The organism is Streptomyces sp. GESEQ-4, from assembly GCF_017948455.1.
GTDB lineage: Bacteria > Actinomycetota > Actinomycetes > Streptomycetales > Streptomycetaceae > Streptomyces.
In genome coordinates, this window is sequence record NZ_JAFFSU010000010.1 from 56,483 (window position 1) to 114,153 (window position 57,671).

Genomic DNA, 57,671 nt, shown 5'->3' on the forward strand with positions numbered 1-57,671 from the left:
CAACGGCAGCGTGTACGACCTGAGCAGCGGCGACCCGATCGTCGACGATCCGCACGGCGGGCGCCCGTGGGGACCGGAGCGGACGGTGCGGGCCCGGATCGTGTGCTGGCTGCTGCTGGACGGCCCGCCCGCCCTCGCGGGCCGCGTGTCGTCGCTGAAGCTCACCGGCGTGCAGATCAGCGGCACCCTGGACCTCGCGGGCGGCACGGTCACGCCCTACGTCGAGCTGCGCGGCTGCCGTTTCGAACGGGAGATCCTGCTGCCGGAGGCCCACTTCACCACCGTACGGCTGGTGGACTGCTCGGTGCCGCGGCTGGAGGCGGCCCGGGTGCACACGGAGGGCGATCTGCATCTGCCGCGCTGCCGCTTCCACAACGGGGTACGGCTGACCGACGCGCAGATCGGCACGGATCTGCTGATCAACCAGGCCATCGTCTACCGGGACCGCAGCGGGCGCTCCATCTCCGGGGACGGCATGACCATCGGCCAGGACCTCCAGGCCGAGCTGCTTGAGTCGCACGGCGAGCTGCGGCTGCGCGGGGCCAACGTCGGCGTGTCGCTGAGTCTGCGGGGCGCCCGGCTGGCCAACCCGTACACCCGGTTCGCACTGAACGCGCCGCAGCTGACCGTGGGGCGGACGCTGTATCTCACGCCCGCCGGTGTCGGCAGCGTGCTGCTGAGCGGGGGCACACCCGCGCGCGGGACGCGGGTCCAGCGGGTCGAGTGCGAGGGCGGGGTGCGGCTGGACGACGGGCGGTTCGGGGACTCCGTCGACTTCGAGCGGGCCCGGTTCACCTTCACCGACGAGCAGGAGCTGTCGCTGCGGCGGGTGCAGACGCCGGAGTTGCGCTTCCTCGGCGAGCGGCCGGCGCGCGGGCGTGTCGTGCTCTCGGGGGCGAAGATCGTCAACCTGATGGACCGGAGGGACAGCTGGCCGGGCCCCGGACGGCTGCACATGGGCGGATTCGCCTACGAGAACCTCGTGCCGCGCGGCCCGTTCCCGCTCGCCGAGCGGCTGGAGTGGGTGGCCGCCGCGACCGCCGAGTACAACCCGGAGCCGTACGAGCGACTGGCCACCGTGCTGCGGGCCGGGGGCGAGGACGAGGACGCCCGCGAGGTGTTACTGGCCAAGCAGCGCCGGCGGCGCGAGACCCTGCCGGCGGCGGCCAAGCTGTGGGGGTACGCGCAGGACTGGACGGTGGCCTACGGCTACCGGCCCGGCCGGGCGGCGGTCTGGATGGCGCTGCTGTGGGCGGCGAGCTCGGTGGCCTTCACGCACGCCGACCATCCGCCGATCAAGTCCGGTGAGCATCCGCCGTGGAACCCGGCCCTCTTCGCACTCGACCTGCTTCTGCCGGTCATCGACCTCGGTCAGGTGGGTTTCTGGCGGCTGGGCGGCGGCTGGCAGTGGCTGGCCGCGGCGATGATCGTGGTCGGCTGGATCCTTGCGACGACGGTGGCGGCGGGGGCGACGCGGCTGCTGCGACGGGGGTGAAGGGGGATGAAGGACGTGCGGCACCTGCCCACCAGGTGGTCGGTGCGCACGCGCGTTCTCCCGCGACCACTAGGCTTTTGCGCCGTGACCACCGTCCGGCTTCCGCTCTTCCCCCTGAACTCGGTGCTGTTCCCGGGACTCGTGCTCCCGTTGAACGTCTTCGAGGAGCGTTATCGCGCCATGATGCGCGAACTGCTCAAGTCCCCCGAGGACGAACCGCGCCGTTTCGGCGTCGTGGCGATCCGCGACGGCCACGAGGTGGCCGCCAGCGCGCCCGGCATGCCGGACCCGACTGCCCTGCCCGAGCGCGGGCCCGCCGCCGGCTTCGGCACCGACCCCGTCAAGGCCTTCCACGGCGTGGGCTGTGTGGCCGACGCGGCGACCATCCGGGAGCGGCCCGACGGCACGTTCGAGGTGCTGGCGACGGGGACGACCCGGGTGCGGCTGCTGTCGGTCGACGCGTCCGGTCCCTTCCTGACGGCCGAGCTGGAGGAGCTGACGGAGGATCGCGGCGACGAGGCGGGGGCGCTGGCCGAGGGGGTGCTGCGGGCGTTCAGGCAGTACCAGAAGCGGCTGGCGGGCGCCCGGGAGCGGTCGCTGACTACGAACGGGGAGCTGCCGGACGAGCCGGCCGTGGTCTCGTATCTCGTGGCCGCCGCGATGATGCTGGACACCCCGACGAAGCAGCGTCTGCTCCAGGCGCCGGACACCGCGTCCCGGCTGCGCGACGAACTGAAACTCCTTCGCTCCGAGACGGCCATCATCCGTAACCTGCCGTCGTTGCCGGCGTCGGACCTGACGCGCGGCGCGACGAACCTCAACTGAACCTGGAACAGGCCGGATGGCGAAGAAGTCGAAGAAGCAGCAACAGCCGGGCGGCACACCCGCGACGGTGACCCTGACAGCGGCGGGCGCGGAGTTCACGGTCCACGCCTACGACCACGACCCCGCGCACCCCTCCTACGGCGAGGAGGCGGCCGAGGCGATGGGTGTCTCCCCGGAGCGGGTCTTCAAGACGTTGGTGGCGGACGTCGACGGCGCGCTGGTGGTCGGCATCGTCCCGGTGTCCGGCTCGCTGGACCTGAAGGCCCTGGCGACGGCGGTGGGCGGCAAGAAGGCGACGATGGCGGACCCGGCCCTGGCGGAGCGCACGACGGGCTATGTCCGGGGCGGCATCTCCCCGTTGGGCCAGCGCAAGAAGCTCCGCACGGTCCTGGACGCCTCCGCGACCGCCTACGACACGATCTGCGTCTCGGCGGGCCGCCGCGGCCTGGAGGTCGAACTGTCCCCGAAGGACCTGACCGACCTCACGAACGCCACCCTCGCCCCGATCGCCCGCGCCTGACCTCTCGACGCCGGCCCCTTCCTCCGTTAAGCAGAGGGGACATGTCGAAGAAAACCAGGAAACGCAGATGGCGCGTGAAAAAGGGCCGAGCAAACCACGGCCGACGCCCATCCTGACCCAAGCCCGTCCGGCATGCAGGGGTAAGGCCACCTCGGCCACTTCTCGGCGCCGGTCCGCGCATTTCAGCCCGTCCGGCGTTTGAGGACGAGGCCGTTCAGGCCGAAGCGGGGGTCTGGGGGCGGCAGCCCCCAGGGATGGGACGGGTAGGGGCGGCGGGGGCGAAAACAACCCCCGCCGCAACCACAGCGGACCCGCCCCTACGCAGGCGGCACCCCAGCAGGCTGCTGATACGGCTCCGGATCCCGCGGCCCGAACAACGCCGTCAGCCCCAGATGCACCACCAGCCCCGCCAGCGGCCACGCCAGCAACGCACCCTTCGCCCCCAACTCCAGCGGCGCGGAGAACGCGACACCCTTGCCCACGTCCTTCGCGTGAGCGACCACGTCCTCGGCCGGCCCGAGCCAGATCCCCACCCGCCAGGCCAGCAGCGCCCCGAGCAGCCCTCCGACGGCCAGCCCCACCACCAGCGGCACCCCGCCACGCCGCCGCACGAGGAACACGACGAAGGCGCTCACGACCCCGAACGCGACGGCCAGCAGAGTGAACGTTCCGTCCACCCCCACCGCCTGCTCCCCCTCGGTGTCCTTGAGGTAGACGACCCAGTTCTTGTCGACAACGTCCCCCACCAGCGGCACGCGCGGCGCCAGCCAGGCCCACACCACGCCCAGCAGCAGTCCGCAGAGCGCCACCGCGACCGCGATCACCGCGGCTTCCCGCACTTCGGTCTTCATCCCGGGCCCGTCCTGTCCGTACCCGACATCATGCGACGCGGGGGCCCCGTACGCCTGCCCGGCAGGCGACGGCGGCCACCCACCGTGGGACGGCTGTTCATGCGGCGGCGGAGGAGGAGTCAGCGGTGCGGTCACCCTGCCATCGTGCCAGGCCCGCCTGTGCGGTGTGTCACCGGACGGCGGCCCGGCGATACGCCCAGGTCGCGACGGCCAGCGACACCACGCCCACGCCCCCGCAGACGGCGAGGTCACCGAGCACGAACGCCCAGTCCGGGCTCGGCCCGAACGTACGCGCGAAGGCCTCCACGCCGTAGGTCGACGGCAGCAGATCCCGCAGGAACCGCACCCCCTCCGGCATGCGTTCCGCGGGCAGCACGCCCAGCAGCAGCGCCGCGGACATGCCCAACTGGCCGAGCAGCGTGGCCAGTTCGGGCCGCGGCGCGAGCAGTCCGAGGGCCGCCCCGAGCCCGGCGAGCGCGGCACCGGCGAGCGGGATCACCGCGGCCAGCACCCACAGATGCGCCAGCGGCAGCCCGAACAGCGCGCACCCGAACACCGCCGTCACGACGGTCCCCGGCACGGTGAACGACGCGTACGCGCCCGCCGCCCCCAGCACCACAGCCGCCGGCGGCACCGGCAGCGTCGCGTAGTGGTCGAGCCCGCCGCTGGCCCGCAGCTGCCCGAAGTACTGGGCGAGCAGGTTCAGCGCGACGAAGGCCACGACGAGCACCGACGACCCGGCCACCACGGCCCGCGCCTCGCCCCCGCCGTCCACGACCCCGCGCATCAGGACCATGATCCCGATCGACTGGAAGGTCGCCACGAACAGCAGCGGTATCCGCGCGACCCGCGCCCGGGACAGCTGCGCCCGGTACACGGCGGCGAGGGACGGCCACAGCCGCGCCCGCGGCCCGAGGACGGCCGCACCGTCGGCGGCCTCCTCCACGCCCAGGGCCCCGCCCGGCAGGACATCGGCGGATACGACACTCACGTCGAAGTGCTCCCCTTCGTACGGCCCACGGAGGCAGTCCCCCTGTCCCCTACGGATACGGATACGGATACGACGATCCGCGCGCTCATGCCTTCACCAGCCCCTGCGCATCGCCGCCCAGCGCCAGGTACACATCCTCCAGGCTCGGCGTGGCGAGCGTGAAGTCGTCCAGGGCGGTGAACGCGGCCCCGCCGGTGACCGTGGCGACGGCCACCCGGGCCTCCTCGGGCGCGAGCCGCAGCGTCCAGCGCCGGCCCGACTCGACGGCCCGTTCCCGCAGCGCGGCGACCTCGGGCACCTCCAGCGGCGCCCGGTCCCGCCACACCAGCTCGACCCGGACCTCCCCGGCAACCTGCTCCTTGAGCCCGGCGGGACTGTCGCAGGCGATCACGCGTCCCTGGTCGAGGACGGCGACCCGGTCGAGGACGGTCTCGGCCTCGATGACGTTGTGGGTGACCAGCACCACGGTGGTGCCGCGTTCGGCCCGGCGCCGGTCGACCGCGGACCACACGGCCCGCCGCGCCACCGGGTCCATGCCGGTGGTCGGCTCGTCGAGGACCAGCAGCGACCGCTCCCCCACCAGCGCCGAAGCGAAACAGGCCAGCCGCCGCTGCCCGCCGGACAGCTTCCTGATCGGGCGGCCGGCGAGCGACGTGAGGCCCAGCTCGTCGAGTACGTCGTCCCGCTCGGCCCGCGCCCGCTTCACCTCGAGCCCGCGCAGCCGTCCGGTGGTCTCGGCGGCGAGCGACACGGTGAGGTCGTCGAGGGCGGTGGACTCCTGGCCGAGGTAGGCAAGGATCCGCGCGGCCCGCTCCGGATGCCGCACGATGTCGTGCCCGAGGATCTCCACGCTGCCGCGGTCCGGCCGCATCAGCCCGGTCAGCTGCCGTACGAGGGTGGTCTTCCCGGCGCCGTTCGGCCCGAGCAGCCCGAAGATCTCACCCCGCCGGATGTCCAGCCGTACATCGTCCGTGGCCCTGACCTCGGGCGTCGCCGGAACCCCGCGCCGACCCCGCACCGCGGGATAGGTCTTCGTGAGCCCGCGCACCGCGCACACGACATCCCGACCGTGCCGAAGTGCCTGTCCCGCGCGCATACTCACAAGGGACGAGAGTACGGGGTCGGGAGCCTCCGCTCCCCCTTGGGGGCGGCGTATGTGCCGTTTCACTCCCCCGCGGGAGCGTGTTCCGCGGCCGTCCGCACATCGATCTCGCGCCAGAACCCGGCCCGGATCGCATAGCGGTCGTGCTCGTCGATCTGGTCGTCCTTGTGGGCGAGGAGCCCGAACCGGGCGGCGTACCGCAGCAGTTCCCCGTCGATGCGGTGCGGAATCCGCGGATACATCCCCGACAGCTTCTGCAGATGGCCCTGGTCCCCGAGCCGCCCCATCCACCGCCGGGCGAACACCTGCCCCACCTCGTACGGATCCCCGCCGACCGTGGTGATGTCCTCCTCCCGGTCCGCCCACCGCTGCTCCGCCGAGGTCAGCTGCGCCAGCGTCGGCATGGAGGCGACCTCGGGCGGTTCGGCCGCGACACCGGGCCGGTCGACCCAGCCCTTGTCGGAGGACCACCGCAGCGTCGCGCTCGCGGGGTGCTTGTCGGTCTGGGTGCCGCCGGGGGCGCGCAGCGCGGCCAGGTCCTTGGGGGTGGGCACGCCGCCCTTGGGCGCGGGCACCCGCTCCTGCGTGCCGTTCTCGGAGGCGGTGGCCGCGGGCGGGTGCTCCCGCTCCTCGGCGGCCCGCTCGGCCGAGGAGAGCGCGGACTCCGGCAGCGGCGCGGAGAGGATCGCGGCGATCTCGGGCCGCGGCACCGGCTGCGGCGCGCAGATCCCGCCGAGATCCTTGGCCCGTACCGCCTTGGTGATCCACGTACGGTCGAGCACGCGCCGCTCGTCCGCCTCGGCGACCAGATCCTCGGACTGGTTGTAGTCGCCGTCCGCGGCCTGCACGGCCCACAGGTGTACGGCGACCCCGTGCTCCTTCGCGGCCATCATGCCCGGCAGCAGATCGCCGTCGCCGGTGACCAGGACGATGTCGGAGCAGGCGCGGTTGCGGGCCAGTTCGGTCAGCTCCGCGTGCATCGCCGCGTCGACGCCCTTCTGGGCCCAGCGTCCGTCGCTGCGGGTCAGGGCGCCGAGGCGGACGGTGACCCGGGGCATCACGCGCAGCCTGCGGTGCTCGGGCTGCGGGACGCGGTCGGGGGCGCCGTCGAACCAGTAGATACGCAGCAGCGGCCGCTCGGTGTCCGACTCGGCGCGTTCGCGCAGGCCATGGATGAGGGCGGTGTGATCGACGGTGATGCGGGAACGTGAGGGCTCTCCGGCGAGAAGAGAGGCGGCGGCCCCCAGCAGATACCCGGCGTCCACCAGGACGATGCAGCGGTCCACGCGATCCACCCTCTTTCCGGGAGGTTTGCTTCGGGCTTCCTTCGAGTCTGCCCGACCACGCGAGGGTTAACGGGCGGAACTCGATCTTCGGCGTGGCGTTTCGGGGCATCGTCTCCCCGACAAGCGCTGTCACAGACGGTAATTATCCGAAATGCGTTCCTTGCCAGCCTATGTGAGTCTGGTCGCGGCCCTGGCCCCTAGATCCCCCACAGGAGGCAGATCACCATGGCCAAGAACAAGAAACAGGACCGTAAGCAGCCGCAGTCCGAGCGCGGGGAGCAGCAGGCCCAGCAGTCCTCGATGGAGGCGCAGGCCGAGCAGCGCATCTCCCACGTGACTCCCGGCGACATCGCGCGCAAGGGCAAGCAGAAGCGCTTCGGTCACAACTGACATCTTCATAACGGGCTGTTGCGGCCCAGGCACAGAACGAGGGGCGCACCCGGCACGGTGCGCCCCTCTCGCGATACCGCAAGTCAGCCGGCCAGACAGGACGGCCCGAGCAGCACCTTCAGATCGCCGAAGAGCGCGGGATCCGGCTTCACCCGGTGCCGGTCCAGCCGCAGCACGGTCGTCTTCCGCGGCCCCTGGAGCTTGATCCGCACCTCGCTCTCGCCCTTGTGATGGCTGAGGATCTCCCCGAGGCGGCTGACCATGGGCGGGGTGACCCGGGTGGCCGGGATGGTGAGGATCACGGGCGCGTTGGTTCCCGCGTTCGACAGGTCGGGGACCTGGAGCTCCATCGCGACGAGTCGGGGCACGTCCTCACGCTTGTCGAGGCGGCCCTTGACGAACACCACGGCGTCCTCGACGAGTTGGGTCGACACCAGCTGGTAGGTGGCGGGGAAGAACATGCACTCCAGGGAGCCGGCCAGGTCCTCGACGGTGGCGATGGCCCAGGCGTTGCCCTGCTTGGTCATCTTGCGCTGCAGGCCGGAGATGATGCCGCCGATGGTGACGACCGCCCCGTCGCCGAAGTCGCCGCCGGTGAGCTGGGCGATGCCCGCGTCGGCCTTGTCGGACAGCACGTGTTCCAGGCCGAACAGCGGGTGGTCTGAGACGTACAGGCCGAGCATCTCCCGTTCCTGGGCGAGCAGGTAGGCCTTGTCCCACTCCTCGTCGGTGAAGGTGACGTCCATGCCGAAGCCGGGTTCGTCGGCGCTGTCGTCGCCCATGCCGCCGAAGAGGTCGAACTGGCCCTCGGCCTCCTTGCGTTTGACCTGCACCACGTTGTCGATCATCGGCTCGAACTGGGCCGTCAGGCCCTTGCGGGTGTGGCCCATGGTGTCGAAGGCGCCGGCCTTGATCAGTGATTCGGTGGTGCGCTTGTTGCAGACGACGGCCTCGACCTTGTCGAGGTAGTCGGGGAAGGAGGCGTACTTCCCCTTCTCCTTGCGCGAGCGGATGATCGACTCCACCACGTTCGTGCCGACGTTGCGGACGGCCGAGAGGCCGAAGAGGATCACATCGTCGCCCTGGGCGGCGAAGTTGGACATCGACTCGTTGACGTTCGGCGGGAGCACCTTGATGCCCATGCGCCGGCACTCGTTGAGGTAGACGGCCGACTTGTCCTTGTCGTCCTTGACGGAGGTGAGCAGCGCGGCCATGTACTCGGCCGGGTAGTTCGCCTTCAGGTACGCCGTCCAGTACGAGACGAGTCCGTACGCGGCGGAGTGGGCCTTGTTGAAGGCGTAGCCGGCGAAGGGGACCAGCACGTCCCACAGTGCCTGGATCGCCTCGTCGCTGTAGCCGTTCTTGCGGGCGCCCTCCTGGAAGAGGACGAAGTTCTTCGCCAGCTCGTCGGGCTTCTTCTTGCCCATCACCCGGCGCAGGATGTCAGCCTCGCCGAGCGAGTACCCGGCGATGATCTGGGCGGCCTTCTGCACCTGCTCCTGGTAGACGATCAGGCCGTAGGTGACCGCCAGGACCTCCTCGAGGGGCTCTTCGAGCTCCTTGTGGATCGGTGTGATCTCCTGGCGGCCGTTCTTGCGCTCCGCGTAGTTGATGTGCGAGTTCATGCCCATCGGGCCCGGCCGGTAGAGGGCCGAGACGGCGGAGATGTCCTCGAAGTTGTCGGGCTGCATCTGGCGGAGCAGCGAACGCATCGGGCCGCCGTCGAACTGGAAGACGCCGAGGGTGTCACCGCGGCAGAGCAGTTCGAAGGTCTTGGGGTCGTCCAGCGAAAGGGAGAGCATCTCGAGGTCGATGCCCTTGTTGGCCTTCACCATCTTGATGGCGTCGTCCATGATCGTCAGGTTGCGCAGACCCAGGAAGTCCATCTTCAGCAGGCCGAGCGACTCGCACTGCGGGTAGTCCCACTGCGTGATGGTCACGCCGTCGGTGTGCCGCACCCAGACCGGGGCGTGGTCGACGATGGGCTCGCTGGACATGATGACGCCGGCGGCGTGCACACCCATCTGCCGGACCAGGCCCTCGACGCCCTTGGCGGTGTCGATGACCTTCTTCACGTCCGGCTCGTTCTCGTACATCGCGCGGATCTCGCCGGCCTCGCTGTAGCGCGGGTGCGAGGGGTCCGTGATGCCGTTGAGGTCGATGCCCTTGCCGAGGACGTCGGCGGGCATCGCCTTGGTGAGCCGGTCGCCCATGGCGTACGGGTAGCCCAGTACGCGCGCGGAGTCCTTGATGGCGTTCTTGGCCTTGATCTTGCCGTACGTGCCGATCATGGCGACCTTGTCGGCGCCGTATTTCTCCGTCACGTACCTGATCACCTCGACGCGCCTGCGCTCGTCGAAGTCGATGTCGACGTCGGGCATGGAGACGCGCTCGGGGTTGAGGAACCGCTCGAAGATCAGGCCGTGCGGGATCGGGTCGAGGTCGGTGATGCCCATGGCGTACGCGACGATCGAGCCGGCCGCGGAGCCACGGCCCGGACCGACCGCGATGCCCTGGTTCTTGGCCCACATGATGAAGTCGGCGACGACGAGGAAGTAGCCCGGGAACCCCATCTGGATGATGACGTCCATCTCGTACTCGGCCTGCTTCTGCCGGTCCTCGGGGACGCCGCCCGGAAAGCGGCGCTCCATGCCGCGGCGGACCTCCTCCTTGAACCAGGTGACCTCCGTGAAGCCCTCGGGGATGTCGAACTTCGGCATGAGGTTCTTGGCCTCGAACATGCCGGTGGTGTCGATCTGCTCGGCCACCAGGAGGGTGTTGGCGCAGCCCTCCTGCCAGGCGTCCGAGGAGTCGATGGCGTACATCTCGTCCGTGGACTTCAAGTAGTAGCCGGTGCCGTCGAACTTGAAGCGGTCCGGGTCGGAGAGGTTCTTGCCGGTCTGGATGCACAGCAGCGCGTCGTGCGCCGTCGCCTCGTGCGCGTACGTGTAGTGCGAGTCGTTGGTGACCAGGGGCGGGATGCCGAGCTTCTTGCCGATCTCCAGCAGACCGTCGCGGACCCGGCGCTCGATCTCGATGCCGTGGTCCATGAGTTCCAGGAAGTAGCGGTCCTTGCCGAAGATCTCCTGGTACTCGGCGGCCGACTTCAGGGCCTCGTCGAACTGGCCGAGGCGCAGCCGGGTCTGCAGTTCGCCGGAGGGGCAGCCGGTGGAGGCGATGAGCCCCTCGGACCACTGGGAGATGGTCTCCTTGTCCATCCGGGGCCACTTCTGCAGCCAGCCCTCGGCGTACGCGTCGGAGGAGAGCTTGAAGAGGTTGTGCAGGCCGGTGGAGTTCGCCGCCCAGATCGTCTTGTGGGTGTAACCACCGGAACCGGAGACGTCGTCGCGCTTCTGGTGCGGCTGGCCCCACTGGATCTTGCGCTTGTTGCGCCGGGACTCGGGGGCGACATAGGCCTCGATCCCGATGATCGGGGTGACTCCGGCCTTCTTCGCGGAATGGAAGAAGTCGTACGCCCCGTGCAGGTTGCCGTGGTCGGACATCGCGATATGGGTCATGGCCATCTCGTTGCACGCGTCGAACATGTCCTTGAGCCGCGCGGCACCGTCCAGCAGCGAGTACTGGGTGTGGACGTGCAGGTGCGTGAACGGCGGCTTTGACACGGCGTGGCCTCCAAGGAAAACGCTCGGCGACAGGCTGCGGACAGTCTGGGGGGACAGCGTCGAAGTCTATGCCTGAGGACTGACACTCGGCGGGCACTCCCACGTACCTTCATGCGTTGGAAGGGGACGGACGGGCCGGTCCATCCGGACGTCACAGCCGCCCCACCTGTCACGCAACACCCTCGTACCAGGAGGCACCAGGCAATGTCGGTCCCGCAGCTCAGCGCCGAGCAACGCGGCGAGGAGATCCTCACCGTCTTCGACACCGCCTTCGGCGAGCTCCTGGCCGCCGACCCGGCCGCGTTCCGCGTGAAGTTCCGCAAGATGGCGGCCTCGGCGTTCGCGTTCTACCGGGGCACGGCGTGCCTCTTCTACCACGACCTCGACGCCGAGAACGCCGGGCGGGGCGGGGGGCGGATACTGAGTGGCCCGTACCTGGACGAGCGCACCTCGCGCGTGTGGATCCACGGCGACCTGCACGCCGAGAACTTCGGCACGTACATGGACTCGAACGGCCGGCTGGTCTTCAACGTCAACGACTTCGACGAGGCGTACGTCGGCCCCTTCACCTGGGACCTCAAGCGCTTCTCCGCCTCCATCGCCCTCATCGGGTACGCGAAGGCGCTCAGCGACGAGCAGATCACCGAGCTGGTGACGATCTACGCGGCCGCCTACCGCGAGCGGGTGCACGCGCTGGCCACCGGCGCCAAGAGCGACGAGGTCCCGCCGTTCACCCTGGACACCGCCCAGGGCCCGCTGCTGGACGCGCTGCGCGACGCCCGCTCGCTGACCCGCTTCAGCCTGCTCGACTCGATGACCGAGATCCGTGACTTCGAGCGCCGCTTCGCGGCGGGCGGCGGCTCCATCGAGCTGGACGCGGCCACGCGCTACAAGGTGCTCGCCGCCTTCGACGGCTACCTGGAGACCCTGCCGGAGACCTCGCTGGCCCGCCCGGACTCGTACCGGGTGAAGGACGTGGTCGGCCGCCGCGGCATCGGCATCGGATCGGCCGGTCTGCCGTCGTACAACATCCTTCTGGAGGGCCACAGCGACGCCCTGGAGAACGATGTGGTGATCTACATCAAGCAGGCCCAGACCCCGGCCGTGTCCCGGCACATCACCGACCGGGCGATCCGCGACTACTTCCAGCACGAGGGCCACCGCACGGTGATCTCCCAGCGCGCCCTGCAGGCGCACGCCGACCCGTGGCTGGGCTGGACCGAGCTGGACGGCTCCGGTCAGCTGGTCGCCGAGGTCTCGCCGTACGCCGTGGACCTGGACTGGGGCGACATCGACGAGCCGGAGGAGATCGCGGCGGTCGTCGCCGACCTCGGCCGGGCCACGGCGACGATGCACGCGGCGGCGGACGACACCTCCGGCGAGTCCCTGGTGCCGTTCTCCACGGAGCGGGCCATCGACGCGGCGATCGCGGCGGACTCCGACGACGGCGCCGGCTTCGCGGACCTGCTGGTCGACTTCGCGCACAGCTATGGCGCACGCGCGCGTGCCGACCACCAGATCTTCCTGGACCTGTTCCGCAACGGCCGGATTCCGGGTCTGTGACGGAAGGGCCACTCACAGGAACCCTTTAGGGGTCCCTTACCGGCCGACGTGACAGACTCTCCTCCGCTATGGACATATCCGGGACGAAGCTCAGAGCCGTACGCGCGGCGCTGTTCACGGCACTCGTCGTGACGCTCAGCACCGCGTCGCACGTGCTGCTGTCCCGGGTCCCGCTGCCGCTGAACACGGTGGCCGTGGTCGCCGCCGCCGTGTTCGTCATCGCCTACGCGCTGGCCGGCCGGGAGCGCGGGTTCGGGCGGATCGCCGCCCTGCTGATCCCGCTGGAGCTGGCCGCCGACACCGTCTTCACCACCGGCCAGCACGTCTGTTACGGCGCCGCGGGCGGCCCGGTCGCGGGCCCTCTGCGCTCCGTCGGCTTCGACGTCCTGTGCGGCGACGGCACCGGCGTCGGCACCCCGCTGGCCCGGGCCACCGGAACGGACCCCGAGCGGGCCGCCGACCTGCTCGCCCACGCCGACCCGACGGCGGCCTGGCTGCTGCTGGGCGCACATGTCGGCGTCGGACTCCTGGCCGCCGCCTATCTGCGCCGCGGCGAGCGGGCCCTGGCCCAGCTCCTGAGCGCCGTGGCGGCGACCTCGTTCCGGCCGCTGCTGCTCGCGGCCGCCGCGGTGACCGTACGCCCGGCCCCGTCGCCCCGCCGCCTGCCGCGCTCCGCCCACCGCCCGGCCGTCATCCGCGACCGGATCCTCGTGCACTCCCTGGGACGCCGCGGACCGCCGTGCCCGGCCGCTTTCGCATAAACCCTCATAAGGCCTCACCAGGCCTCATCAGGCTTCACGCGAACAGCCACTGAGCACCAGCAGTCCCCCCATACGTATCCCGCGCACGACAGGTGCGCGTCCCCACTGGAGAACCCCATGAGCAAGCGGAACAGCAAGGCCGCGAAGACCGCCGCCCGCGAGCGACTGCGCCAGGAGCGCGAGCGGCAGGCCAGGCGCGCCAAGGTCAAGCGCCAGGCCGTCGTGGCCGGTTCGATCGTCGGCGTCCTCGCGATAGCCGGCGGCATCAGCTACGCGGTGGTGCAGGGCAACAAGCCCAGCCACTGGGAGGCCCTGAAGGACGGCAAGGTCGTCGCCCCGGCCAACACCACGGGTACCGACGGCACCACCGTCGTGATCGGCAAGAGCAGCGCGAAGAAGACCCTCAAGGTGTACGAGGACCCGCGCTGCCCGGTCTGCGCCCAGTTCGAGCAGACGGTCGGCTCGACCGTGGAGAAGGACGTCGCGGACGGCAAGTACAAGATCCAGTTCGTGGGCGGGACCTTCCTGGACGGCGACTCCCTGGGCGACGGCAAGATCGGCAGCCAGGGCGAGGGCTCCAAGAACGCGATGAGCGCCCTGGGTGCCGCGCTGAATGTGAGCCCGGAGGCGTTCCTCGACTACAAGAAGGCGCTCTACTCCGCCAAGTGGCACCCGAAGGAGACCGACGACAAGTTCAAGAACGACGACTATCTGATCGAGATCGGCGACAGCGTCGACGCTCTGAAGAACAACACCAAGTTCCAGAACGCCGTGAAGAACGGCACGTACGACGAGTGGGCGCTGGCCATGTCGAAGACCTTCGACACCAACAAGGACAAGGTCAGCGGCACCCCGAGCTTCGTCATGAACGGCAAGATGCTCACCACGGCCGACGGCAACCCCCCTATGACGGTGGCCGACTTCACCTCGCTGGTGGACGGCGCCCTCAAGGCCTGACGCTTACGGTCCTGATCGACCCCCAGCCGAAGAGCGGGCGAACTTTTACGAGTTCGCCCGCTCTCGTTCATACCGATCAGTAACCTGATCGCTCGTGACCAGTCGATACAGAACTCCACAGAGCGCCAACCCGCTTGCACCGCGCCGCCGTACGGTCGTCAAGGCCGCGGCGGCGGCCACTGCTGTCCTGGGCGGCCCGCTCGCCGCCGCCCTCCCCGCGCGAGCCGCCGACGAGGCCCCCGCGTTCCTGCACGGCGTCGCCTCCGGCGATCCGCTGCCCGACGGTGTCCTGCTGTGGACCCGGGTGACGCCCACCGCGGCGGCGGTGCCCGGCTCCGGGGTCGGCCCGGACACCGAGGTGAGCTGGACCGTCGCCACCGACAAGGCGTTCATGAACGTCGTCGCCAAAGGGTCGACCACCGCGACCGCCGCCTCCGACCACACGGTCAAGGCGGACATCCGGGGCCTCGCGCCCGCGACCGACTACTGGTTCCGCTTCTCGGCGGGCGGCACCAACTCCCCGGTGGCGCGCACCCGCACCGCGCCGGCGGCGGACGCGGCCGTCCCCAATCTCCGCTTCGGCGTGGTCTCCTGCGCCAACTGGGAGGCCGGCTACTTCGCCTCGTACCGCCATCTCGCCGCCCGCGGCGACCTGGACGCCTGGCTGCACCTCGGCGACTACATCTACGAGTACGGCACCGGCGAGTACGGCACGCGCGGCACCGTCGTACGGCAGACCGAGCCGGCCCACGAGATCCTCACGCTCGCCGACTACCGCGCCCGGCACGGGAAGTACAAGACCGACGCCGACCTCCAGGCCCTGCACGCGGCGGCTCCGGTCGTCGCGATCTGGGACGACCACGAGATGGCCAACGACGGCTGGGCGGGCGGCGCCGAGAACCACACCGAGGGCGCCGAGGGCACCTGGGCCGCCCGTCAAGCAGCCGCCAAGCAGGCGTACTTCGAGTGGATGCCGGTCCGTCCGGCGATCGCCGGCACCACCTACCGCCGGCTCCGCTTCGGCAAGCTCGTCGACCTCTCCCTGCTCGACCTGCGTTCCTTCCGCTCGCAGCAGGTCGCCGTGGGCAACGGCGAGGTCGACGACCCGGACCGCACGCTCACCGGCCGCGCCCAACTCGACTGGCTGAAGGCGGGCCTGAAGTCCTCCGACACCACCTGGCGGCTGGTCGGCAACTCGGTGATGATCTCGCCGTTCGCCATCGGCTCACTCTCCGCGGACCTCCTCAAGCCCCTCGCCAAGCTGCTGGGCCTGCCGCAGGAGGGCCTCGCCCTCAACACCGACCAGTGGGACGGCTACACGGACGACCGCCGCGAAGTCCTCGCCCATCTGCGGTCCAACGCGATACGCAACACCGTCTTCCTCACCGGCGACATCCACATGGCGTGGGCCAACGATGTGCCGGTGAACGCCGGGACCTACCCGCTGTCCGCCTCGGCCGCCACGGAGTTCGTGGTCACCTCGGTCACGTCGGACAACCTGGACGACCTCGTCAAGGCACCCGAGGGCACCATCTCCGCGATCGCCTCCCCGATCATCCGCGCCGCCAACCGCCACGTCCACTGGGTCGACACCGACCGCCACGGCTACGGCGTCCTGGACATCACCGCCGCCCGCGCGCAGATGGATTACTACGTCCTCTCAGACAAAACAAAGCAGAACGCAACCGCCTCCTGGTCCCGCTCCTACCGCACACGCACAGGCACGCAAAAGGTCGAGCGGGCTTACGACCCCGTGTAACTGCCGCGCCCCAAAGGGGCGCGGGGAACTGCGCGACCAGCCACAACGGCGCCGCAGACAACGATCGACCCATCGCGGCACCCCCCCCCAGCGGAGCGCTTACGCGTCCAAACCGTCGAGGAAGCCGAGCGCCACCCGCCACGTGGCCTCGGCCGCCTCCTCGTCGTAGTCCGGCAGCCCGGGGTCGGTGTAGAGATGCCCGGCCCCGGCGTACCGGTAGATCTCCACATCCGCACCCGCTCTGCCCATCTGCAGATACCAGGCGCTCAGCCAGTCGTCGGTCTCGAACGGGTCCGGCTCGGCGACATGCAGCTGCACCGGCAGACCGTCCACCGAGACGTTCGGCGCCAGGTCCGACGTGCCGTGCAGAAGCAGCAGCCCGCGCGCCTTCTCGTCGCCCAGCGCGAGGGTCTGCGCGACGGACGCGCCGAGCGAGAACCCGGCGTACACCAACCCCCGCTCGGAATAGGGCGCCGCGGCCAGCACGGCACGCTTCAGCAGCTCGTCCTTGCCGATCTCGTCGTTGAAGGTCATGCCCTCCTCGACCGTCTCGAACGTCCGCCCCTCGAACAGGTCCGGAGTCCACACCTCGTGTCCGGCGCCGCGCAGCCGGTCCGCCGCCGCGCGCACCGCGGGCCTGAGGCCGAAGGTCGAGTGAAAGAGCACGATGTTCATGAGGCCATGGTGCCAGCCGGGTACGACAACGCCCCGCGACGCCCGCCGCGAGGCACCGCCGCTCACAAGGGGGCGGCATGTTCACGCCCCCGGGTCGGCGGTTACGGTTCGGAGGATGGAGAACATACTCCGCCCGCTGATCGTCATCGGCGGCTCGATCGTGCTGCCGCTGCTCATCGGCTGGGCCACCGACGTACTGCTGCGCAAGGCCGACGAACGGCACAGCGAGACCCCGCTGTGGGGCCTGCTGCGCCGCGCCCGGATTCCCTACCAGGTCGTGCTGTGCGCGGCGGTGCTCAGAGGGTCGTACGACGAGGCGAAGTTGCTGGAGGGGTACGAGGTCGGCATCGGCCGGGTGCTGACGCTGGTGCTGATCGGGGCCACCGCCTGGCTGATGGTCGGGATCGCCGCGGCCGTCGTCGAGACGTCGTACAGCCACTATGCGCGCGCCCACCGCGACCCGGCCCGGGTCCGGCGGGTCCGTACCCAGGTGACGCTGATCATGCGCGTGGTGGCGGCGATCGTCGCGGTGGTGGCCGTCGCCGCGATGCTGCTGACGTTCCCGGCGATGCGCGCGGCCGGCGCCTCGCTGCTGGCGTCGGCGGGCATCCTCGGCATCGTCGCCGGTGTCGCCGCGCAGTCGACGCTGGGCAACATGTTCGCGGGGTTCCAGATCGCGTTCGGCGACATGGTGCGCATAGGCGACACGGTCGTCGTGGACGGCGAGTGGGGCACGGTCGAGGAGATCACCCTGACGTTCCTGACCGTACGGACCTGGGACGAGCGCCGGATCACCATGCCGGTGTCGTACTTCACCTCCAAGCCCTTCGAGAACTGGTCGCGCGGCGGTGCCCAGATGACCGGCATCGTCTACTGGCAGGTCGACCACTCGGCCCCGGTGGAGGCGATGCGTGAGCAGCTGCGCGACATCCTGCGCGAGTGCCCGGCGTGGGACGGCCGCCACTACGGCCTGGACGTCACGGACGCCACCACGAGCACCATGGAGGTGCGGGCGCTGATGACGGCCAAGGACGCGGACGACATCTGGACGGTACGGGTCACCGTGCGCGAGCGGATGATCCGCTGGCTCGCCGCACAGCACCCGTACGCGCTGCCCCGCGTCAACACGGCGGACGCGGTGGTGCCGCCCGGCCACGTCGACGGCCGGGCGTTCCGCGACGGCTCCCCGCCCCGCCGCGTCCATGACACGCCGCGCTCCGGAGACCGCTGACCGTCAGTGCCCGCGCTCGGCGCCGCCGTTGACCTGGATCACCTGGGAGGTGATGTGCCCGGCCGCGTGGGAGGCGAGGAAGTGCAGGGTCGCGGCGATGTCGCCGGGCGTCCCGGCCCGCCCGGTCGAGGTCTCCCCGATGAGCCGTTCCCGCCGTGCCGCGTCCATCGTGTCCCCGAAGAACCCGGTGTCCTCGACATACCCCGGCGCGACCACGTTGACGGTGATCGCCCGCGGCCCCAACTGCCGGGCCAGATCATGGGCGTACGGATGCAGCGCGGCCTTGGCGGCGCCGTACGCCCCGCTTCCCGACCCCCGGAACGCGGCGATGGAGCTGAGGAACAGCACCCGCCCACCTGGCTCGGCGAGCCGCGCCTTCAGCGCCTCGGTGAGCAGCACGGCGGTCAGCGTATTGAGCCGGAAGTTGACGGTCCAGTTGTGGGCGACGGCATCGAGGGGGTCGTCGCTCTCGGCCGGCGCCTCCAGAACCCCGCTTCCCCCGGCACTGTGGATCAGCACGTCCACCGTCCCCAACTCCCGCGCCACGAAGTCCGCGACGCCGCGCACCTCACGCGGATCGCTGAGATCCGCGGCACAGGTCAGCGCACCGGGCACCCCGGCGTCCGCCAGCGCCTCGGCCCGCCGCCCGAGGAGCAGCACCTGGTCCCCGTCACCGGCGAAGAGCCGCGCCGCCGCGCGCCCGATCCCCGTACCGCCACCACTGATCACCACATTGCGAGCCATGATCAAACCCTACGACCGTCGGCCGCCGACGGTGGGAGATCACCTCGAACTGCTACACAGTCCGCCGCATCGCCCGATGCGGCATCCCCGCGTCCAGGAACTCCGGCCCGTACGCCGCGTACCCCAGCCGCTCGTAGAACCCCATCGCGTGGGTCTGCGCATGCAGATCCACGGCCCGCAGCCCACGCGCGCGTGCCGCCTCCTCGATGGCCCGCACCAGCGCCGCCCCGACGCCCAGCCCGCGTGCCGCCTTCGTGACCGCGAGCCTGCCGAGCGAGCCGACCGACGGGTCACCGCCGTACTTCGCGGCGGCCTCCTCGCCGCACAGCAGCCGCCCGGCCCCGAGCGGCATCCCGTCCTCCCGGACGGCCAGCACATGCACGGCTACGGCGTCATACGCGTCGTACTCGAGATCCTCGGGCACGCCCTGCTCGACGACGAAGACCTCCTTGCGCACCCCGAAGCACGCCTCACGGTCGCCGGGACCCGCGGCGACGCGGACCACGTACGACACAGGCGCGGAGCTCACGCGTACGTCTCCTCGCGGACCTGGTCCAGCGCCTTCTGCAGGTCGGCCGGGTAGTCGCAGGCGAACTCCACCCACTGGCCGTCGCCGGGGTGCTCGAAGCCGAGCCGTACGGCGTGCAGCCACTGGCGGGTCAGGTGGAGCCGCTTGGCGAGGGTCGGGTCGGCGCCATAGGTCAGGTCACCGACGCAGGGGTGCCGGTGGGCGGCCATGTGGACGCGGATCTGGTGGGTGCGGCCGGTCTCCAGCTTCACATCGAGCAGGGAGGCCGCGCGGAACGCCTCGATGAGGTCGTAGTGCGTCACGGACGGCTTGCCGTCGGCGGTGACCGCCCACTTGTAGTCGTGGTTGGGGTGGCGGCCGATGGGCGCGTCGATGGTGCCGCTGGTCGGGTCGGGGTGGCCCTGCACGAGCGCGTGGTAGCGCTTGTCGACCGTGCGCTCCTTGAACTGCCGCTTCAGCGAGGTGTACGCGCGCTCCGACTTGGCGACCGCCATCAGTCCCGACGTACCGACGTCGAGGCGGTGCACGATGCCCTGGCGCTCGGCGGCGCCGGACGTCGAGATGCGGTACCCGGCGGCGGCCAGCCCGCCGATGACCGTCGGTCCGGACCACCCGGGGCTGGGGTGCGCGGCCACGCCGACCGGCTTGATGATCACGACCACGTCCTCGTCGTCGTGAATGATCTCCATGCCCTCGACCGGCTCGGCGACCACCTGCACCGGCGCCGGCGCCTGCGGCATCTCGACCTCGAGCCAGGCGCCGCCGTGCACCCGCTCGGACTTCCCGACCACCGAGCCGTCGACCGTGACCTTCCCCGCCGCTGCCAGCTCGGCGGCCTTGGTACGGGAGAAGCCGAACATGCGGGAGATGGCGGCGTCGACGCGCTCGCCCTCCAGGCCGTCGGGCACGGGCAGGGTACGGATCTCGGGAAGCGTGCTCACTCGTCGAGTATGCAGGACGGCACTGACACCCCCGACCGCGCGCTCAGTCCTTGTGGACGGTGCCGTCCGGGTCGAGCCCCCGGAACGACAGCAGCACGATCAGGATGCCGCCGCACACGATCGCCGAGTCGGCCAGGTTGAACACCGCGAAGTGCTTGGGCGCGATGAAGTCGACGACCGCCCCCTCGAAGACGCCCGGCGAGCGGAAGATCCGGTCGGTGAGGTTGCCGAGCGCACCGCCGAGCAGCATGCCGAGCGCGATCGCCCAGGGCAGGCTGTACAGCTTGCGGGCGAGACGGGCGATCACGACGATCACGGCCGCGGCGATCATCGTGAAGATGACGGTGAAGGCCTCGCCGAAGCCGAAGGCCGCGCCCGCGTTGCGGATCGCCTCGAACTTCAGCCAGTCCCCGATGATCTCGATCGGCTCGTGGTGTTCCAGCTTGGCGACCACGATCATCTTGCTGATCAGGTCCAGGGCGTACGCGAACGCGGCCACGGCGAACAGGACAGCGATCCGGCGCTTGCCCCTGGGCCGCTCACCGGTGCTCCCCTGCCCGTCCCCACCGGACGACTGCTCCGGCTCCGCTCCAGCTCCCTCAGGGGAATCCGGCGTACCGATGATGCGCTCCGCCTCTGACACGTGAGTCCCTCGACCTAGGTACCTGACTGAGCACGAGGGTACGGCACGCCTCCTGGCACCCGCGTGCTGAGGAGGCGTACGAGGAACCGGCCGGCGTCGGTCAGTAGCGGCGCTCCGTCTTCTGCTTGCACTCGACGCACAGGGTGGCCCGTGGGAAGGCCTGCATGCGCGCCTTGCCGATGGGGTTCCCGCAGTTCTCGCACAGGCCGTACGTGCCGGCGTCGAGCCGCACCAGGGCGCGCTCCGTCTGGATCAGCATCTCGCGCGCGTTGGCGGCGAGGGCCAGTTCGTGCTCGCGCGTGATGTTCTTGGTGCCGGTGTCCGCCTGGTCGTCGCCCGCACCGTCCCCGGAATCCCGCATCAGACCCGCGAGCGCCTCCTCGGACGACGTGATCTCGGTGCGCAGCCGCGTCTCCTCGGACAGCAGCTCGGCACGCGCCTCCTCGACCTCCTCCGGGGTCCAGGGGTCCTCACCGGGGCGCACCGCGAGCTCGCCCGGCTCCACCGCCGCGGCGACCCGTGCCTTGGGAACGGCGGTCTTCGCCGCCGTGGCCGTGCCAGGAGTCTTCTTCGCAACCACCGTCGTGGCTCCCGTCTGCTTCGCGGCCTCGGCCGCGCCCGCCTTCTTGGCCGTGCTCTTCTTCGTGGCCGCGCTCTTCTTGGAGGTGCCCTTCGCAGGCGCGCCCTTGGGGGCACCGCCCTGCTCACCGGCACTCTGCGGAGCGGCCGTCTTCTTCGCGGCCGCCTTCTTCGTACCGGCCTTCATGGCCTCCTCCTTCGCGGCCGCTTTCTTCGATACGGCCTTCTTGGCCCCCGCCTCCTTGGCGGTGACCTTCTCTGCTGCCGCCTTCTTGGCTGCCGTCTTCTGGGCGGTCGCCGTCTTGGCGGTCGACTTCTTGGCCGCCGCCTTCTTCGAAGGAACCGAGGGGGCCACCTTCGATGTCGCCGTTGTTTTCTTGGCGGGGGTCTTCCTGGCGGGACTCTTCTTGGCGGCCGTCTCCTTGGCGGCGGTCTTCTTCGCAACCCCCTTGGATGCCTCCGCCTTCTTGGCTGTGGCCCCCTTCCCCCGGGCCGCAGCCCCCCGCACCGTCTTGACCGGCTTGGCCGGCTCCGCCGCCTTCGCGGCTTTCCCCGCTGACCCCCCTTGCGCGCTCTTCTTGCCGCTCACGTCCTTGGCCGCGCCGCCGGAGCCACGGGTGGATCTGCCGGACGCCGACTGCTGTACGGCGGTCTTCTTCGCCACCATGGCCGCGGCCCCTTCACATATTGTGATCTTGCTCGCGAATCGTGCTGGGACGATAAATCGACTTGAGTCCCGCGGCAACGGGGCACGCCGCCCGATTCGCCCGCCCCGCAAGCGCCGGGCGGGAAGCCTGCATCCGTTGTGCCCAGCTCTCCGCCAGGTAATCCGCCTGGCCCGTCATCCCGGGATCCGAGCGCGCGCACCTGGCCAATCGGGTCATCCCGGAACCGGCCGCCGCTGTGCCCCAGGGCCACCGGAAATCCGGTCGGCCACTGTCCGCGCGGCGCCGTACACTGGGCGGAGCGAAAAGCGTGGATGGGGACGAGTAGCGGCGTACGCAGCCCAGAGCGACCCGGGGACGGTGGAAGCCCGGGGGCGAGCGCGACGTGAAGATCACCCCGGAGCCGCCGGAAGAAACCCCGCAAGGGGCGGTAGACCCGGCATCGCGACCCCAATGAGGGGGCTCACCGGCGCACCGGGTGCGACGGAGAGCCAAGGAGGGTGGTACCGCGGGAGCGCGCCGAAGACGGCGCAAGGAAAGACGTAGCTCTCGTCCCTCCGGTCGGAAGGCAGAAAGTCCGCCGGAGGAAGCTCGCTGATGACAACGCCGACGTACCGCCAGGTGCCCGCCCAGGTCGACCTGCCCGCGCTGGAGCACGCCGTGCTCGACTTCTGGCGCGAGCAGAAGATCTTCGCCAAGACCCTGGAGCAGTCCGAGGGCCGCCCCGAGTGGGTGTTCTACGAGGGCCCGCCCACCGCGAACGGCATGCCGGGCGCCCACCACATCGAGGCACGCGTCTTCAAGGACGTCTTCCCCCGCTTCCGCACCATGCGCGGCTACCACGTGGCCCGCAAGGCGGGCTGGGACTGCCACGGCCTGCCGGTGGAGCTGGCGGTCGAGAAGGAGCTCGGCTTCTCCGGCAAGCAGGACATCGAGGCGTACGGCATCGCCGAGTTCAACGCCAAGTGCCGCGAGTCGGTGACCCGCCACACGGACGCCTTCGAAGCCCTCACGACCCGCATGGGCTACTGGACCGACCTCAACGACCCCTACCGCACCATGGACCCCGAGTACATCGAGTCCGTCTGGTGGTCGCTGAAGGAGATCTTCAACAAGGGCCTGCTCGTCCAGGACCACCGCGTCGCCCCCTGGTGCCCCCGCTGCGGCACCGGCCTGTCCGACCACGAGCTGGCACAGGGCTACGAAACGGTCGTCGACCCGTCCGTGTTCGTCCGTTTCCCCCTCACCTCCGGCCCGCTCGCCGGCCAGGCCGCGCTCCTCGTCTGGACGACGACCCCTTGGACCCTGGTCTCCAACACGGCCGTCGCCGCCCACCCCGACGTCACCTACGTCGTCGCGACCGACGGCGAGGAGAAGCTCGTCGTCGCCGAACCACTGCTCGCCAAGGCCCTCGGCGAGGGCTGGGAGACCACCGGCCAGACCTTCACCGGCGCCGAGATGGAACGCTGGACGTACCAGCGCCCGTTCGAGCTTGTGGAGTTCCCGGAGACCGAAGGCGGCACCCACTACGTGGTGAACGCCGAGTACGTCACGACCGAGGACGGTACGGGTCTGGTCCACCAGTCCCCCGCCTTCGGCGAGGACGACCTCAAGGTCTGCCGCGCCTACGGCCTGCCCGTCGTGAACCCGGTCCGCCCCGACGGCACCTTCGAGGAGGACGTCCCCCTCGTCGGCGGCGTCTTCTTCAAGAAGGCGGACGAAAAGCTCACCGAAGACCTCCAGCAGCGCGGCCTGCTCTTCCGGCACATCCCGTACGAGCACAGCTACCCGCACTGCTGGCGCTGCCACACCGCGCTCCTCTACTACGCGCAGCCGTCCTGGTACATCCGCACCACGGCCATCAAGGACCGCCTCCTCCAGGAGAACGAGGACACCAACTGGTTCCCGGAGACGGTCAAGCACGGCCGGTACGGCGACTGGCTGAACAACAACATCGACTGGGCCCTGTCCCGCAACCGCTACTGGGGCACCCCGCTGCCCATCTGGCGCTGCGCGGACGACCACCTCACGGTCGTCGGCTCCCGCGCGGAGCTGACCGAGCTGACCGGCACCGACCAGTCGGCCCTCGACCCGCACCGCCCGTTCATCGACGACGTCACCTTCGACTGCCCACAGTGCGCCCAGACCGCCACGCGCGTGCCGGAGGTCATCGACGCCTGGTACGACTCGGGTTCGATGCCGTTCGCGCAGTGGGGCTACCCGTACAAGAACAAGGACCTCTTCGAGGCCCGCTACCCGGCGCAGTTCATCTGCGAGGCCATCGACCAGACGCGCGGCTGGTTCTACACGCTGATGGCGGTCGGCACGCTGGTCTTCGACAAGTCGTCGTACGAGAACGTCGTCTGCCTCGGCCACATCCTCGCCGAGGACGGCCGCAAGATGTCCAAGCACCTGGGCAACACCCTGGACCCGATCCCGCTGATGGACCGGCACGGCGCCGACGCGGTCCGCTGGTTCATGGCGGCCGGCGGCTCCCCGTGGGCGGCACGCCGCGTGGGCCACGGCACGATCCAGGAGGTCGTCCGCAAGACCCTCCTCACGTACTGGAACACGGTCGCCTTCCAGGCCCTGTACGCCCGCACGTCCAACTGGGCCCCGAGCGAGGCCGACCCGGCCCCCGCCGACCGCCCGCTCCTGGACCGCTGGCTGCTGTCCGAACTGCACGCCCTCACCGACCAGGTGACCCAGTCCCTGGAGGCCTACGACACCCAGCGCGCCGGCAAGCTCCTCTCGGCGTTCGTCGACGACCTGTCCAACTGGTACGTACGCCGCTCCCGTCGCCGCTTCTGGCAGGGCGACAAGGCCGCGCTGCGCACGCTGCACGAGGTCGTCGAGACCGTCACGAAGCTCATGGCCCCGCTGACCCCGTTCATCGCCGAGCGGGTCTGGCAGGACCTGATCGTGCCGGTCACGCCCGGCGCCTCGGAGTCGGTGCACCTGGCGTCCTGGCCGGAGGCGGACCTCTCGGCGATCGACCCGGAGCTGTCGAAGCAGATGGTCCTGGTCCGCCGACTGGTGGAGCTGGGCCGTGCCACGCGCGCGGAGTCGGGCGTCAAGACGCGCCAGCCGCTCAGGCGCGCACTGGTCGCGGCGACGGGCTTCGACTCCCTCAACCCCGAGCTGCACACCCAGATCACGGAGGAACTGAACGTCGAGTCGCTGGCGTCGCTGTCCGAGGTGGGCGGCTCGCTGGTCGACACGACCGCGAAGGCCAACTTCCGCGCCCTGGGCAAGCGGTTCGGCAAGCGCGTCCAGGACGTGGCCAAGGCCGTCGCCAACGCGGACGCGGCAGCACTGTCGCTGGCCCTGCGTGAGGGCACGGCGTCGGTGGAGGTCGACGGCGAGACGATCACCCTCGCCCCCGACGAGGTCATCATCACGGAAACCCCGCGCGAGGGCTGGTCGGTGGCGTCCGACGCGGGCGCGACGGTGGCGCTGGACCTGGAGATCACGGAGGAACTGCGCCGCGCGGGCCTGGCCCGTGACGCGATCCGCCAGATCCAGGAGGCCCGCAAGAACAGCGGCCTCGACGTGGCCGACCGCATCGCCCTCCGCTGGACGGCGACGGATCCCGCAGTGATCGCCGCCCTGTCGGAGCACACGGAGCTGATCGCCGACGAGGTCCTGTCCACGGACTTCGCCCAGGGAGAGGCAGACGACACATACGGCTCGCCCTTCACAGACGAGCCCCTCACCCTGACGTTCCGCCTCCGCAAGGCATAGCCGCACTCGAGCCCGCAGGCCTGCGGCCAACCCGCCGCCGCCTGCGGGCCCCCAGCCCCCACGCCGCGCAACCAGCAGGCCCGGCCCACCAAAAGGGCAGGGCCCCGGATCAAAAACCCGGGGCCCCGCCCTGAACGCTGCCGACGTCTACGCCGTACTACGAACCGTCAGTTGTCGTCCTCGTCAATGAGGAACCCCCGCATCGGCGAGGGAGCCTGCCCCATCGGACCAGGACCCTGCGGCCGTACCGGCGCCATCGGCTGGGTCATCGCCGGCGACATCTGCTGCTGGCCGCCGTAGGACGGACCGGCCGGAGCCGGGCCACCGCCCATGCCCTGGTTGCCGCCGTACGACGGCGCGCTCGCACCGGCCGGAGCCATGGAAGGCGCCGGGGACGGCGGGAGGGACGCCGTGGCCGGCGTGCGCGGCGGAGCCAGCGAGTCGTCGGACTGGGTCTCCAGCTGACGCAGCTGCGACTCCAGGTACGACTTCAGCCGCGTGCGGTACTCGCGCTCGAAGCCGCGCAGGTCCTCGACCTTGCGCTCCAGCGTGGCGCGCGCGGACTCCAGGGAGCCCATCGCGACACGGTGCTTCTCCTGCGCGTCCCGCTCCAGCGCGTCGGCCTTGGCACGAGCGTCACGCTCGAGACCCTCGGCACGCGAACGCGCCTCGCCGACGATCTTGTTGGCTTCGGAACGGGCCTCGGCGATCGCCTGGTCGGCGGTCTGCTGGGCCAGCGAGAGGACACGGGCGGCGCTGTCGCCACCGGGGCCCTGACCGGGGCCGCCCATCGGACCGCCCATGGGGCCGCCCATCGGGCCACCCATCTGCTGCTGCATGGGGGGCTGGCCACCCATGTGGCCCTGACCCATCGGACCCTGGCCCATCGGACCGGGACCCTGCGGGCCACCCTGACCCTGACCGCCGGGACCGGCGGGCAGCTGCGGTGCACCGCTCGGCAGCTGGGGCGGGCCACCCATGGGGCCACCCATCTGCTGCTGCGGCGGGCCCGATATGCCGGCGGGCACGGGAGAACCCGGCCCGCGCATGCCCTGCTGCGGCATGCCGCCCTGCTGCTGGTCCTGCGGACCGGGACCCTCCGGCGGCTTGCGCATGTTCTGCTGGTTCTGGGCAGCAGCGCGCGTGGCGGCGGCCAGCTTGGCGCGGAGGTCCTCGTTCTCGCGGAGCAGGCGGGTCAGTTCGGCTTCGACCTCGTCGAGGAAGGCATCGACCTCGTCCTCGTCATAGCCTTCTCGGAGGCGGACGGTCGTGAACTGCTTGTTCCGCACGTCCTCGGGGGTCAACGGCATCTCTTCACCTCAACGTAGTCGTCGGCATTCGGCAAGACGGTAGTTCACATCGCTCACAGCCGACTCACGATCGAAATCAGGATGTAGACGATGATCATCAGTACGAAGAAGGACAGGTCGAGCGCCACGCCCCCGAGACGCAGCGGCGGAATGAACCGCCGCAGAAGCTTGAGCGGTGGATCAGTGACAGTGTAGGTGGCCTCCAGAACGACCACCATCGCCTTGCCGGGCTGCCATGAGCGGGCGAACTGGAAGACATAATCCATGACCAACCGGAAGATCAGCACGATGAGGAAGCACATCAGCGCGATGTAAATGACTTGCAGGACCACGCTCATGACCCTTGCTTCCCTCTCCCCTGATCCATGCTGTTCGTTACTGCTGTTCCGGTGGTGCGTCTCAGCTCTGGTTGAAGAACCCGCCCTCTGCGATGCGGGCCTTGTCCTCCGCCGTGACATCGACGTTAGCAGGCGACAACAGAAACACCTTCTGCGTCACCCGCTCGATGCTGCCGTGAAGACCAAACACCAAACCGGCCGCAAAGTCGACAAGTCGCTTGGCGTCTGTGTCATCCATCTCAGTCAGATTCATGATCACCGGGGTGCCCTCACGGAAGTGTTCCCCGATAGTACGGGCCTCGTTGTAGGTCCGCGGGTGAAGTGTGGTGATCCGGTACGGCTCTCGTTCCGACACGACCTTGGGCATGATCACCGGTGCGTTCTTCTCCAGGTTTTGACGTTCTTGTGTGATGGATGCCACGGGCGCGATGCGCGCCGGACGCCCGGATTCCGCGGGCAGGGCGGCCGCGTGAGGCACCGGATCGCGCGGTGCCGGAGGCTGCACCACGCGTACCGATTCATCCCTTTGGGACTGATGTGAGCCGTGGGACTGGTGCGACGGTTCGTGTCGCCGGTGGTCCCGTTCGGGCTCCGGGTCGAGTTCGGGTTCGAAGTCGTCGTCGGGGTCGAAACCGCGGCCGTCGTACCCATCGTCCTCCACGAGGCCGAGGTAGACCGCCATCTTGCGCATCGCGCCGGCCATTGCTCTGAGTCCTCCGCTCTGTGGTGGATCGGCTGACGACTGCCAAGTGCCAGGGATCCACGAGGTCGTTACGCCCGCTATACAGCGGTAATGACCATATTTTCTGCTGTGGTCCGACTCTTGGCGACGTTACCCGAGCCCGGGGCGGACTCCGAGTACCGCAGTGCCGACGCGCACATGTGTCGCTCCGGCCGCCACGGCTTGCTCGAGGTCCGCGCTCATTCCTGCCGAGACCATGTTCGCAGCCGGATGTGCCCTGCGCAGGTCAGTCGACAAATCCATCATGCGCTCGAACGCCGCCAGTTCGCGCCCCGCATACTCCCCGGTGAGCGGCGCGACGGTCATCAGCCCGTCGAGCCGCAGCCCCGGAGACCGAGCCACCAGATCGGCCAACTCGGCGATTGAGCCCGGCGCCACGCCTCCCCGCTCCCCTCTGCCGCTCGCGCCCGCGTCGAGCGCGACCTGGATCAGACAGCCCACCTCGCACTCTGCCCGCACGGCCTCCTTCGAGAGGGCCGTCACCAGCCGGGAACGATCGACGGACTGCACATGATCCGCGTAACCGACCACGGATCGCACCTTGTTGGTCTGGAGCTGACCCACGAAGTGCCACGTAAGGGGCAGATCCGAACATTCGGCGGCCTTGGGCGCCGCGTCCTGGTCGCGGTTCTCGGCGACATGGCGCACGCCGAGTTCCGACAGGATGCGCACATCGCTCGCCGGGTACGTCTTGGTGACCACGATCAGGGTCACCTCCTCGCGCTTGCGCCCGGCGGCCACGCACGCGGCGGCGATGCGCTCCTCCACCTTCGCCAGGTTTACGGCGAGTTCGTCCTTACGGTCCGTCATGCCCCATCAGTCCAGCCAGACATAGCCCGCGAGCCGACCGGTTGTGCGGTCGCGGCGGTACGAGAAGTGCTCGCGCGACTCCAGCGTGCACACCGGCGACTGCTCCCGGTCGCGCACCCCGAGCCGTTCGAGCTGCGCGTGCACACCGGCGCTCACGTCGACGGCGGGTGTGCCCCAACTCGTCTCCGCGTACGCCGTCGGCTCCACGCCGGCCACCTCGGCTCGCATCGTCTCCGGCACTTCATAGCACCGTCCACAGACGGTGGGTCCGGTGCGGGCGACGATCCGGGACGGGTCGGCGCCCAGGTCCATCATCGCGCGTAGCGCGGCGGGCACCACCCCGGCGACCATGCCGGGCCGTCCCGCGTGAGCGGCGGCGACGACCCCGGCGACCGGGTCGGCGAGGAGCACGGGCGTGCAGTCGGCGGTGAGGACGGCGAGGGCGAGTCCGCGCCGCACGGTCACGATCGCATCGACCCGCGCGGCGGGCCGGTCGCCCCAGGGCCCGTCCACCACCGCGACGTCGGTGCCGTGCACCTGGTTCATCCAGACCACGTCGGCCGGGTCGATGCCCAGCGTCTTGGCGGCCAGTTCGCGATTGGTCCGTACGGCGTCGGGGTCGTCGCCGACCGCGCCGCCGAGGTTGAGCTCCTCATACGGAGCGGCGCTCACCCCGCCCCACCGGTCGGTGAAGCCGAAGTGCGCGCCGCTCACGCTCTCGCGCTGTCCTATCACTTCAGGAAGTCCGGCACATCCAGCTCCTCGGCCGCGCTGTCCGAGTAGGACCGGGACGGCGGGACCGGCGGGGCGACCGGGACGTCGTTGACCGGCTCGGGCGCGGGCGGCTCCGGCTCCTCCTTCGGCTTGACACTGCCGAGCGAGCCGAAGGACGGACGGCTCTCGGTCTGCCGTACCGGAGTCGGCTCCTCGCGCTTGGTCGCGGAGGTGCCCAGGATGTTGTCCCGCTTGGACGGCGGCTGGCCCCCGTCGAAGCCGGCCGCGATCACGGTGACCCGGACCTCGTCGCCGAGGGCGTCGTCGATCACCGCGCCGAAGATGATGTTGGCCTCGGGGTGGGCGGCCTCGCTGACCAGCTGGGCGGCCTCGTTGATCTCGAACAGGCCGAGGTCGGAGCCGCCGGAGATGGAGAGCAGGACGCCGCGGGCGCCGTCGATGGACGCCTCGAGCAGCGGCGAGGAGATCGCCATCTCGGCGGCGGCCACCGCGCGGTCGTCGCCGCGGGCGGAGCCGATGCCCATCAGGGCCGAACCGGCCTCGGACATGACCGACTTGACGTCGGCGAAGTCGAGGTTGATCAGGCCGGGCGTGGTGATGAGGTCGGTGATGCCCTGGACACCGGAGAGCAGGACCTGGTCGGCCGACTTGAAGGCGTCGAGCACCGAGACCTGGCGGTCCGAGATGGACAGCAGCCGGTCGTTCGGGATGACGATGAGGGTGTCGACCTCTTCGCGGAGTTCGGCGATGCCGTCCTCGGCCTGATTGGCGCGGCGCCGTCCCTCGAAGGTGAACGGGCGCGTGACCACGCCGATGGTGAGGGCGCCCAGGGTCCGGGCGATGTTGGCCACGACGGGCGCGCCGCCGGTGCCGGTGCCGCCGCCTTCACCGGCCGTCACGAAGACCATGTCGGCCCCCTTGAGGACCTCCTCGATCTCCTCACGGTGATCCTCGGCCGCCTTGCGGCCCACGGCCGGGTTGGCTCCGGCCCCGAGTCCGCGGGTGAGTTCGCGGCCGACATCGAGCTTGACGTCGGCGTCGCTCATCAACAGCGCCTGCGCGTCGGTGTTGATGGCGATGAACTCGACGCCCTTGAGACCGACCTCGATCATCCGGTTGATGGCATTGACACCACCGCCGCCGACACCGATGACTTTGATGACTGCGAGGTAGTTCTGCGGTGCTGCCACGTCGAAGGCCTCTCGCCTCGAGTTACGTGCCGCCGGCCCGCCGAAGCACTGCTGCCTCGCGATCCGGACGACTGATGCCGAATGGGACGGTCCGAACGCCGACCCGAACCCTAACGTTGAAGTTTAGGGTTACCAGTGTGTCTGTTCGCTGGAATCTTCTGAACAGGACACTAAGTCGACAAGTGGCGCACGTTCAACGAACACGCCGAACCTCCCGTTTTTCTTTTCACCCTATGTGATCAGGCGTTGCACTGCCCAACCAGGGTGCTGGCCTGCGCTGATGTGCGTCAACTCCCCAATGACGCCGGGGCGGTGGGAACGCTGACATCGAAGTACCGCGCATCCGGCGATGCTTTCATGAGAGCGGTGAGCGTACGCGCCTTCGCGGCGCCGTTCTCCGCACTCCCCCACGCGATGGTGCGGCCGTCGTTCAACTCCAGTGAGATGTCGTCGTACGAACTCACCTTGACGGTCCGGGTGTCACGGGCGACGGCGGCCGGAATGGCACCCGCGGCGCGTACGGCCTCGCGCACCAGTCGGCCCTCGCCGAAGCGGCGCAGGCTCGCGGCGCTGGAGCCGCTGCGGGACAGCGTCAATTCGAGTGCGGGGATACCTTTCGGGGCGTCAGAAACCGTGGCGAATCGGACACCTTCATCGTCCACTTCGATGAACTTTCCGCCCTTTTCGACAATCAGAACCGGAACGCGCTCAATCACTTTCAGCCCGATTCGATGGGGCCACGAGCGGACCACGTCAACCGAGTCAATTCGGGGCAATTTGCGGCTCAATCGTGCCTTAATCGCATCGGTGTCGACGGTAATCAGCGGCGCCCCGACCGGTACGTCGGCGGCCTCGCGCACCTGTTGCGGCGTCAGAACCCGTGTTCCGTCGACCGATACGCGCTCCACCCGCAGCCACTTCGAACCGTAGAGCACCCAGACCGAGCCGGCCCCGATGAGCACCAGCACCACGGCCAGGATGATGATCGTACGAAGCCTCGGTCGCCGCGGACGACGAACCGGAGGCGGGCCGGCCGACTCCTGCTGGCTTTCACCGCGTTCGGCGGTCGTCGGTCCGGCCACGCTTCCTGCCCTCCGTCATCAGCTCCTAGTGGTGTGTACGACGCGCGGCGATCGCCTCGTACACCATGCCGACGAGCAGTTCGTCGGCGTCCCGGCGGCCGAACTCGCCGGCGGCGCGGGACATCTCGTACAGCCGGTGCGGATCGGCGAGCACGGGCAGGACATTCTGCTGCACCCACTGGGGGGTGAGTTCCGCGTCGTCGACCAGCAGTCCACCGCCGGCCTTGACCACCGGCTGGGCGTTCAGCCGCTGTTCGCCGTTGCCGATGGGCAGCGGGACATAGGCGGCCGGGAGTCCGACGGCGGAGAGTTCGGCGACGGTCATCGCGCCCGCGCGGCAGAGCATCATGTCGGCCGCGGCGTACGCGAGGTCCATCCGGTCCACGTACGGTACCGGGATGTACGGGGGCATTCCCGGCATCTGTTGCACCTGCGGCAGTTCGTTCTTCGGACCGACCACGTGCAGGATCTGGATCCCGGCCTGCTGGAGGTAGGGCGCGACCTGCTGGACCACCTCGTTGAGGCGGCGGGCACCCTGGGAGCCGCCGGAGACCAGCAGCGTGGGCAGGTTGGGGTCGAGGCCGAACACGTGCCGGGCCTCGGGGCGGGCGGCGGCCCGGTCGAGGGTGGCGATGGAGCGGCGCAGCGGGATGCCGATGTAGCGGGCGTCACGCAGCTTGCTGTCCGGGGTGGAGACGGCGACCTTGGCGGCGTACCGCGAGCCGATCTTGTTGGCGAGGCCGGGGCGGGCGTTGGCCTCGTGGATGATGATCGGCACCCCGAGGCGCTTGGCCGCGAGGTAGCCGGGGAGGGCGACATAGCCGCCGAAGCCGACGACCGCGTCCGCCTTGGTGCGCTCCAGGATCTGCTCGGCCGCCTTGATCGTGCCGCGCAGCCGGCCCGGGACGGTGATCAGCTCGGGGGTGGGCTTGCGTGGCAGCGGTACGGCGGGGATCAGCGCGAGTTCGTACCCGCGCTCGGGTACGAGTCGGGTCTCCAGGCCGCGCTCCGTGCCCAGAGCCGTGATTCCCACGGTCGGGTCCTGCCTGCGCAGGGCGTCCGCGAGGGCGAGCGCGGGCTCGATGTGGCCGGCGGTCCCCCCACCGGCGAGTACGACATGCACCGAAATTCACCGCTCTCCGGACGAACGCGCCGCTGAGGCACGCCGTCGCATCGTGTTCCATCTGCCCGGCCCCGAAGGGCGTCCCGCGCGCTTTCTACCAAAGCGAGGTTGCCGCATGGAAAGCGCTGCCCGCGCAGCGGGCTCGTCACGCGCGAAGGCGATCAGCAGCCCGATGGCGAACATGGTCGGCAGCAGGGCGGACCCTCCGTAGGAGAACAGCGGGAGAGGGACACCGGCGATCGGCAGCAGACCGAGCACCGCACCGATGTTGATCACCGCCTGAGCGGTGATCCAGGTGGTCACGCCTCCCGCGGCATACCTCACGAACGGGTCCTCCGTGCGTCCGGCCACGCGGATACCCGCATAGCCTAGAGCCGCGAAGAGGGCGAGCACCGACAGCGTCCCCGCCAGGCCCAGTTCCTCACCGGTGACGGCGAAGATGAAGTCCGTGTGCGCTTCGGGCAGTTGACCCCATTTTTCCACACTCGCGCCGAGTCCAGAACCGAAGAGTCCGCCGGAGGCGAGCGCGTAGATGCCGTGCACGGCCTGCCAGCAGTCGGCGGTGCCGCTGCCGGGCTCGGTGGCACCGATGCAGGCGAAGCGGGCCATACGGTTGGGGCTGGTCTTGATCAGGATCGCGCCGACGAAGGCCGCCCCCGTCAGCACGCCCACGAACAGCCTGGTGGGCGCCCCGGCCAGCCACAGCAGGCCGAACAGGATCGCCGTCAGGATGATCGCCGTACCCATGTCGCCGCCGAGCATGATCAACCCGAGCAGCATGAACGCCACCGGAACGAGCGGCACCAGCATGTGCTTCCACTGGCTGAGCAGCTTCTTGTCCTGCTTGCGGGCGAGCAGGTCGGCGCCCCACAGCACCAGCGCGAGCTTGCCGAACTCGCTGGGCTGGAGCTGGAAGGGACCGGCGATGGAGATCCAGTTCTGGTTGCCGTTGACCGCCACCCCTATCCCCGGCACCTGCACCAGGGCCATCAGGAACACGGCGCCCGCCAGTATCGGGTAGGCCAGCGCCCGGTGCAGCTTGACCGGCATCCGCGAGGCGGCGAACAGCAGCCCGGCGCCGAGCAGCGCGGCCAGGGCCTGCTTGCGGAAGAAGTACGACCCGGGCAACGACAGCTGCAGCGCGGTGATCTGGGAGGCCGAGTAGACCATCACAAGCCCGAGCACGGTGATGAGCAGGCTGCCGCCGAGGATCAGGTAGTACGCGGTCAGCGGCCGGTCCCAGGCCTTCTGGGTACGGGTGACCAGCCGGGCGACGGGATTCTCGCCCGGGGTCCGCGCGGCGGCGGGCCGGCGGACGTCCCGCTGCACGGGCGGACGCCCGGTACGGCTACCGGGCATCGCTGCCTCCGCTGTACGTCGGCCTCGACGGCTCCACGCGTCCCTCCCAAGGTCGCCCGGCAGCCGGCGGCCGGGGTCAGGCGCCGAGTTCGCGAACGGCGTCCGCGAACGCGTCTCCACGCTTGTTGTAGTTGACGAACATGTCCATGGAGGCACAGGCGGGTGCCAACAGCACCGTGTCTCCGGCAACGGCGAGTCGCCGCGCCTCCTGGACCGCCGCGAGCATCGCCCCAGTGTCGGTCCGGTCGAGGTCGACGACGGGTACCTCGGGCGCGTGTCGCACCAGGGCTTCACGGATCAGCGCACGGTCGGCGCCGATCAGCACCACCGCGCGCAGCCGCTCGGCCGACTTGGCGACGAGCTCGTCGAAGGTCGCGCCCTTCGCAAGACCGCCCGCGATCCAGACGATCGAGTCGTAGGCCGCCAACGAGGCCTGCGCCGCGTGCGTGTTGGTCGCCTTGGAGTCGTCGACGTAGGCCACCCCGTCCACGTCGGCGACATGCGCGATGCGGTGGGCGTCCGGGGTGAAGGCACGCAGCCCGTCCCGTACGGCCGCTGCCGGCACCCCGTAGGCGCGCGCGAGGGCGGCGGCGGCAAGGGCGTTGGCGATGTTGTGCGGGGCCGGCGGGTCGACGTCGGAGACCTCGGCGAGTTCCTGGGCGTTCTTCTGCCGGTTCTCGACGAAGGCGCGGTCGACCAGGATGCCGTCCACGACGCCGAGTTGGGAGGGCCCGGGGGTGCCGAGGGTGAAGCCGACGGCCCGGCAGCCCTCCTCGACGTCGGCCTCGCGGACCAGGTCCTCGGTGGCCTTGTCGGCGACGTTGTAGACACAGGCGACGCGATTGCCCTCGTAGATACGGCCCTTGTCGGCGGCGTACGCCTCCATGGAGCCGTGCCAGTCGAGATGGTCGGGGGCCAGGTTGAGGACGGCTGCCGAATGCGCGCGCAGGGAGGGCGCCCAGTGGAGCTGGTAGCTGGAGAGTTCGACCGCGAGGACGTCGTACTGCTCCTCGCCGAGCACCGCGTCCAGCAGGGAGACGCCGATGTTGCCGACGGCGGCCGTGCGCAGGCCCGCCGCCTTCAGGATCGAGGCGAGCATCTGGACGGTGGTGGTCTTGCCGTTGGTGCCGGTGACGGCGAGCCAGGGGGCTGCGTCCGGGCCGCGCAGGCGCCAGGCCAGTTCGACGTCGCCCCAGATGTCGATGCCCGCTTCATGCGCCGCCGCGAACAGCGGCTTGTCCGGCTTCCAGCCGGGTGCGGTGACGATCAGGTCGGTGCCCTCGGGCAGGGTCGCGCCGTCGCCGAGGCGCACGGTGATACCGAGCGCCTCCAGCTCCGAGGCCTCGGCACGCGCGCGTGCGTCGTCGCCGTCGTTGACGACGGTGACGTGCGCGCCGAGGCCGTGCAGGACCTTGGCCGCCGGGACGCCGGAGACGCCAAGCCCGGCGACGGTGACGTGCTTGCCCTGAAACTCGAAGGGCTCCGAGGAGGTCACTTGTCCGCTGCCCATCCCGCGTAGAAGAGGCCCAGTCCGACAATCACACAGATGCCCTGAATGATCCAGAAGCGGACCACGACGAGCACTTCCGACCAGCCCTTGAGTTCAAAGTGGTGCTGGAGTGGCGCCATTCGGAACACGCGCTTTCCGGTCATACGGAAGGAGCCGACCTGGATGACCACCGACATCGTGATCAGGACGAAGAGGCCGCCGAGGATGGCGATCAGCAGCTCGGTGCGGGAGCAGATCGCCAGGCCCGCGAGGACACCGCCCAGCGCGAGCGAACCGGTGTCGCCCATGAAGATCTTGGCGGGCGAGGTGTTCCACCACAGGAAGCCGAGGCAGGCGCCCATCAGCGCGGCGGAGATGACCGCGAGGTCGAGCGGATCGCGCACCTCGTAACAGGCGCCCGGGTTGGTCAGGTCCGTCGCGTTGGCGCACGACTCCTGGAACTGCCACACGCCGATGAAGGTGTAGGCGCCGAAGACGAGCACGGAGGCGCCGGTGGCCAGACCGTCCAGACCGTCGGTGAGGTTCACGCCGTTCGACATCGCGAGGATCATGAACAGCGCCCAGACGACGAACAGCACCGGGCCGATCGTCCAGCCGAAGTCGGTGATGAACGACAGCTTCGTGGACGCCGGGGTGTTGCCGCGGGCATCCTCGAACTGCAGCGCCAGCACCGCGAAGGAGATGCCGCCGAGCAACTGGCCGGCCATCTTCGCCTTGGCCCGCAGACCCAGCGAGCGCCGCTTGACGATCTTGATGTAGTCGTCAAGGAAGCCGACCAGACCCATGCCGACCATCAGGCCGAGGACGAGCACACCCGAGTAGGTCACCGAGTAGCCGGTGATCAGCTTGGACAGGAAGTAGGCGGCGACGGTCGCGAAGATGAAGGCGATACCGCCCATCGTCGGCGTACCGCGCTTGCTGGCGTGCTCACGCGGTCCGTCGTCCCGGATGTACTGGCCGTAGCCCTTGCGGGCGAGCAGCTTGATCAGCAGCGGGGTGCCGACCAGGGTCAGAAAGAGGCCAATGACTCCTGAGAACAGGATCTGCTTCATCATCGGGCGGCAACCTCACCCTCGGCACCGGTCCCGACGAGCGCCTGCGCCACGCTCTCGAGCCCGACCGACCGGGACGCCTTCACGAGTACGACGTCTCCCGGGCGCAATTCGCTGCGCAACAGGTCGATCGCCGCCTGTGCGTCGGACACGTGCACCGACTCCTCACCCCACGAACCCTCGTTATATGCGCCCAGTTGCAGCCAGGACGCTTCCCTTCCCCCGACCGCGACGAGCTTGCTGACGTTGAGCCGGACGGCGAGCCGTCCGACCGCGTCGTGCTCGGCGAGAGCCTCGTCCCCGAGCTCGGCCATCTTGCCGAGCACCGCCCAGGTCCGCCGCCCCTTGCCCATGGCCGCGAGCGCGCGCAGGGCGGCTCGCATGGACTCGGGGTTCGCGTTGTAGGCGTCGTTGACGACCGTCACGCCGTCCGGGCGCTCGGTGACCTCCATCCGCCAGCGGGAGAGGGAGCCCGCCTCGGAGAGCGCGGTGGCGATCTCTTCCGCGGACATGCCCAGCTCATGGGCGACGGCGGCCGCGGCGAGCGCGTTCGACACGTGGTGCTCACCGTACAGGCGCATGGTCACTTCGCTTGCACCGGAGGGTGTTCGAAGCAGGAAGGCGGGCTGACCACTGTCCGTGAGTCTCACGTTCTCGGCGCGTACGTCCGCTTCGCCGGACTCTCCGAAAAGGATCACCTTCGCCTTCGTACGGGATGCCATGGCCCGTACGAGCGGATCGTCGGCGTTGAGGATCGCCGCGCCGTCTTCCGGAAGGGCCTCCACGAGTTCGCCCTTGGCCTGCGCGATCTGCTCCCGGCCGCCGAACTCGCCGATGTGGGCGGTGCCGACGTTCAGGACGAGGCCGATCTTCGGGGGCGTCAGATCCGTGAGGTAGCGGATGTGGCCGATGCCGCGGGCACCCATCTCCAGGACGAGGAACTTCGTCTCCTCGGTGGCGCTCAGCGCGGTCAGCGGCAGTCCGATCTCGTTGTTGAACGAGCCGGGTGTCCACACGGTCGGCGCCTTGCGCTGGAGCACCTGGGCGATGAGGTCCTTGGTGCTGGTCTTGCCGGCGGAGCCGGTGAGCGCCACGAGGGTCGTGCCGAGCCGTCGTACGACATGACGCGCGAGCGCGCCGAGGGCTGCCTGGACGTCCTCGACCACGATGGCGGGGACGCCCACGGGGCGGGACGCCAGGACGGCGGCCGCTCCCGCCGCGACGACCCGGTCCGCGAAGTCGTGGCCGTCCACGCGCTCGCCGACGAAGGCGACGAAGAGGCTGCCCGGGCCCGCCTCACGGGAGTCCCGGACGACCGGTCCCGTGACCTGGACGGACGGATCCGGTATGTCGTGCGTCTGCCCGCCGACGACTGCTGCGATCTCGGCGAGAGAGAGGGCGATCACAAGTTCATCCCCTGGGTCTTCTGGATTCTCATCCCTGGGTTTTCCGGATTGCTTCGCGAAGCACCTGGCGGTCGTCGAAGGGACGGACCACCCCGGCGATGTCCTGGCCCTGCTCGTGGCCCTTGCCCGCGACCAGCACGGTGTCCCCGGGCTGCGCGCGGGCGACGGCGGCGGCGATCGCGGCGGCCCGGTCCTCGAAGACCTGGACCTCACCGCGCTCGTGTGCCGGCACGGACGCCGCGCCCTGAAGCATGGTGGCGAGGATCGCGAGGGGGTCCTCGCCGCGGGGGTTGTCGGAGGTCAGTACGGCGGTGTCGGCGAGCCGGGCCGCGGCGGCGCCCATCGGCTCGCGCTTGGTCTTGTCGCGGTCGCCGCCGCAGCCGAGCACGATGTGCAGCTTGCCCTCGGTGACCTTGCGCAGGGCCCGGAGCACCGATTCGACGGCGTCGGTCTTGTGTGCGTAGTCCACGACCGCGAGATACGGCTGACCGGCGTCCACCCGCTCAAGCCGGCCCGGCACGCCCGGCACGGCGGCGATGCCGTCGGCGGCGGCCTGCGGGTCGAGGCCCGCGGTGGCCAGGGCGACGATCGCGGCGAGGGTGTTGGCGACGTTGAAGGGGCCCGCCAGCGGTGACTTGGCGGCGATCCGCTCACCCTTGGGGCCGATGGCGGTGAACGCCGAGTCCATGGGCCCCACCTGGACGTCCTCCGCGCGCCAGTCGGCGTCGGGATGGCCCTCGGCGGAGAAGGTGACGACCGGGACGGCGGACTCCTTGGCGAGCCTGCGGCCGTACTCGTCGTCGAGGTTGACGACGCCGAGTTTGCTGCGTTTCGGCGTGAAGAGCTGTGCCTTGGCCCGGAAGTAGTCCTCCATGTCGGAGTGGAACTCCATGTGTTCCGGGCTGAGGTTGGTGAAGACGGCGATGTCGAAGACGCAGCCGTCGACGCGGCCTAGGACCAGCGCGTGGCTGGAGACCTCCATGGCGACGGCCTCGACGCCGCGTTCGCGCATGACGGCGAACAGGGCCTGGAGGTCGGTGGCTTCGGGGGTGGTGCGCTCGGACTTGATGCGCTCCTCGCCGATGCGCATCTCGACCGTGCCGATGAGCCCGGTGGACCTGACCGTCTTCAGGCCGCCCTCGACGAGGTAGGCGGTCGTGGTCTTGCCCGAGGTGCCGGTGATGCCGATCTGGAGCAGATCCCGGCCGGGGTGGCCGTAGATCGTGGCCGCCAGCTCGCCCATCCGTCCGCGCGGGTCGTCGGCGACCAGGACCGGGAGCCCGGTGGCCGCGGCGCGTTCGGCGCCGGTCGGGTCGGTCAGCACGGCGACCGCGCCGAGGCCGGCGGCCTGCGTGACGAAGTCGGCGCCGTGCAGGCGGGCCCCCGGGAGGGCGGCGTACAGGTCGCCGGGGCGGACGGCGCGCGAGTCATGGGTGATGCCCGTGACCTCGGCTGCGACTTCCGGCCGCGCGGCACCACCCAGCTGATCGGCGAGCTCCGCGAGAGGTGTGGCGGAGACCTGAACCGGCCTGGGCGGCCCCGGATATGTCACGGGTGCGCCCTTCTGAGTGGTTTGGGACTGATCAGCGTGTGGCACGGCGGTGAGCGTACCCGGCGCACCCGCTTCGGGGCGAAGTGAGGGCGCGCCCGCGCCCTGGTTCCCGGGATCGGGAGTGATCGTTGTCACGAGGGGGTTCCTGGTGGCTCGGTGCTGATCAGGGTCAGTATTCGACCGGCAGATTGGCGGGCTTGGCCCCGGTCGGCGGGACCTGAAGGGTCTTCAGCGCGAACTCCATGACCTTCTTGTAGACGGGTCCGCAGATCTGGCCGCCGAAGTAGCTGCCCGCGGTGGCGTTCTGGATGGCGCAGTAGACGGTGATACGGGGCTTGTCGGCCGGCGCGAATCCGGCGAACGACGAGGTGTAGCCGTGGTACTTGCCGGTGGCCGGATCCACGCGGTTGGCGGTGCCCGTCTTGCCCGCGACGCGGTAGCCGGGAATCCGCGCCTTGGTGCCGGTGCCGTCCCGGTCGTCCACGACGGACTCCAGCATCTGGGCGAGCGTCTTGGCCGTCTTCTCGCTGACGACCCTGGTCTTCTCGGGTTTCGCGGCGGGAGTGAACCGGCCGTCGGCGCCCGTGGTGCCGCGGACGAGCGAGGGTTCCACGCGTACGCCGCCGTTGGCGATCGTCGAGTAGACGGACGCCGCCTGCATCGCGTTGAGGGAGACGCCCTGGCCGAAAGGAATCGTGTACTGCTGCGAGGTCGACCACTGGCCGGGCGGCGCGAGGATGCCCTTGGTCTCACCGGGGATGCCGAGCCCGCTGTAGCTGCCGAGGCCGAACTTGCGCAGATAGGAGTACAGGATCCGGTTGGACTCGGCCTGGGTCTTGCCGAGCTGGCCGGTCGCCAGGATGGTGCCGATGTTGCTGGACTTGGCGAGCACGCCGTTCAGCGTCAGATACCAGGTCTCGTGGTCGATGTCGTCCTTGAACAGCCGGTCACCGCGGTGCAGCCGGTTGGGCACGATGACATGCGTCAGCGGGGTCGCCACGTTCTCTTCGAGGACGGCGGCCATCGACATGACCTTGGCGGTGGAGCCGGGCTCGTACGCGTCCTCCAGGGCCCAGTTGTGCAGGGACTCCGCGTCGGCCTGGGAGAGGTCGTTGGGGTCGAAGCCGGGCGAGTTGGCCATGGCGAGGATCTCGCCGGTCTTGGTGTCCTGCACTATCACGTAGCCGCGGTCCGCCTCGGACTCCCGCACCTGCTCGGTGATCGCGTTCTGTGCCGCCCACTGGATGTCGCGGTCGATGGTCAGCTCGACGTCGCTGCCGGGCACGGCCGGCGTCTCGGTCGAGGCGATTGTGGGCACCTGGCGGCCACCGGACTGGGCGTAGCGGATCTTGCCGTCCTTGCCGGCCAGCTCGGCGTTCAGCTGCCGTTCGACACCGCCGCCGCCCTTGCCGTCGGCGTTGACCCAGCCCAGTATCCCGGCGGCCAGCTCGCTGTTGGGGTAGACCCGCTTGCTGGTGGGTTCCGCGAGCACACCCGCGAGGACGTTGACCGTGCTCTTGTCGGACTCGGCCTTGGTCGCCAGCGTGCTCTTCAGGTCCTTGATCTGCTGCCAGACCTGCGGTGTCTGCCGCCGCGCCAGCAGGGCGTAGCGGAGCCCCTTGTTCTCCGGCCTGAGCTTCTTGACCAGGCCGTCCTGGTCCACGCCGAGGATCGGCGCGAGGAGCGCGGCGGCCTGCTCGGGCCCGTCGTCGATCTTGAGCTGCTCACGGCTGAACAGCGTGGGGTCGGCCGTGATGTCGTACGCGTCCTCGCTGGTCGCGAGCGCGACGCCGTTGCGGTCGGTGATCTCGCCGCGTTCGGCGGACAGGGTGCGGCCGACGTACCGGTTCTGCCCGGCCTTGGCGGCCAGGGTGTCGGCGTCGACGGCCTGGACCTGGAGCAGTCGTACGACGAACGCGAGCAGTACGAGGGTCAGCGCGAGGCTGACCATGCGCAGCCGGGGGCGTGGGCTGCCCAGCCGGATGACGCCGGGACGGTGGGAGCGGGCGGCGGCCGGGTTCGGGCGGCGGGCCGGGCGGGCGCCGGGGCCGGGGCGCCGCTGGCCGCTGCCGCGGGGGCGGTCGGGCCGGGCCGGGCCGGGCACGCGGCGGCGCGGCGGTTCCCTGTCGGACACTTCCGTCACCTGCCGAAATTCGTGGTCGGGGTGGGGGCCGGTGCTGCGGGCGCGGCGGGCGTCGTGAGCACCGCGGCGTCCAGGGGGGGGGGGGGCGGGATCGTGGCCGGGCCTGCCGCCGGGTCGGCCGGCAGCGCCTCGGGGGCGAGGACGAGGGGGGCGTACGCGTCGCTCACGACACCCTCGGCGGGTGAGGGGACGCCCTTCACGGTGCCGTCGGGGTCGAGGAAGGCCGGGTCGCCGCCGGGGATCATGCCGAGCTCGCGGGCGCGGCGCTGGAGGGCGTCGGGGGCCGAATAGGCGTCGATGTCCCGCTGCAGGGCCTGTTCCTCGTCGGTGAGGCTCTGGGTCTCTTTCTGCAGGTCGTCGAGTCTGAACGCCCCTTCGCTGAGCGCCGAGTTCAGCACCAGGAGTCCGATGAGGCCGCCGCCGAGGAGGAGGACGACCAGGAGGACGAAGGGGGTGCGGGCGGCCTGGTTGCGGCCTCCGGCTCCTGGGATGAGGCGTGCGAGACGGGCCGCACGCCCCCTCAGTTGGGGTTTCCTACTCACTCGCCCTCCCCCGAGTCCGGTTCCCCAACCGACTCACCCACCTGCGAGTCCGGTTTTCCAACCCACTCATGCCCCTCACGCCCCTACTCAACGTCTTCCCTGACGCGCTGGGCTCCGCGCAGTCGCGCCGGTGCCGCTCGCCGGTTCTCGGCGATCTCGTCCTCGGTGGGAAGTTCGGCACCGCGGGTGAGCAGCTTGAGCCGCGGCTGGTAGCGCTCGGGGACGACCGGCAGTCCGGGGGGCGCGGTGGTGGCGGCGCCGGCCGCGAACACCTGCTTGACCAGCCGGTCCTCCAGCGAGTGGTACGCCAGCACGGCGATCCGTCCGCCCACGTCGAGCACCTTCACGGCGGCCGGGATCGCCCGCTCCAGGACGGAGAGTTCCCCGTTGACCTCGATCCGCAGAGCCTGGAAGGTGCGCTTGGCCGGGTTGCCGCCGGTGCGCTTGGCGGCCTGCGGCAGCGCGTCCCGGATCAGTTCCACGAGCCGGGCGCTGTTGCTGAACGGCTCCTTCTCGCGCTCCCGCACGATCGCGGAGACGATCCGCTTGGCCTGCTTCTCCTCGCCGTACATCCGCAGGATCCGGACGAGTTCGCCCGCCGGGTAGGTGTTGAGGACCTCGGCGGCGCTGATGCCGGTCGTCTGGTCCATGCGCATGTCCAGCGGCGCGTCCTGGGCGTAGGCGAAGCCGCGGTCGGCCTCGTCGAGCTGCATGGAGGAGACGCCGAGGTCGAAAAGGACGCCCTGCACGCGCGCGATGCCGAGCCGTTCCAGTACGTCCGGCAGCTCGTCGTACACGGCGTGCACCAGGGTGGCCCGCTCGCCGAAGGGGGCGAGCCGCTCGCCGGACAGGCGCAGGGCCTCCTTGTCCCGGTCGAGGGCGACGAGCCGCGCCTCGGGGAACTGCCTGAGCAGGGCTTCGCTGTGGCCGCCGAGGCCGAGCGTGCAGTCGACGACCACCGCTCCGGGGGCCTGGAGGGCGGGGGCCAACAGGTCCAGGCACCGCTGGAGCATCACCGGGACGTGTCGATCGCTCAAGGGGCCCTCTCAGATCCGGCGGGCCCGTACGCACCGCCGGGTCCCCGCCCGCTCGAGAAGGGGAAGGCCTGCCGGCGCCGGAAGCGTCAGCCGACCGGGAGCGGGAGGAGGCCGAGCCGTGCGTACGCGCCGCGCACGCGAGGAGATCTCCGGAACATCACCGGGGTCTCCGGGGAATTCAGTCCAGCAGGGAGAGCCTCGCCTCCCGCTTCGCGTCACTTTAGTCCACGCTGTCTCGCGGTCAATCAACCGGCCTGCGCGTCGCGGCTCGGGGCGCGCAGGAAGCGGCCGGGCGCGGAAACCCACTCGTCCGGGCGATCCCCGGTCACGCTTGTGGGTTACCTCACAACAAGGTTCATTGAGGTTCTTTGTCCTCTCTCACAGCAAGCCCGAAACGGACGTGACCAGTACCGTCATGGGTATGACGACCTCCGCATCAGTTCCCGCTGGACCCGAAGGCGCCATATCGAGTGGCACCGTCACCGATCGCCTCATAGAGGCCAACGCGCGGTACGCCGCCGCGTTCACCGACCCGGGTATGGACGCCCGTCCCGTGCTGCGAGTCGCCGTGGTGGCCTGTATGGACGCCCGCCTCGACCTGCACGACGCGCTCGGCCTCGACCTGGGTGACTGCCACACCATCCGCAACGCGGGCGGCGTGGTCACCGACGACGTGATCCGCTCCCTGACCATCAGCCAGCGCGCGCTCGGCACCCGCAGCGTCGTTCTCATCCACCACACCGGCTGCGGCCTGGAGACCCTCACCGAGGAGTTCCGGCACGACCTGGAGATGGAGGTCGGCCAGCGGCCCGCCTGGGCGGTGGAGGCCTTCCGGGATGTCGACCAGGACGTACGGCAGTCGATGCAGCGCGTGCGCACCTCGCCGTTCCTGCTGCACACCGACGACGTCCGGGGCTTCGTGTTCGACGTGAAGACGGGCCGGCTGCGTGAGATCGACCCCGCGTAACCGGCCGCGGCGCCCTCGGAACCGCCGCCAAAGCTGTCGTTTCGCTGTTGATTTCAGGTTCTGCGGTGCCCAAACGGTCATAAGACCGGCAAATCGCGGCCAGTTGTCCACAGTCGAGTGACACGAATCGGTAACGGCAGCAAGAATGCGGGTGTGGCGTCACGCGGAACTATTCACGCGTGGTGTCCGTGTTCCAGGGGTGGGCCGGTCCGCAGCACAGCGCGACGGCCCGGACAGAACGGGCCGAGGAGGGCCGGGTGACGACCTATGACGATCGAGCGAGCCTCACTGATCTGACCGCCACTGTGGAGCGTGTCCGCAGTTCGGTGGAAGGAGTGATCGAGGGCAAGCCCGAGGTCGTACGGCTTTCGCTGACCGTACTGCTCGCCGAGGGGCATCTTCTGATCGAAGACGTTCCAGGTGTGGGCAAGACAATGCTGGCCAAGGCGTTGGCACGGTCCATCGACTGTTCGGTGCGGCGTATCCAGTTCACGCCCGACCTGCTGCCCTCGGACATCACAGGTGTGTCCATCTGGGATCAGCAGCGCCGTGACTTCGAGTTCAAGCCCGGCGCGATCTTCGCGCAGATCGTGATCGGCGACGAGATCAACCGCGCCTCGCCGAAGACGCAGTCCGCGCTGCTGGAGTCCATGGAGGAGCGCCAGGTCACCATCGACGGACAGACCTATGAGCTGCCGAGCCCCTTCATGGTGGTGGCCACGCAGAACCCGGTCGAGATGGAGGGCACCTACCCGCTGCCGGAGGCCCAGCGCGACCGCTTCATGGCCCGTGTCTCCATCGGCTACCCGAGCGCGGACGCCGAGCTGCAGATGCTGGACGTGCACGGCGGGGTGAACCCCCTGGACGACCTCCAGCCGGTGGCCCATGCGCACGAGATCGTGAAGCTGGTCGAGGCCGTGCGCGAGGTGCACGTAGCCGAAACGGTCCGGCGGTACGCCGTCGAGCTGGTCGCCGCCACGCGCAACCACCCCGACCTCAGACTCGGCGCCTCCCCGCGCGCGACGCTGCACCTGCTGCGCGCGGCGAAGGCGTCGGCCGCCCTCAGCGGCCGGGAGTACGCGCTGCCGGACGACATCCAGGCCCTCGCCGTGGCCGTCCTGGCCCACCGGCTGCTGCCCACCGCCCAGGCCCAGCTGAACCGCCGTACGGCGGAGCAGGTCGTGCAGGAGATCCTGCAGCGCACCCCGGTTCCCGCGGCGCCCCAGCAGCAGCCCGGCATCGGTCTGGCCCACGGCGCGACCGCGTACGGCCAGCAGCCGCCGCGGAGGCTGTGATGACCACCGGTGGCACTCCGCACGCGACGGAGGACGACCGGGGCGAGAAGGGCGGTGTGCGCACGGCGCTGGCGGGGCTGAGCACGCGGGGACGCTCCTTCCTGGCCGCCGGAGTGGCGGCGGCGATCTGCGCGTACGTCCTGGGGCAGAGCGATCTGCTGCGGGTCGGCCTGCTGCTGGCCGCGCTGCCCCTGGTCTGCGCGACCGTGCTCTACCGCACCCGCTACCGGGTCGCCGGCAGCCGCCGGCTCTCCCCCGCGCGCGTGCCCGCCGGCAGCGAGGCCCGGGTCCATCTGCGGATGGACAACGTCTCGCGGCTGCCCACCGGCCTGCTGATGCTCCAGGACCGGGTGCCCTACGTCCTCGGCCCGCGCCCCCGGTTCGTCCTGGACCGGGTGGAGGCGGGCGGCCGGCGCGAGGTGTCCTACCGCGTCCGCTCCGACCTGCGTGGCCGCTACCCGCTCGGGCCCCTGCAACTGCGCCTGACCGACCCGTTCGGCATGTGCGAACTGACCCGGTCCTTCTCGACGTACGACACCCTGACCGTCATCCCGCGCGTGGAACCGCTGCCGCCGGTGCGGCTCACCGGCGAGGCGAAGGGATACGGCGACGGGCGGCAGCGCTCCCTGGCGCTGGCCGGCGAGGACGACGTGATCCCGCGCGGGTATCGCTACGGCGACGATCTGCGCCGGGTGCACTGGCGCCTGACCGCGCGCTACGGCGAGTTGATGGTGCGCCGCGAGGAGCAGCCGCAGCGCTCCCGGTGCACGGTGCTGCTCGACACCCGGGGCCTCGCCTATCAGGGCGCGGGCCCCGACTCGGCCTTCGAGTGGGCGGTGTCCGGTGCCGCGTCCGTGCTGGTGCACATGCTCGAACGGGGCTTCTCGGCGCGGCTGTTGACGGACACCGGCACCTCGGTGCCCGGCGAGGGCGCCGAGGGGTTCGCGGGCGCGAGCCAGGAGTCGGCGGACGCGGCCGGGCTGATGATGGACACCCTCGCGGTGGTCGATCACTCCGACGGCGCGGGTCTGTCGCGCGCGTACGACGTGCTGCGCGGCGGCAACGAGGGACTGCTGGTGGCCTTCCTCGGCGATCTCGACGAGGAGCAGGCCGCGGTGGCCGCGAAGATGCGCCAGCGCAGCGGAGGCGCGGTCGCCTTCCTCCTGGACAGTGACACGTGGGTGCGGGAACCGACCGATGTCCCCGGGCCGTTGGACGGTAGCGAGGAGCGGCTGCGGATGCTGCGTGAGGCCGGCTGGACAGCGGTGAGCGTGCCGCGGGGCGCTTCGCTGAACGAGCTGTGGCGTCGGGCGGACCGCGAGCGCACCGGTCTGGCCGCCGCCGGCGGGGAGGGGCGGTCATGAGCGGACGGGCACGACTGGCGCTGTGCGCCTGGGCGGCCACGCTGATGTCGGCGTGCGCCCTGCTGCCGCTGGTCGACCCGGCGACCTGGCTGCTGCAGGCGGCCTTCCTGCTGGCGATCCAGACGGGCGTGGGCGCGGCGACCCGGCGCGTGCCGCTGGCCCGGCCGCTGACCGTGGCCGTGCAGGTGCTGGTCACGCTGATGCTGCTGACCCTCGCCTTCGTCCGTGAGCAGGCCCTCGTCGGCCTGATCCCCGGGCCGGACGCCTTCCAGCAGTTCGGCGTGCTGCTGCAGCAGGGCGCGGACGACATCAACCGCTACTCGATCCCGGCACCGCTGAACCCCGGCATCCGGCTGATGCTGGTCGGCGGCGTCCTGATCATCGGGCTGGCGGTGGACGTCCTCGCGGTGACGTTCCGCGCCGCGGCCCCGGCCGGACTGCCGCTGCTCGCGCTGTACTCGGTCGCCGCGGGGCTCTCCGACGGCGGCGCCGACTGGCTGTGGTTCCTGGTCGCCGCCGCGGGCTACCTGACGCTGCTCCTCGCCGAGGGACGTGACCGGCTCTCCCAGTGGGGCCGGGTCTTCGGCGGGGCCCCGCGCACCCCTGGCGTGGAGTCCGGGGGCGCGGTGGCACCGATCCGCACCGGCAGACGCATCGGCGTGGTCGCGCTCGGCCTCGCCCTGGTGGTGCCGCTGGCCCTGCCCGCGATGAACGGCGGCCTGCTGGACGGCGCCGGGACGGGCGTCGGCTCCGGCAACGGAGGCGGCGGCACGATCTCCGCGGTCAACCCACTGGTCTCCCTGCGCGACAGTCTGAACGTGGACGAGGACCGCCAGGTCCTGTCCCTGCGTACCGTCCCGGAAGACGCCTCGGACCTGTATCTGCGGATCGTGTCCCTGGACGAGTTCGACGGCACGACGTGGAAGCCGGCCCGACGCGATATCAACGCCGTGCCGGACGAGTTCCCGACACCGATCGGCCTCGGGTCCGACGTCCGGCGCTCGGTGGTCCAGAGCCGCATCACGGCGGCCGACTGGTACGCCCAGGACTGGCTGCCGATGCCGTACCCGCCGAGCGGCGTCGACATCGACGGCACCTGGCGGTACGAACCCGTGGGCATGACCCTGGTCGGCGACCGCGGCCAGAGCACCCGCGGCCAGACGTACGAGGTGACGAGCCTCGACGTGCAGCCGACGGCGGATCAGCTGGCCTCGGCCCCGGAGGCCGAACCGCCTCTGAAGCGCGAGTACACCCAGCTGCCCGACTCGCTGCCGGCGGTGGTGTCCGAGACCGCCCGCGAGGTCACCGAGGGTTCGGAGAACCACTACGAGCAGGCGGTCAAGCTGCAGGAGTACTTCTCGCTGACCGGCGGCTTCCAGTACGACACCCAGGTGCAGGTCGGCAGCGGCTCCGCGGCGATCGCCCGCTTCCTCAAGGACAAGCAGGGCTTCTGCGTCCACTTCTCCTTCGCGATGGCGGCGATGGCCCGCAGCCTGGGCATACCCGCCCGGGTGGCGGTGGGCTTCGCGCCCGGTTCACAGCAGGCGGACGGTTCGGTGTCGGTGTCGCTGAGGGACGCGCACGCCTGGCCCGAGCTGTACTTCGAGGGCGTGGGCTGGACCCGCTTCGAGCCGACTCCGACGCGGGGTACGACGCCGGAGTACACGCAGCCGGACGCCCCCGGCAGCACGCTTCCGGAGGTGTCACAGCCGACCCAGTCCACGAGCGCCGCGCCGTCCGCGTCGACGTCGGCGAGCGAGTCCTGCACGCCGGAGCAGAAGAAGCTGCAGGCCTGCCCGAGCGAGTCCCAGGCGGCGGCACTGACCAGTGGCGACGACGGCCCGAGATGGTACGTCGTCCTGGCCTGGATCCTCGGCGGGCTCGCGGCGGTGGCGATCCCGTTGGCGCCGATGCTGTGGCGGCTGCGCATCCGGTCCGTACGGCTGGGGGCGCACGACCGCAGCGAGGCCGGCACGGCGCTGCACACCCTGTCCGTCTGGCAGGAACTGACGGACACCGCCTGGGACTTCGGCATCTCGCCGGAGGAGTCGCAGACTCCGCGCAAGGCGGCGGCCCGTATCGTCCGGCTCGGTCAGCTCGATCCGACAGCCGCGGCCTCGGTGCACCGGGTGGCGGACGCGGTGGAGCAGGTGCTCTACGCCCCGCACCCACGCCCGACGGCGGGCCTCGCGGACGATGTCCGCCGGGTGATCGGCACCCTGCGGAGCACCGTCGACCGCGGCACCAAGCTGCGCGCGCTGTTCGTCCCACGGTCGGCCGTACGGGTGGTGTGGGCGGCGTCGGCCTGGTGGTCCGGCCTCACGGCACGCGCGGCGGCCGCACGACCGACTCTGCGCAAGCCGTCGGGGCAGCAGAGCTGAGCGCTTGGGCCTGTCCGGCGCCGGGATGATCCGCCGGACAGGCCCTGAGCTGCGCCCGGTCGCGAAATCTGGCTGAATCCACTCCCTCGGCCCCGCCCTCCGAAGCCTCAGCGCCTCGGAGGGCGGGGTCCTTCGCGTGCTGGACTGCGGCCGGACCGCGACCGGAGGGCATGCGTGAGGGGGTGACCACCCAATGGTGGGCACCCCCTCACGCCATGCTCAGAAGAGTATGGGCGTGGAGCTAATGGCCGCCGCCCTGTTCATCCCGGCGGCGCTGCCAACGCTGTTCGATACGGTCCATCATGGAGCGCCGCTGCCGTCCCTGACGGCTCGCGGGCTGGGCACCCGCGGCAGGCTGCTCACCCGGCTTGGGGGCCTTGCGCCAGCCGGTCACGGCGAGTACCGCACAGCCCAGCATGACGAGGAAGCCCACCACGCTGAGCCAGACCTGCTTGGCGACCATTCCTGCCATGAGGAGCGCGATACCTACGAGGAAGCCCGCGACCGCCTGGTAGACCCGTCGCCGGGTATACGTGCGCAGCCCGCTTCCCTCAAGCGCTGTCGCGAACTTGGGATCTTCGGCGTACAGCGCTCGCTCCATCTGCTCGAGCATTCGCTGCTCGTGCTCCGAGAGCGGCACGGAGTCCTCCTCATCGTGCAGTCGCCGGGGCGACCCGGGGGGTCCCTTCAGGATAGGCAGGGAATCGCCCCCGTGAAACCCGCCCCTCTACGCCAATTGGCAACCGGAATCCGCCATGGACGTCCCGGCCCACTGAGACTTCCATTCCCCAGGAGCCGACCCGTCATGCCGGGCGGTCTCCCTCGATCATACGGCGCAGAGCGCCCGATCGGGGGGCCTGTGGCGTACTCCATGTGCAGCCAAGTCCCTGATCAGCGCCTCACCACGGGAGATGGCTCAGGCCTCGAGCGCACCCCGGGTCTCACCGAGCACATGAAGCTGCGTGGCCACGGAGTGGAACGCCGGGAGCTCGGCGGCGGCCGCCTCCAGCCTGAGCAGCGCGTCCAGGGCACCGGGCTCGGTGTCCACGAGCGCGCCGGGGACCAGGTCGGCGAAGACGCGTACGCCGTGCACGGCGCCCACGCTCAGGCCCGCGGCCTCGACCAGATCGGTGAGCTGGTTCACGGTGAAGCGGCGCGGCATGGGGTCGCCGGCGCCCCAGCGGCCGTCGGGGTCGTCGAGGGCCTGTCGGGCTTCCTTGAAGTGCCCGGCGAGCGCCCGCGCGAGCACGGCGCCGCCGAGGCCGGCGGCGAGCAGGCTCAGGACGCCGTCGGGGCGCAGGGCGGCCACGGCGTTGCGGACGCCCTCGGCCGGGTCGTCCACGTACTCCAGGACTCCGTGGCACAGCACGCCGTCGTAGCCGCCCCGCTCGACCACGTCGAAGAGGCCGTGGACGTCGCCCTGGACGCCCTGCACACGGTCGGCGACGCCGGCCTCGGCGGCGCGGCGCTCCAGGGCGAACAGCGCGTTCGGGCTGGGGTCGACGACGGTGACGCGGTGGCCGAGGCGGGCCACGGGCACCGCGAAGTTGCCGCTGCCGCCACCGGTGTCGAGGACGTCCAGCACCTGACGTCCCGTGGCCTTCACCCGGCGGTCGAGGGCGTCCTGGAGGACCTCCCAGACCACCGCGGTACGGAGCGAGCCACGGGGGCGAGAGGGGTCGGAGCGCAGCGGCGTCGATTCGGGGCGGTGGGAGACGGGCGGGCGCATCGGGTCCGACACGGCAGTTGACTCCTCGGCGCGGCACCGCCTCACGCGGCGGAGCGAACGGGCTGCCTCCCCGGTCCCGGCAACGGGCGAAGGAAGGCGTCAGGCGCCCTCCACCCTATTGCCTCCGGCACCGCACCTGGTCACTGCAGTGCGCGGCATCGCGTCGCGCTGAGCGCCCGGCTCCGGGGGCACGCCTAGTTGACCCGCGCCCGGGCAGAACCCCGTCTGCTCAGCTTGCCCCGCCCGGAAAGGAGCCCCTGTCAGCCCGCGTCCGGCATGTCCCGTGGATCGGCGCGCGCCTCCTCCTCCGGCTGGTCTCCGTCCTGGCGTGGCTGTGGGAGGACCGGCTGGAGGACCAGCATCCGCTCGACCAGGCGGAGGAACATCCCCACGTCGCGTATCAAGTCGTCGGCGTCGCGGCGGGTGGCCGCGCCCTGGATGCCGGCCTCGGCCCGGGCACGGCGCCGGGCTCCGGAGGCGAACAGGGCGCTCCATTCGGTGAGCTCGGGCGCGATTTCGGGGAGCACTTCCCATGCGCTCCTGATGCGGGCCCGGCGTCGCGAGGTGGGCTCCGGGCGCCCGCGGGCGGCGAGCACGGCGGCGGCGGTGCGCAGAGCCGCGAGGTGGGCGGTCGCATAGCGCTCGTTCGGCGTTTCCAGAACGGCGGCCTCGTCCAGTCCGGCACGGGCCTGGGCGAGCAGGTCGAGGGCGGCGGGCGGGGCCGTGGCCCGGCGCAGTACGGGGTGCACGTCGCTCGCCGGGCCGGTCAGTGAGGGGGCAGGGCCGGAGGCGCGGCGCCGACGGGCGGCTGCTGCGTGATAGCTGGCCATGACGAACCTCCTGTCGTCTGTGGTCGGCACGCTATGAGGTGCCGTATGTGCCCATCGTGAGGTATGGCACTGACAATCCGTTCTGACCTGGGCTTTTGCTTCGATCGACAGTTCGGGTTAACTTTTGCACTGACCAGTCAGTTCAATTACCGAAGTTGGGGGGAGCCATGGGCGGACTCGCTGTCATGGCCCGGGACTTCGGCCTCGAGGGACCCCGCGGCTGGGCTTTCCGCGGGGTCTCCTTCGAGGCGGGGCCCGGCTCACTCGTCGCGGTCGAGGGGCCGTCCGGGTCCGGGCGCACCTGCTTGCTGCTCGCACTCACCGGACGGATGAAGGCCACGGAAGGGGTGGCCGGAGTCGGCGAGTTCGGGCTGCCGAAGCGGATGGCGGCGGTACGGCGGGTCAGCGCGCTGGCACACGTCCCCGGTGTCACCGACCTCGACCCGGCCCTGACCGTCGGGGAGCACCTGCGCGAACGGGCGCTGCTGCAGCGCCGGTTCGGCGACTCTCTGCGTGCTCTGACCCAACCCCGGGCGGCTCGGATCACCGAGGCCCGGCTGCGGATCGACGCCGCCCTGGCCGCCGTAGGACTGGATCGGGAGGCGCTGCCCAAGGGTTCCCGGACGGCCGTTCGCGATCTGGAGCGTCTGGAGGCGCTGCGGTTGTCCCTGGCCCTGGCCCTCATCGGGCGCCCGCAACTGCTGGGCGTCGACGACGTCGATCTCAAGCTGTCGGACGCCGAGCGGGAGGAGGTCTGGGGGCTGCTGCGGTCCCTCGCCGCGTCGGGGACCACGGTCGTGGCGGTATGCAGTCAGGCCCCGGAAGACGTGCTCATGGTGACCACACGCGAGGAGGGGGAAGCCGATGCGCTCGCCACGACTGGCCGCGCTTGAACTGCGGCGGTTCGGCAGGGGGAAGCTGCCGCGCGCCGCGCTGGTCGCGCTCCTGCTGCTGCCGCTGCTGTACGGCGCGCTGTACCTGTGGTCGTTCTGGGATCCGTACGGCCGTCTGGACCGGATCCCGGTGGCGCTCGTGAACGACGACAAGGGGGCGACGGCCGACGGCAGGAAGCTCACCGCGGGCGAGGACATCACGGAGGGGCTGCGCGACAGCAAGGTCTTCGACTGGCGCGAGGTGAGTGCCGACGAGGCCCGGGCGGGGGTCGAGGACGGCACGTACTACCTGTCATTGACCATGCCCGCCGACTTCAGTGCACGTATCGCGTCCAGTGCGGGCGAGTCGCCCGAGACGGGCGCGCTTCAAGTACGGACGAACGACGCGAACAACTACATCGTCGGGCAGATCTCGCGGACTGTGTTCGGCGAGGTGCGCCAGGCCGCGTCCACGAAGGCGTCGCGGTCCTTCCTCGACAAGATCTTCATCTCGTTCTCCGACATCCACGGGCAGACGGTCAAGGCGGCGAACGGGGCCGACAGGCTCAAGGGCGGCATCGGCAAGGCGGAGAAGGGCTCCAAGGATCTCGCGGCGGGTCTGAAGGACGCCAAGGACGGCAGCGGCAAGCTCTCCAAGGGCCTCACGAAGCTCACTAAGGGCGCGGGTGACCTGGAGGACGGCTCGGAGCAGGTCGCGGCGGGCACGCAGACACTCGCCGACAAGGTCAACGGGGTCGACGCCAGGATCGGGCCCTTCCTGAAGGGCAACGAGGAGACCATCGGTGACACCGCCCGGCTGGTCGCCGACTCGTCCGGCGCGATCCGCAACCACCTCGGGGCCCTGGTGAAGGCCGCGCCGGTCGCCTCCAAGGGCGCCCACGCGGGCGCCGAGACGCTGGACGGCATCCACAAGAGGCGCTGCGAGGACGCCGTCCTGGCCGACGCCGCCTGCGCCGATCTGAAGAAGGCCGAGCAGGCCGCGACCGACGTGGCGAAGATCGCCGACGACCTCAACACGCTGATCGCCGACCAGGACGGCGACCTGAAGAAGCTCGACAAGAACCTCGCCACGCTCCAGAAGCAGGCCCAGGCACTCGCCGACCGCGCGCCGCACCTCTCCGAGGACCTCGACGACGCCGTCACCAAGATCAACGACCTCAACAAGGGCGCCGCGAAGGTCGCCGCGGGTGCCAAGAAGCTGCACTCGGGGCTCGGGACCTCCAAGACCGGCGCGACCGACCTGGACGAGGGCGTCGGGGAGCTCAGGACCGGCGCGGACGACCTCAGGGGCGGCATGTACAAGCTCGTCGACGGCTCGGGGAAGCTCGCGGGCGGGCTGCACGACGGCGCCGAGCAGATCCCCGACTACGGCACGCGCGACCGCGACCGGCGCACCCAGGTGATGGCGGACCCGGTCCGGCTCGTCTCCGAGGACCTGCACAAGGCGCCCAACTACGGCACCGGTTTCGCCCCGTACTTCATCCCGCTGTCCCTGTGGGTGGGCGCGATGGTGGCCTACATGCTGATCACGCCGATGAACCGGCGTGCGCTCGCCGCCGGTGCCTCGGCCTGGCGGATCGCGCTGGCCGGCTGGCTGCCGGTGGTGGCGATCGGGGTGCTCCAGACCGTCGCCCTGGTCGCGGTGCTGCACTGGGCGGTCGGCCTGGAGATGGCGCGGGCGGCCGGGACGGTGGGCTTCCTGTTCCTGGTGGCGGCCTGCTTCGCGGCGATCGTGCAGTGGCTGAACGCCCGCTTCGGAGCGGCGGGCCGGATTCTCGTCCTCGCGTTCCTGATGCTCCAGCTGACGTCCGCGGGCGGCACGTACCCGGTGCAGACCAGTCCGGGCTTCTTCAACGCGATCCACCCGTTCCTGCCGATGAGTTACGTCGTCGAGGCCCTCAGGAGGCTCATCACGGGCGGCGGACTGGAACCGGTGTGGCACGCGTGCGTGGTGCTCACCGCCTTCACCGCGGGCGCCCTGGCCCTGACCGCCCTGTCGGCCCGCCGCCGCCAGGTGTGGACACTGGACCGGCTGCACCCGGAGCTGACCCTGTGAGCCCCGCGGTGACGCCTCCGGTGACTCCTCGGGGGACGGCTCCTGTGAGAATCAGGGCCATGGAACGCAGCAGCGCCACGTCGGGCGTCAGTACGCGCCGCGAGGCCACCCGGCAGAAGCTCTACGAGGCGGCCGTCACGCTCATCGCCGAGCAGGGCTTCTCCGCCACCACCGTGGACGAGATCGCCGAACGCGCAGGGGTCGCGAAGGGCACGGTCTACTACAACTTCGCCAGCAAGTCGGTCCTCTTCGAGGAGTTGCTGCGGCACGGCGTGGGGCTCCTCACCGCCTCCCTTCGGGAGGCGGCCGACAGCACGGCGCGGGAGGGCGGCAGCAAGGTCGACGCCCTGGACGCGATGATCCGGGCCGGGCTCGTCTTCATCGACCGCTATCCGGCGTTCACCCAGCTGTATGTGGCCGAGCTGTGGCGCACCAACCGGTCCTGGCAGTCCACCCTGATGGTGGTACGGCAGCAGGCCGTGGCGGTCGTCGAGGACGTGCTGCGCGCCGGCATCGAGGGCGGGGAGTTCAGCGACGAGATCGACATCCCGCTGACCGCGTCCGCGCTGGTCGGCATGGTGCTGGTGGCCGCGCTGGACTGGCAGGCCTTCCAGCCGGAACGGTCACTGGACGATGTGCACGCGGCGCTCTCGCGGCTGCTCCAGGGGCGCGTGAGCGGCGGGAAATAGACGCCGGCGGAAGGCGGTAGGGGCCAACGGCCCGGCAGTAGGCGCAATGGAAAGCGCCGGTCCGATATGGCCGCGTCCCCCGCGGGCCAGCATCGAACCGGCGCTTCCTCGTGCTCCCCCGTTGTCCCCCGTGTCCCCCGTTGGACCCCGTTTCGGTCGTTCCCCCGGGTCCCCCGTCTCGCTCCCGCCGACCGGGGCCGGCGGAAGGAGCGGATCGTGGCTCCGCTCCGTTCCGGCGCCCCGTGTCGCCGGTGCCGGAGCCGAGCCCCTTTCCGTGCCCCCACTCTCTCGTTCTCGCAGGTTGGGCCCCATCCGCGCGCGTACTCATCTCCCTCGCTAGGTACGTGTACTCAGTCCTGCGCACGCGGGCCCAGGTACTCCCTCCGGCCCGGGGCCGCTGGTGTCCGGGCCGAGGCGACCGACCTGGCCGAGGCGAGCAAGACCTCCCGCGACGGCATTGTCAGTGGCGGCCGATAAAGTCCCTGGCATGGCACGAATTGCGGTGATCGGCGCCGGGATGGGCGCGCTGGCGGCTGCCGCCCGGCTGGCCGTCGCGGGCCACCGGGTGGCGGTGTACGAGCGGACGGAGACGTACGGCGGTGCGGTGCGCCGCCTCGAGCGCGACGGGTTCGCCTTCGACACCGGCCCCGGGACGCTGCCGCTGCCCGCGGTCTACCGCGATCTGTTCCTCAAGACCGGCAAGGAGCCGCTGGAGGCATGCGTCGAGCTGACCCAGGTCGACCCGTCGGCGCGGCACGTCTTCGCGGACGGCACCGAGGTGTCCCTGCCGAACGCCTCGCGCGCGGGCGTCGTCGCGGCGTTGGACGAGGCGCTGGGCGCCGGCGCGGGCGCCCGCTGGGGCGACTTCCTGGTCCGGGCACGCGAGGCCTGGGACCGCACGCGCCGGCCGCTCTTGGAGGAGCCCCTGTGGCCGAACTGGTCGGTGCTGGCCGAGCGCGAGCCCTACCCGGCGGTCCCGCACAAGCGCCTGCTGCGCACTCGCCGGGCCGGCACGCTCGCCGAGATCGCCGCCTGGGAGCTGCGCGACCCCCGGCTCACCGCCCTGCTGGAGAGCCACGCGCTCGCGTACGGCCTGGATCCGCGCGTCGCCCCGGCGAGTGCGGCCGTGCTGCCCTACATGGAGCATGCGTTCGGCACCTGGTATGTCCGCGGCGGTATGCGGGAGTTGGCGCGCGCCGTGTACGAGCGGTGTCTGTCACGCAGGGTCGAGTTCCACTTCGGTGCCGAGGTCACCGGGGTCGTGGAGAAGGACGGCCGGGCGGCGGGCGTGGAGCTCGCCGACGGGAGCGTGGCGGAGGCGGACACGGTCGTCGGTAACGGCCCCTGGCGCGTGGCTGATCTGATGCGCGGGCACGCGCTGTACCCACCGGAGGCCATCGAGCCCCACCCCGAGGGCACGGCCCCCGGCCGGGTCGTGGTCTGCCTGGCACTGCGCGGGGCGCGGGAGGCGGGGGCCGCGCACCGCACGGTGGTGCACACCCCGGACCGGGAGGGCGAGTTGGATCTCTTCGGGCTCGGTGAGCCGCCCGCGCGGCCGACGGTCCGGATCGACCGGCCGGACGACCCGGCGCTGCGTCCCGACGACGCCCACGAAGCGGTGGTGCTCACGGCGACGGTGCCGTCCCTGACGCACCACGACTG

48 protein-coding genes (2 of these 48 running past the window's edge) are annotated in these 57,671 nt (G+C 70.6%); 18 read left to right on the forward strand and 30 right to left on the reverse strand.

Annotation, left to right across the window (positions count from 1 at the left end; translation table 11 throughout):
- The 3 genes from KCH48_RS20480 to ybaK all read left to right on the forward strand — a co-directional run.
- Positions 1-1,495 carry the 3' portion of an oxidoreductase gene (locus KCH48_RS20480; RefSeq protein ID WP_210576102.1) on the forward strand. 83 nt of this gene lie to the left of the window's left edge, so the window shows 1,495 of its 1,578 coding nt (coding positions 84-1,578); its start codon lies beyond the left edge, outside the window; its stop codon occupies positions 1,493-1,495.
- A gap of 84 nt (positions 1,496-1,579) precedes the next feature.
- Positions 1,580-2,320 (forward strand): LON peptidase substrate-binding domain-containing protein, encoded by a 741-nt coding sequence (locus KCH48_RS20485; RefSeq protein ID WP_210576103.1) that lies wholly within the window; start codon positions 1,580-1,582, stop codon positions 2,318-2,320.
- Positions 2,321-2,336: 16 nt separating this feature from the next.
- On the forward strand, positions 2,337-2,840 hold the full coding sequence (gene ybaK / locus KCH48_RS20490) for a Cys-tRNA(Pro) deacylase (RefSeq protein ID WP_210576104.1): 504 nt from the start codon (positions 2,337-2,339) through the stop codon (positions 2,838-2,840).
- A 317-nt stretch (positions 2,841-3,157) separates the two neighbouring features.
- On the opposite strand, the gene KCH48_RS20495 is transcribed toward ybaK, so the two are convergent.
- From KCH48_RS20495 to KCH48_RS20510, 4 genes are all read right to left on the reverse strand, one after another.
- Positions 3,158-3,826, reverse strand: coding sequence for an AAA family ATPase (locus KCH48_RS20495; protein ID WP_210576105.1), 669 nt, complete (start codon positions 3,824-3,826; stop codon positions 3,158-3,160).
- A gap of 34 nt (positions 3,827-3,860) precedes the next feature.
- On the reverse strand, positions 3,861-4,682 hold the full coding sequence (locus KCH48_RS20500) for an ABC transporter permease (protein WP_210576106.1): 822 nt from the start codon (positions 4,680-4,682) through the stop codon (positions 3,861-3,863).
- Positions 4,683-4,767: 85 nt separating this feature from the next.
- The gene (locus KCH48_RS20505; RefSeq protein WP_210576305.1) at positions 4,768-5,739 is read right to left on the reverse strand and encodes an ABC transporter ATP-binding protein; all 972 of its coding nucleotides are present in this window, start codon (positions 5,737-5,739) and stop codon (positions 4,768-4,770) included.
- Between the two features lie 107 nt (positions 5,740-5,846).
- Positions 5,847-7,070 (reverse strand): NYN domain-containing protein, encoded by a 1,224-nt coding sequence (locus KCH48_RS20510; RefSeq protein ID WP_210576107.1) that lies wholly within the window; start codon positions 7,068-7,070, stop codon positions 5,847-5,849.
- A 225-nt stretch (positions 7,071-7,295) separates the two neighbouring features.
- Here KCH48_RS20510 and KCH48_RS20515 point away from each other — a divergent pair, with 225 nt between their 5' ends.
- Positions 7,296-7,460 carry a hypothetical protein gene (locus KCH48_RS20515; protein ID WP_210576108.1) on the forward strand — a complete coding sequence of 55 codons (165 nt, stop codon included), beginning with the start codon at positions 7,296-7,298 and terminating at the stop codon, positions 7,458-7,460.
- An 83-nt stretch (positions 7,461-7,543) separates the two neighbouring features.
- Here KCH48_RS20515 and dnaE read toward each other — a convergent pair whose 3' ends face one another.
- Positions 7,544-11,083: a DNA polymerase III subunit alpha gene (gene dnaE, locus KCH48_RS20520; protein WP_210576109.1), complete on the reverse strand. Its 3,540-nt coding sequence runs from the start codon at positions 11,081-11,083 to the stop codon at positions 7,544-7,546.
- A gap of 204 nt (positions 11,084-11,287) precedes the next feature.
- Between dnaE and KCH48_RS20525 the strand changes: the two genes are divergently transcribed.
- From KCH48_RS20525 to KCH48_RS20540, 4 genes are all read left to right on the forward strand, one after another.
- Positions 11,288-12,646, forward strand: coding sequence for a DUF2252 domain-containing protein (locus tag KCH48_RS20525; protein WP_210576110.1), 1,359 nt, complete (start codon positions 11,288-11,290; stop codon positions 12,644-12,646).
- 68 nt (positions 12,647-12,714) lie between these two features.
- Positions 12,715-13,407: a hypothetical protein gene (locus KCH48_RS20530; RefSeq protein ID WP_210576111.1), complete on the forward strand. Its 693-nt coding sequence runs from the start codon at positions 12,715-12,717 to the stop codon at positions 13,405-13,407.
- A gap of 117 nt (positions 13,408-13,524) precedes the next feature.
- Positions 13,525-14,364 carry a thioredoxin domain-containing protein gene (locus KCH48_RS20535; protein ID WP_210576112.1) on the forward strand — a complete coding sequence of 280 codons (840 nt, stop codon included), beginning with the start codon at positions 13,525-13,527 and terminating at the stop codon, positions 14,362-14,364.
- A 94-nt stretch (positions 14,365-14,458) separates the two neighbouring features.
- Positions 14,459-16,123 (forward strand): alkaline phosphatase, encoded by a 1,665-nt coding sequence (locus tag KCH48_RS20540; RefSeq protein ID WP_210576113.1) that lies wholly within the window; start codon positions 14,459-14,461, stop codon positions 16,121-16,123.
- A gap of 99 nt (positions 16,124-16,222) precedes the next feature.
- Here the strand turns inward: KCH48_RS20540 and KCH48_RS20545 are convergent, their stop codons facing one another.
- Positions 16,223-16,798 (reverse strand): dienelactone hydrolase family protein, encoded by a 576-nt coding sequence (locus KCH48_RS20545; RefSeq protein WP_210576114.1) that lies wholly within the window; start codon positions 16,796-16,798, stop codon positions 16,223-16,225.
- A gap of 115 nt (positions 16,799-16,913) precedes the next feature.
- Between KCH48_RS20545 and KCH48_RS20550 the strand changes: the two genes are divergently transcribed.
- Complete coding sequence (locus KCH48_RS20550; protein ID WP_210576115.1) at positions 16,914-18,029, forward strand: mechanosensitive ion channel family protein; 1,116 nt, start codon at positions 16,914-16,916, stop codon at positions 18,027-18,029.
- A gap of 3 nt (positions 18,030-18,032) precedes the next feature.
- Here KCH48_RS20550 and KCH48_RS20555 read toward each other — a convergent pair whose 3' ends face one another.
- From KCH48_RS20555 to KCH48_RS20575, 5 genes are all read right to left on the reverse strand, one after another.
- The gene (locus tag KCH48_RS20555) at positions 18,033-18,773 is read right to left on the reverse strand and encodes an SDR family NAD(P)-dependent oxidoreductase (protein ID WP_210576116.1); all 741 of its coding nucleotides are present in this window, start codon (positions 18,771-18,773) and stop codon (positions 18,033-18,035) included.
- Positions 18,774-18,825: 52 nt separating this feature from the next.
- Entirely contained in the window at positions 18,826-19,302 is a 477-nt protein-coding gene (locus tag KCH48_RS20560) for a GNAT family N-acetyltransferase (RefSeq protein ID WP_210576117.1), read from the reverse strand.
- Entirely contained in the window at positions 19,299-20,243 is a 945-nt protein-coding gene (locus KCH48_RS20565) for an RluA family pseudouridine synthase (protein ID WP_210576118.1), read from the reverse strand. Before KCH48_RS20565 ends, KCH48_RS20560 begins: the two co-directional genes overlap by 4 nt.
- Positions 20,244-20,286: 43 nt before the next feature.
- Positions 20,287-20,886, reverse strand: a complete 600-nt coding sequence (lspA, locus tag KCH48_RS20570; RefSeq protein WP_210576119.1) for a signal peptidase II — start codon at positions 20,884-20,886, stop codon at positions 20,287-20,289.
- Between the two features lie 100 nt (positions 20,887-20,986).
- Entirely contained in the window at positions 20,987-22,132 is a 1,146-nt protein-coding gene (locus KCH48_RS20575; protein WP_210576120.1) for a TraR/DksA family transcriptional regulator, read from the reverse strand.
- 595 nt (positions 22,133-22,727) lie between these two features.
- Between KCH48_RS20575 and ileS the strand changes: the two genes are divergently transcribed.
- Positions 22,728-25,874: an isoleucine--tRNA ligase gene (ileS, locus tag KCH48_RS20580; protein ID WP_210576121.1), complete on the forward strand. Its 3,147-nt coding sequence runs from the start codon at positions 22,728-22,730 to the stop codon at positions 25,872-25,874.
- A 167-nt stretch (positions 25,875-26,041) separates the two neighbouring features.
- Here the strand turns inward: ileS and KCH48_RS20585 are convergent, their stop codons facing one another.
- The 16 genes from KCH48_RS20585 to rsmH form a co-directional block, all read right to left on the reverse strand.
- The gene (locus tag KCH48_RS20585; RefSeq protein ID WP_210576122.1) at positions 26,042-27,184 is read right to left on the reverse strand and encodes a DivIVA domain-containing protein; all 1,143 of its coding nucleotides are present in this window, start codon (positions 27,182-27,184) and stop codon (positions 26,042-26,044) included.
- A 53-nt stretch (positions 27,185-27,237) separates the two neighbouring features.
- Positions 27,238-27,522 carry a YggT family protein gene (locus KCH48_RS20590; RefSeq protein ID WP_058925847.1) on the reverse strand — a complete coding sequence of 95 codons (285 nt, stop codon included), beginning with the start codon at positions 27,520-27,522 and terminating at the stop codon, positions 27,238-27,240.
- Between the two features lie 61 nt (positions 27,523-27,583).
- Positions 27,584-28,225 (reverse strand): cell division protein SepF, encoded by a 642-nt coding sequence (locus KCH48_RS20595; RefSeq protein WP_210576123.1) that lies wholly within the window; start codon positions 28,223-28,225, stop codon positions 27,584-27,586.
- A gap of 129 nt (positions 28,226-28,354) precedes the next feature.
- Positions 28,355-29,074 carry a YggS family pyridoxal phosphate-dependent enzyme gene (locus KCH48_RS20600; RefSeq protein WP_210576124.1) on the reverse strand — a complete coding sequence of 240 codons (720 nt, stop codon included), beginning with the start codon at positions 29,072-29,074 and terminating at the stop codon, positions 28,355-28,357.
- A 6-nt stretch (positions 29,075-29,080) separates the two neighbouring features.
- Positions 29,081-29,809, reverse strand: coding sequence for a peptidoglycan editing factor PgeF (gene pgeF / locus KCH48_RS20605; RefSeq protein WP_210576125.1), 729 nt, complete (start codon positions 29,807-29,809; stop codon positions 29,081-29,083).
- On the reverse strand, positions 29,806-30,999 hold the full coding sequence (ftsZ, locus tag KCH48_RS20610; protein WP_210576126.1) for a cell division protein FtsZ: 1,194 nt from the start codon (positions 30,997-30,999) through the stop codon (positions 29,806-29,808). The genes pgeF and ftsZ overlap by 4 nt, the downstream gene beginning before the upstream one ends.
- 287 nt (positions 31,000-31,286) lie before the next feature.
- Positions 31,287-32,081, reverse strand: a complete 795-nt coding sequence (locus KCH48_RS20615) for an FtsQ-type POTRA domain-containing protein (RefSeq protein WP_210576127.1) — start codon at positions 32,079-32,081, stop codon at positions 31,287-31,289.
- 25 nt (positions 32,082-32,106) lie between these two features.
- Entirely contained in the window at positions 32,107-33,204 is a 1,098-nt protein-coding gene (gene murG, locus KCH48_RS20620) for an undecaprenyldiphospho-muramoylpentapeptide beta-N-acetylglucosaminyltransferase (RefSeq protein WP_210576128.1), read from the reverse strand.
- Between the two features lie 6 nt (positions 33,205-33,210).
- Positions 33,211-34,563 carry a putative lipid II flippase FtsW gene (gene ftsW / locus KCH48_RS20625; RefSeq protein WP_210576129.1) on the reverse strand — a complete coding sequence of 451 codons (1,353 nt, stop codon included), beginning with the start codon at positions 34,561-34,563 and terminating at the stop codon, positions 33,211-33,213.
- 76 nt (positions 34,564-34,639) lie between these two features.
- Positions 34,640-36,073 (reverse strand): UDP-N-acetylmuramoyl-L-alanine--D-glutamate ligase, encoded by a 1,434-nt coding sequence (gene murD, locus KCH48_RS20630; protein ID WP_210576130.1) that lies wholly within the window; start codon positions 36,071-36,073, stop codon positions 34,640-34,642.
- The gene (gene mraY, locus KCH48_RS20635) at positions 36,055-37,125 is read right to left on the reverse strand and encodes a phospho-N-acetylmuramoyl-pentapeptide-transferase (RefSeq protein WP_210576306.1); all 1,071 of its coding nucleotides are present in this window, start codon (positions 37,123-37,125) and stop codon (positions 36,055-36,057) included. The genes murD and mraY overlap by 19 nt, the downstream gene beginning before the upstream one ends.
- The gene (murF, locus tag KCH48_RS20640) at positions 37,125-38,531 is read right to left on the reverse strand and encodes a UDP-N-acetylmuramoyl-tripeptide--D-alanyl-D-alanine ligase (protein ID WP_210576131.1); all 1,407 of its coding nucleotides are present in this window, start codon (positions 38,529-38,531) and stop codon (positions 37,125-37,127) included. The genes mraY and murF overlap by 1 nt, the downstream gene beginning before the upstream one ends.
- A gap of 28 nt (positions 38,532-38,559) precedes the next feature.
- Positions 38,560-40,083, reverse strand: a complete 1,524-nt coding sequence (locus tag KCH48_RS20645; RefSeq protein WP_210576132.1) for a UDP-N-acetylmuramoyl-L-alanyl-D-glutamate--2,6-diaminopimelate ligase — start codon at positions 40,081-40,083, stop codon at positions 38,560-38,562.
- 169 nt (positions 40,084-40,252) lie between these two features.
- The gene (locus tag KCH48_RS20650) at positions 40,253-42,217 is read right to left on the reverse strand and encodes a penicillin-binding protein 2 (RefSeq protein ID WP_307840905.1); all 1,965 of its coding nucleotides are present in this window, start codon (positions 42,215-42,217) and stop codon (positions 40,253-40,255) included.
- A 5-nt stretch (positions 42,218-42,222) separates the two neighbouring features.
- Positions 42,223-42,768, reverse strand: coding sequence for a septum formation initiator family protein (locus tag KCH48_RS20655; RefSeq protein ID WP_210576134.1), 546 nt, complete (start codon positions 42,766-42,768; stop codon positions 42,223-42,225).
- A gap of 83 nt (positions 42,769-42,851) precedes the next feature.
- Positions 42,852-43,805 carry a 16S rRNA (cytosine(1402)-N(4))-methyltransferase RsmH gene (gene rsmH, locus KCH48_RS20660; RefSeq protein WP_282615159.1) on the reverse strand — a complete coding sequence of 318 codons (954 nt, stop codon included), beginning with the start codon at positions 43,803-43,805 and terminating at the stop codon, positions 42,852-42,854.
- Positions 43,806-44,226: 421 nt separating this feature from the next.
- On the opposite strand from rsmH, the gene KCH48_RS20665 reads away from it, so the two are divergent.
- The 4 genes from KCH48_RS20665 to KCH48_RS20680 all read left to right on the forward strand — a co-directional run bounded on the left by KCH48_RS20665 (position 44,227) and on the right by KCH48_RS20680 (position 49,812).
- Complete coding sequence (locus tag KCH48_RS20665) at positions 44,227-44,772, forward strand: carbonic anhydrase (RefSeq protein ID WP_210576135.1); 546 nt, start codon at positions 44,227-44,229, stop codon at positions 44,770-44,772.
- Positions 44,773-45,029: 257 nt separating this feature from the next.
- Positions 45,030-46,067, forward strand: coding sequence for a MoxR family ATPase (locus KCH48_RS20670; RefSeq protein ID WP_210576136.1), 1,038 nt, complete (start codon positions 45,030-45,032; stop codon positions 46,065-46,067).
- Positions 46,067-47,431 carry a DUF58 domain-containing protein gene (locus KCH48_RS20675; protein ID WP_210576137.1) on the forward strand — a complete coding sequence of 455 codons (1,365 nt, stop codon included), beginning with the start codon at positions 46,067-46,069 and terminating at the stop codon, positions 47,429-47,431. Before KCH48_RS20670 ends, KCH48_RS20675 begins: the two co-directional genes overlap by 1 nt.
- Positions 47,428-49,812 (forward strand): DUF3488 and transglutaminase-like domain-containing protein, encoded by a 2,385-nt coding sequence (locus KCH48_RS20680; RefSeq protein WP_210576138.1) that lies wholly within the window; start codon positions 47,428-47,430, stop codon positions 49,810-49,812. Before KCH48_RS20675 ends, KCH48_RS20680 begins: the two co-directional genes overlap by 4 nt.
- Before the next feature lie 241 nt (positions 49,813-50,053).
- On the opposite strand, the gene KCH48_RS20685 is transcribed toward KCH48_RS20680, so the two are convergent.
- From KCH48_RS20685 to KCH48_RS20695, 3 genes are all read right to left on the reverse strand, one after another.
- Positions 50,054-50,452 carry a DUF3040 domain-containing protein gene (locus KCH48_RS20685; protein WP_210576139.1) on the reverse strand — a complete coding sequence of 133 codons (399 nt, stop codon included), beginning with the start codon at positions 50,450-50,452 and terminating at the stop codon, positions 50,054-50,056.
- 276 nt (positions 50,453-50,728) lie between these two features.
- Positions 50,729-51,553, reverse strand: a complete 825-nt coding sequence (locus tag KCH48_RS20690) for a methyltransferase (protein WP_374104697.1) — start codon at positions 51,551-51,553, stop codon at positions 50,729-50,731.
- A gap of 248 nt (positions 51,554-51,801) precedes the next feature.
- On the reverse strand, positions 51,802-52,371 hold the full coding sequence (locus KCH48_RS20695; RefSeq protein WP_210576140.1) for an SAV_6107 family HEPN domain-containing protein: 570 nt from the start codon (positions 52,369-52,371) through the stop codon (positions 51,802-51,804).
- Positions 52,372-52,538: 167 nt separating this feature from the next.
- Between KCH48_RS20695 and KCH48_RS20700 the strand changes: the two genes are divergently transcribed.
- The 4 genes from KCH48_RS20700 to KCH48_RS20715 form a co-directional block, all read left to right on the forward strand.
- Entirely contained in the window at positions 52,539-53,264 is a 726-nt protein-coding gene (locus KCH48_RS20700; protein ID WP_210576141.1) for an ATP-binding cassette domain-containing protein, read from the forward strand.
- The gene (locus KCH48_RS20705; RefSeq protein ID WP_210576142.1) at positions 53,236-55,320 is read left to right on the forward strand and encodes a YhgE/Pip domain-containing protein; all 2,085 of its coding nucleotides are present in this window, start codon (positions 53,236-53,238) and stop codon (positions 55,318-55,320) included. Before KCH48_RS20700 ends, KCH48_RS20705 begins: the two co-directional genes overlap by 29 nt.
- A gap of 59 nt (positions 55,321-55,379) precedes the next feature.
- Positions 55,380-56,009, forward strand: coding sequence for a TetR/AcrR family transcriptional regulator (locus tag KCH48_RS20710; RefSeq protein WP_210576143.1), 630 nt, complete (start codon positions 55,380-55,382; stop codon positions 56,007-56,009).
- Between the two features lie 487 nt (positions 56,010-56,496).
- On the forward strand, positions 56,497-57,671 hold the 5' portion of the coding sequence (locus tag KCH48_RS20715) for an NAD(P)/FAD-dependent oxidoreductase (RefSeq protein ID WP_210576144.1). 337 nt of this gene lie beyond the right edge of the window; the window shows 1,175 of its 1,512 coding nt (coding positions 1-1,175); its start codon is at positions 56,497-56,499; its stop codon lies beyond the right edge, outside the window.

Coding starts and splice junctions, on each gene's coding strand:
- ileS (WP_210576121.1), top strand. CDS start 22,728: ATGACAACGCCGACGTACCGCCAGGTGCCCGCCCAGGTCGACCTGCCC.
- KCH48_RS20535 (WP_210576112.1), top strand. CDS start 13,525: ATGAGCAAGCGGAACAGCAAGGCCGCGAAGACCGCCGCCCGCGAGCGA.
- KCH48_RS20530 (WP_210576111.1), top strand. CDS start 12,715: ATGGACATATCCGGGACGAAGCTCAGAGCCGTACGCGCGGCGCTGTTC.
- murD (WP_210576130.1), bottom strand. CDS start 36,073: ATGGGCAGCGGACAAGTGACCTCCTCGGAGCCCTTCGAGTTTCAGGGC.
- KCH48_RS20695 (WP_210576140.1), bottom strand. CDS start 52,371: ATGGCCAGCTATCACGCAGCAGCCGCCCGTCGGCGCCGCGCCTCCGGC.
- KCH48_RS20665 (WP_210576135.1), top strand. CDS start 44,227: ATGACGACCTCCGCATCAGTTCCCGCTGGACCCGAAGGCGCCATATCG.
- KCH48_RS20675 (WP_210576137.1), top strand. CDS start 46,067: ATGACCACCGGTGGCACTCCGCACGCGACGGAGGACGACCGGGGCGAG.
- KCH48_RS20680 (WP_210576138.1), top strand. CDS start 47,428: ATGAGCGGACGGGCACGACTGGCGCTGTGCGCCTGGGCGGCCACGCTG.
- KCH48_RS20545 (WP_210576114.1), bottom strand. CDS start 16,798: ATGAACATCGTGCTCTTTCACTCGACCTTCGGCCTCAGGCCCGCGGTG.
- KCH48_RS20550 (WP_210576115.1), top strand. CDS start 16,914: ATGGAGAACATACTCCGCCCGCTGATCGTCATCGGCGGCTCGATCGTG.
- KCH48_RS20585 (WP_210576122.1), bottom strand. CDS start 27,184: ATGCCGTTGACCCCCGAGGACGTGCGGAACAAGCAGTTCACGACCGTC.
- KCH48_RS20600 (WP_210576124.1), bottom strand. CDS start 29,074: ATGACGGACCGTAAGGACGAACTCGCCGTAAACCTGGCGAAGGTGGAG.
- KCH48_RS20515 (WP_210576108.1), top strand. CDS start 7,296: ATGGCCAAGAACAAGAAACAGGACCGTAAGCAGCCGCAGTCCGAGCGC.
- mraY (WP_210576306.1), bottom strand. CDS start 37,125: ATGAAGCAGATCCTGTTCTCAGGAGTCATTGGCCTCTTTCTGACCCTG.
- ybaK (WP_210576104.1), top strand. CDS start 2,337: ATGGCGAAGAAGTCGAAGAAGCAGCAACAGCCGGGCGGCACACCCGCG.
- KCH48_RS20710 (WP_210576143.1), top strand. CDS start 55,380: ATGGAACGCAGCAGCGCCACGTCGGGCGTCAGTACGCGCCGCGAGGCC.
- KCH48_RS20525 (WP_210576110.1), top strand. CDS start 11,288: ATGTCGGTCCCGCAGCTCAGCGCCGAGCAACGCGGCGAGGAGATCCTC.
- KCH48_RS20590 (WP_058925847.1), bottom strand. CDS start 27,522: ATGAGCGTGGTCCTGCAAGTCATTTACATCGCGCTGATGTGCTTCCTC.
- ftsW (WP_210576129.1), bottom strand. CDS start 34,563: ATGCCCGGTAGCCGTACCGGGCGTCCGCCCGTGCAGCGGGACGTCCGC.
- KCH48_RS20700 (WP_210576141.1), top strand. CDS start 52,539: ATGGGCGGACTCGCTGTCATGGCCCGGGACTTCGGCCTCGAGGGACCC.
- KCH48_RS20575 (WP_210576120.1), bottom strand. CDS start 22,132: ATGGTGGCGAAGAAGACCGCCGTACAGCAGTCGGCGTCCGGCAGATCC.
- KCH48_RS20595 (WP_210576123.1), bottom strand. CDS start 28,225: ATGGCCGGCGCGATGCGCAAGATGGCGGTCTACCTCGGCCTCGTGGAG.
- KCH48_RS20705 (WP_210576142.1), top strand. CDS start 53,236: ATGCGCTCGCCACGACTGGCCGCGCTTGAACTGCGGCGGTTCGGCAGG.
- KCH48_RS20555 (WP_210576116.1), bottom strand. CDS start 18,773: ATGGCTCGCAATGTGGTGATCAGTGGTGGCGGTACGGGGATCGGGCGC.